The following is a 57,671-nucleotide window of genomic DNA, read 5'->3' on the forward strand; positions in this document are numbered from 1 at the left end:
GCCATTATTTATATTCTTTTTTGCTATATAAATCTAACTATTTAAAATTAAATCATCTTAAAAGTGTGGTCACTTATTTGTTACCTTAAAAAAACACAAACAACAGGATCTAACAATGCCACACACTAAACAAACAATTTGCGACTTTGGTTTACACAAAGGTGAACCATACACAAAACTACCGGCGAGCTTTTTAACGTGGATGGTAGGTATAAACCATACTAAGCGGGAATATGCGGATGCAGAGTTAAAGCGTCGCGAAAGTGCCGCCACAAATCGATTAACTGTACCTTCTAAATAAAATGTCAATAAGTACGTTTTTTTAGCATAAAACTAGTTTAAACTACCCGCTTGATAAATTAAGTAGACCTTAATCCATAGGTATTTTATGCGTATAATTATTTTATTTTCGATTATTTTTAGTGTACTTGGATGTACATCTCCTGCTCCTGAATCAACCTCTAACAGTACTCCTACTGAATATTTAACTGTTCTTCATACTAATGATAATCACGGCCGTTTTTGGCAAAACGAAAAAGGCGAATACGGTATGGCCGCTCGCAAAACGTTAATTGACTCTTTACGTAATGACGCCCAAAAGCAAGGTCATGCCGTTTTACTTCTCTCTGGTGGTGACATTAATACCGGTATTCCTGAGTCAGATTTACAAAAAGCAGAACCTGACTTTAAAGGTATGTCGCTGATTGGTTATGATGCAATGGCATTAGGTAATCACGAATTCGATAACCCTATTGATGTTTTGAAACAACAGCAAAAATGGGTGAACTTTCCTTTTCTATCAGCCAATATATTTGAAAAAGAATCAGGCGAACATGCGTTTGATAGCTATAAAATATTCAAAAAAAATGGCTTAACTATTGCTGTTATTGGATTAACAACAACAGACACAGCTAAAATTGGTAATCCTCAGTATATTGGCCACTTAGAGTTTAAAGACCCTGTTGACGTTACTGCAGAACTAGCTAAAGAAATAAAAGCTAAGTACAACCCTGACATTACCATTGCGCTGACTCATATGGGTCATTATGTTGATGCTAGCTTTGGCATTAATGCACCAGGTGACGTAACACTTGCTCGCTCACTTCCTGCAAACACACTTGATATGATCATTGGCGGTCACTCACAAGAACCTGTGTGTATGAGTGATACAAATGTAAATGACGATAACTTTAAACCTGGCCTTGCCTGTAAGCCAGACCAGCAAAACGGTACTTACATTATGCAAGCCCATGAATGGGGTAAGTATGTTGGTAAAGCTGAGTTTAAGCTTGAAAACGGAAAATTAACGTTACTAGACTACAAACTCATGCCTGTTAATTTGTATGTAGATAAAGTTCAAGCTGATGGCTCTACTAAAGCAGTATTAGCAAACGAGTACATTAAACCAGACCCTAAACTTGAATCTTATTTAGCGGTATACCAAGCTAAAGGCGCTAAACAAATTGAAGGTACCATTGGTGAAGTAGATGCTCGCTTAGAAGGTGACAGAAACAAAGTTCGTTACCAACAAACAAACCTTGCACGTGTAATTATTCAAGCTCAAATGGATGTAGTAAATGCAGACTTTGGATTAATAAGTGGCGGTGGTATTCGCAGCTCAATAGAGGCTGGTAAAGTAAGCTATAAAGATATTTTAAAAGTACATCCTTTTAAAAACCGCATTACTTATATGGATTGGCAAGGCATTGATTTATGGGATTACTTAAATACAGTAACGAGCTTCCCACCGGATGCTGGTGCTTATTTGCAATACCATAAAATATCGTTTGAGCGTAAAAATAATCAGTTGGTTAATGTTTTGATCAATGGCGAACCGCTTAATAAAAATAAAACATACAGAATGAGTCTAAATAGCTATAACGCATCAGGCGGTGATGGTTATCCTGCACTTACAAATAAAAAAGGCTTTGTAAGTACAGACGAAACAGATGCTAAAGCACTTCAAGACTTTATTTCAAAAAATAGCCCTCTCAAAGCGGCTGAGTTTACCCCTAAATAACCTCTAAGAATAAGAGGAAAGTAATCTAGTTACTTTCCTCTTATTTCAATATTACCTTTTTTAATATTTGCCAGCCCATAACTATGCAAACGAGAACGAGAGCCTTCTCCATAGGCTTTAGGTGGGTAATATAACTCTTTTTCTTCAGGACACTCGCTAAGTACTTCATCTAATGCCGCACGTATCTCACTCAAGGTTTTTTCTAGGCTATTATTAAAATTAGGCCTTTTTCTAACCGTATGACCAAGCTCTACCAACCTATAAAAATACTTGTTAGCGAGCTCTAGAAGCTCCTCTGGTACATCTTTATTATGACTAAGCGCTACATCATCGTTATTTGTACAATACTCTACAAGTGCTAAATAAAAGCATAATGGCTTATTGGCTAAACCCACTTTTTGCTCTGCACTACAACTACTTGATAGTGTTTTATCGTTAAGGTCAACTATAAGCATCAGCGGCGTAGGCTCTGTAATTGACTGATGCTGCGCATTATTAAACTGCTTATTACTTTGTTTAATAAACGCAAATTTTACCCAAAAACTAATCAACACACTTAATACTAAAAATATAAAATAGTAAATAAAATGGCTTAATGTAAAGTGGGTTTGCTGAACGTTAAATACAACTAATACAGGTCCGTTATTAGTGCTCAAACTACGTGTTATTTGGTGTAAGTTTACAGGTACTAGCATTTCGCCTTTTGGTGCAATAGCAACAACTTTAAGATCGTTCGAATTAATGTAGCTATTTAAGGTTTTAATGTAGCTATTAACCGCATCTTTATTCCCCGAATGCTTTAGCAGCTCATTTGATAAATCAAGTAATGGTAAGTCGAGTGCTATTTGCCTTTCTATCTGCGTTATTTTTTGTTTAGTTACTTGCTGGCTTTTTTGAATTACAGAAATATAAAACACAGAAGATAAAGTTAAAAATAAGCATAGTAAAACAAGTAGTTGTTTATATTTACTCATCACTAACTTCCTCTTTTAAGTTTACTGAGCTAGTACCGCAACTCCAAAACGATTGTGCATTTTGATAATAATGCAAACTTTGATCTTTAGACATATCAAGCAAATTTGCCTGTACTGCACATAATAAATCAGTATTATTTTGCTGCATTTTTAAATACCATCTTGTTCCAGTAATATTATTACTTAAAGGCGTAATATAGTTTTTTGAAAAACGTTTTTCGTCACTCTCTTTCCAAAACGAAGCAATAATATCTACTTTTCCGTCGGCGAGTAAATCGCGTAATTCGTTATGAGAACTAGCATAAGTGATTTTCAAATTAGCTAAATTTATATCCAGTTCTTTAAACATTTGCTTTGGTAAAATATGCCCTGATCGGCTGGTAGGATAATCAAGCAAACCTATGCGTTTATCTAAAAAATATTGTTTAGTAATTCGAGGTTTTTCTTTAGAAGATATAAAAAAAGCCGTGTAGTCAGAAAAACCAACTACGGGTTGGTAGTTATAGGTCGACTCCGCTTTAAATGCAGCCATAATATTACTTTTAGCCAAAATTAGGTCAGCAATTCCTTTACCAACAAACTCAAAGCTATCTGCCGTTCTATATCCCCAATACCCTTTTACCGAGCCATATTGCTTAGCTACTACGTTATCAGAGCATAACTTTTGTGTTAATAACTTGGCTATTTTTTTTGATTGTGTAAAAACAATTAATTGGTCTTTATTACTTGTAGCAGTTGTTTGACACTCTGTTGAGGTTTCGATCATAACCGGAAAATGTAAATCATCATTGTATACACTAACTTGACCGCAAACCCACGTAACGACCAACAATAGAAACAAAAATGTAACAATTAACATTTTGTGCAACACAATATTTTTATAATTCAAAGCAATGCCACCCAAAAATAGACGATATAGTGTATTTGAACAATTTCGCTTACCTATTACAACAAGTAATTTTACCTATTAAATATAAGAGACTGATTTTAAAGGTAATTGAATAAGAAATTATGAATTTTAATAAGTCCTTCCTATCAACATTAAAAATGAGGACAATTGACCGCATTAGCTTATAGCAACCCCATGAAATATTCATTTAGGAAGTTTTAATGCATAACAATATAAAGTACTCGATATCTTCTGCGCTTTTGATTAGTGCGATATTCACAAGCACTAACTCACACGCTTGGGGTCAAAATGGCCACCGTATTGTAGGGCAGATTGCACAATCTCATATAAGCGAAACTACTAAAGCAGCAATTAAACCTTATTTAGATGGTGAGTCACTTGCGCAAATATCAACCTGGCCTGATGAAATGCGCTCTGCTCCTGGCGACTTTTGGCAAAAGAAATCATCTCGTTGGCATTACATTAACGCAGCCCCAGGAAAATCTTTCAGCTTCAATCACGATCATACTAAAAACAAAGAATCTGTAAGTAATATCCTCGAGGGCATTCACTATTCAATGCAAACACTCACTGATAAAAATAGCACCTTAGATGCTAAGCAGTTCAGTTTGCGTTTTTTAGTGCATTTAGTAGGCGACAGTCATCAACCCTTTCATGCCGGTCGAGGTGAAGACAGAGGTGGTAACCGTATTAAGGTTTCATTTTTTAACGAAGAAACAAATCTTCACAGCCTTTGGGATACAAAGTTAGTTGAGAACGAGAACTTGTCGTTTACTGAATACGCTCAATTTATTGATACAAATAACAGCGAATTAATTGCTGAGTATTTACAAAGCTCACCTAAAACTTGGGTTGAAGAATCACACAATTTAGCAACAAAAATTTATAAGTACACCAACGACGAAGTTGGGTACAGCTACATTTATAACAACACTCCAATTGTAAAAACACGCCTACAACAAGCGGGTATTCGACTAGCTGGACTATTAAACGCCTTATTTGACCCTTCTGCAAAAGAGTTAGAAACAGCTTTAGCTTTTGAAAAGAAGCAAACTAACTAGATGTATTTCATATTAATGTAATACTAGAAAAGTAAAATCAAAGAAATATGCTTAAAAAGCAATACATAATTTAAATACTGCAAAACTTAATAAGGCCCATTAGCTTGGTTCTTATAAGTATTTTTAAAACTATAAATTTGACATTAATAACACGGGAAATCAACATTATGACTAAGCTTCGCCTTTCGAAATTAACTGGAGCGGTAATTTTAGCTCTAGGTATTTCTACAAGCGCAATGGCTGCTGATACTTCATCTGCAATGCGTGGTAAGATTACGACGCCTTCAGGTGGCAGTGCTGCAAACGTTAAAATTAAAGTAGTTCACCAACCAACGGGAACTATTAGCGAGCTAACTACAAACGAAAGTGGTACGTTTATCGCTAATGGCTTACGTGTAGGTGGTCCTTACATGGTTATCATCGATTCTGATAAATTTAACGATACAACTGTTGAAAATATCTATCTAAATCTGGGTGAAACTTACCGTTTAAGCTCGCAGCTTGCTCCGCTAAATATCGAAAAGATTGAAGTGTCTGGTTATAAAATTGTTCAACAATCAGGTGGCTCTAGCAGTACATTTGGCTCTGACACTATTGAAAATATGCCAAGCTTTAACCGCGACATTAAAGATATTGCGCGTTTAAATCCACTCGCCAGCATTAATGGTAGTGGTGAGCTAACGTTTGCAGGTAGTAACCCGCGTACCAACGGCTTAACTGTTGACGGTATTGGCCAAAATGATGACTTTGGTTTAAGTTACGGTGGCTACCCTACTTCGCAACCACCTGTAGCACTTGATGCAATTGAGCAAATTTCTGTTGATGTATCTCCGTTCTCAGCCTCTAAAGGTAACTTTGGTGGCGGTACCATTAATGCAGTAACAAAATCAGGTACTAATGAGTTTAAATTTTCTGGCTTTTATGAAATATCTACGCCAGATATTGCAGGTGATGTAGATAGTATTTCTCAAGTATATGCTGATGGTAGCCCGGTTTTAGATGAAGATGGACACCGTACATACGTTATTGATCAGGTAGAACCAATTCAAACTGAGAAACGTTATGGCTTTAATGTTGGCGGCCCGTTAATCGACGATACTTTGTTTTACTTTGTTAACTACAACAAATGGACAAGTGAACTTGATTTAGATTACGGTTTTGAAGGCTCTGGTGCAACGAATGAATATGATGTAACAGAAGAAAGCTACAACCAATTTATTAATATTTTAAATAATGAATACGGCTTAACCGATTCTCTCGGTGGTGACCCTAAAGATACAAACGAATCATTGCTTGTTAAATTAAGTTGGAATATTAATGATGATCATCGTTTAGATTTCACTTACCAATGGCAAGACGATAAAGACGAAACAAATGTCGGCACAGGCGGTAGTACAGTAAGCTTAGCGTCAAGCCGTTATACTTACGCTACTAAATTCAATAATTTTGCGACAAAATTATATTCAGACTGGAATGAAAACTTCTCAACTGAAATTGGTATCGCTTACAAAGATGTATCATCAAGAAGCTTGACTAACTCTGATATTGGCTTTGTGAAAGTTGAAGAATACTTCCGTGGTCCAGCTTATGAGTTTGGTACAGATGAATTCCGCCATGCAAATAGCTCATCGACTGAAAACTTAACGCTTACTTTCGATGCCACTTACTTAATGGATGAGCACGAAATTAACTTTGGTATGCAGTATGAATCGCTAAATTTATATAACTTATTTGCATCTAACTCATTAGGTTCTTGGGAGTTTGATGACTTCGAAGGTTTTGCAAACCGTGAAGTGGGTAACTTTAGAGGTACATACGACTTTTCTTACAGTAACGCGTACACAAATAACCCAAATGACACTGCATACGATGCGACACGTAACCAGTTAGCACTTTATATCGAAGATACTTTTTATGTTGGTGATGATTTAGAAGTAACAGCAGGCGTTCGTTATGAGCGTTTATCATCAGACGATAAACCAACTTTAAACGAAAAATTTTTAAATACTTACGGCTTTAGCAATCAAGAGAATCTTGATGGTTTAGATATAATTTTACCGCGTATTGGCTTTAAATATTATGCAACTGAAGCATTAACCATTAATGGTGGTATAGGTCGATTCCAAGGTGGTATTCCAAACGTTTGGTACAATAACTCTTTCCAAAATGACGGTATTACATTTGTTGAAGCACCTCAAAGCGCTATTAATGATTATTACGCCAATAACCAAGCCGATATTACGCAAGTACCTGACGCTATTAAAAACACGTTAGTCCAAGGTGCCGGTAGCACAAACTATGTTGACCCTGATTTTGAGCTTCCATCGAGCATAAGAGCTCAAGTTGGTTTTGAATACGAGTTTGACTCAGAACTACTTGGCGAAGGCTTCAAATGGCAAGCAGAAATTGCTTACCATAAAAAAGAAAACGAAGCTGTATGGCATAACACTGCTTTAAACCCAATTGGTGTTGCTGCTGATGGTGAGCGTGTAATTAACGAAAGTATTTATACTGGCGACCTTGCTGATAACTTTGATATTGCAATGACTAATTCATCTGACGATGGACGTTCAATCATTATCTCTACCGGCATTGCAAAAGAATTTGAAAATGGCCTGTATGTTTCTGCAAGTTATGCACACCAAGACGTAACTGAGGCCTCATCGGGTTCATCTTCTCGTGCTCAAAGTAACTACCAATACAACATTACACGTAACCGCAATGAAGACTTTGCAGATCGTGGTTCATACGAAGTAGAGCACAGCTTTAAAATAAACCTAGCGTATAACACTGAATTTTTCAGTGGCTATGCAACTAAGTTTAACGTGTATTTTGAGCGCCGCTCTGGCCGTCCATTTAGCTACACTATGGGCATGTATCAAGATAGTGACTTAGGTGACACACGCGACTTTTACTCAAGCTCAGCTTACCTAGCTTACATTCCAACTGGCGCTGATGATCCAAATGTAAATTGGGATGAGTCTGGCTTATCTTGGAATGAATTAGAAACGCTTCTAAATCGTGCTGGTATCTCAGAACGTGGTGAAATTTTAGGCCGTAACTCAGGTACTCAACCTTGGGTTACTACGATGGATGTAAGTATCAAACAAGAAATCCCAGGTTTTGCTGAAGGTCACAGCGGTGAGGTTTACTTCATGGTTGATAACTTCGCAAACTTACTAAACAGTGATTGGGGTGTTGAAAAACGCTTAGGTTTCTCTGACCAAGCTGTTTATGATTTTGGTGGGTTAGATGATGAAGGTCGTTATATAATTGATGGCAAATTTAATGGTGCTGACGTTCGTAACTACAGTCAATACCAAACTAGCTCATCAGCTTGGCAGGCTAAAGTTGGTATTAGCTACAAGTTTTAAGTCTTAATAGGTAAGTAATAACACATTAAGTTATTTGTTAACAAAACCCATTGCAAAATTGTAATGGGTTTTTTTTTCACACCCCAATTTCACATGTTTGTCATAAAGCCCACGTAATATATACCCCGATATAGAGTTATTGCTCAAAAAAAACACTCAAATAGACAAAAATAGTACTATTCATTAAAAATATATTGCAGTTGTATTTTATTTGTAACGAATAAATAAGGTACACTAGTAACGGATTTTGAATAAATGAACTTCAACTGTTTATTTTGAAAAATTTTAAAATAAAAATATAAAAATTTAATTAATAACTACACGGGAAAATTAAATGAAAACTCAATTACGCAAAACAGCTCTTTCACTTGCTATTGCAGCATGTGTTGGTGTAAGTGGCGCTGCAGTGGCTAACGAAACGTCATCATCTGTAAAAGGTCAAATTACAGGGCCAAATGGTAGTCCTGCGGCCGGCACTAAAATTACAGTTATACACGTCCCATCAGGTTCAACAAAAACGACAACAGTGAATGAAGCAGGTAGCTTTTCAACTAAAGGGTTACGTGTTGGTGGTCCATACAAAATAATTGTAGACTCAGATAAATTTCAAGATACTGAGCTTGAAAATATTTATTTAACACTAGGTCAAACCTATCCAGTTACTGTTGCTTTGAGTTCAGAACAAATGGAGCAAATTGTTGTAACAGGTGCACCTATTAGTTCTCAATCTGGTGGTACAGGCCCTGCGTCAACATTTTCATTAAGTGATTTAGAAAACAAACCAGCCATCAATCGCGATTTAAAAGATATAATCCGAGCAGACCCTCGTATTTACATTGACGAAACAAATGCTGGCGCGATTAATTGTGGTGGTGGTAACCCTCGATTTAACAGCCTAACCCTTGATGGCGTTCGCATGAACGATAACTTTGGTTTAAATTCAAGTGGTTACCCTACAGAAAGAATCCCTTTTTCTTTTGATTCTATCGCTCAAGTTGCAGTAGAGCTTGCTCCATTTGATGTTCAGTACGGTGGCTTTACATCATGTAACATCAATGCAGTAACTAAATCTGGTACAAATGAACTTACTGGTGGTTTCTTCTATGATTACACTAATGACTCTATGTCTGGAGATTCAATTAAAGGTAATAAGCAGGATCTAGGCGATTACTCAGAAAAACGTTATGGCTTTAATGTAGGTCTTCCTCTTATAGAAGATAAGTTATTCCTATTTACATCATACGAAAAATTAGAAGGCGCAGAGATTTTTGAGTACTCACCTTTTGTAAATGGTCGTATAGATCAAGCGACTATTGATCGAGTAACACAAATAGCGATTGATAACTATGCATACGATCCAGGTTCTTTAATCCCAAGTATGCCTGTTGAAGATGAAAAAATCTTAGTGAAGTTAGATTGGAATATTAATGATTCCCATCGAGCAAGCTTTATATACAATTACAATGATGGCTTTGCAATTTCACAATCAGACACTGGTTCAGAGAGTTTAGCTCTGTCTAACCATTTCTATGAACGTGGTGCAAAGTTAGAGTCTTATGTAACTTCATTCTACTCTGATTGGACTGATAATTTTTCTACTGAAATCCGTGTAGGATACTCAAAGCTTGATAATCGTCAAAACTCTATTGATGCAGCATCAGGCTTTGGTGAATTTCAAATCAACACTGGTGATGTAACTGTTTACCTTGGCCCGGATGATTCACGTCAATCAAACAAACTTAATTACGATAACTTATCGCTTAAACTTGCCGGTACTTATTACCTAGAAGAACATGAACTTTCGTTTGGTTACGAACGTGAAGAATTAGATGTTTTCAACTTATTTGTTCAGCATAGCCAAGGTGAATACCGTTTCAGTTCGATCGATGATTTTGAAAATGGTGTCGCACGCGTTTACTATGGTAATGCTGCAAGCCAAAATCCAGATGATGCTGCTGGTGAGTTTAAATACGCTTTAAATACATTATATGCTCAAGATAAGTTTGATTTAGTTGACTACGATGTAACATTTACTGTTGGTCTTCGTTATGACTGGTATACAAGTGATGATACTCCAACATTCAACCAAAATTTTGAAGACCGCTATGGTTATTCAAATAGTCAAAATCTCGATGGAGTTGATTTATTGCAACCTCGTTTAGGCGTTAACTGGATTTACAATGACCAGTTAGAGCTGCGTGGTGGTATTGGCCTGTACTCAGGTGGAAATCCAAATGTATGGATTTCTAACAGCTATTCTAATGATGGCGTGCGCAACGTACAAGTAAATCAAAGAAACATGCAAATTCTTGGAGCTGATGCTGTACCATTCAATGGTAGTGGTTTACCTGGTTATGATATTCCTCAAAGTTTATATGACACAGTTGGACTAGGTGGTGCAGATGCTGATGTAAATGTTACTGACCCTGATTTTGAAATTCCATCAGAGTGGAAGTTTTCATTAGGTGGTACCTATATCACTGAAGATAACTATGTATTTAACGTAGATTATTTATACACTGATAAGAGAAACTCAGCGATTGTTCAAAATTTAGCATATGAACAAACTGGAACGGCACCTGATGGACGCCCTATTTATAATGGTGGTTCAGACTTCCTGTTAACAAACGTTGATGGTGACGATGCATACTCTCATATATTATCATTTGGTATGAGTAAATCGTTTGATAATGGAATTGATCTATCTCTTTCATATGCTTATACAGAGTCTAAAGACGTACATCCAATGACTAGCTCTGTGGCATTCTCTAATTACCATGGGATTGCTGTTTCTGACTCAGAAAACCCAGGTGTTGCTACATCAAATTATGAGATTCCACATCGCTTCACGATGTCATTAGCTTATAGCTATGAGCTATTTGACGGTTATGACACTAAATTTAACTTATTTGGCCAAGCATCGAAAACATCGCCGTATTCTTACTCATTCGAAAATGAAAATAATTTCACTTTTGGATATAATGATAATGCTCGTCAGTTACTGTACATTCCAAACGTTGATGATAGCCTAGTAACTTACGGACCAGATTTTGACCTAGATGGATTTAATGAATGGATCGGTAATGAAGGCCTTAGCCGTGGTGAGATACTTGACCGAAATAGCATTGATGGCGCATGGTGGGTTACTTTTGACTTAAAAGTAGAACAAGAGTTTGCTGGTTTTAAAGATGGCCACAAGGGCGCAGCTTACTTCACTATTGCTAACATTGGAAACATGCTCAATGATGATTGGGGCGTTCTTGAAAGTGGTTCTTCACTTCAAAGTGCTGTGACAGCAGATATTGTTGATGGGAAATATGTCTACAATAACTTTAATAAACCTGCTGGAGATAGCATAGAAGTTAATCCTTCACTTTGGGAACTTCGTGTAGGTATTAAATACGATTTCTAATTTAGAACTGTAACCTAAAACATCTTTTAAAAGCCCACTTTGGTGGGCTTTTTTATGCCTTTAATTTGTTATTTAACTTTTCAAAAATACCCACTAACACTTCGTATTCTTCGTTGGTTAAAGTATTCAGTAATTGTTTTTCCCAATTCAGTGCATCGGGTGCTATTTGCTCATATAAGTTTTGCCCTGCTTTGCTCAGTACAAGTAAGGCCGCGCGTTTATCTTGTGCATTTAACTCACTTTTCACTAAACCTTTATCTATTAAAACTTTTACCGCACGCGACACTGTCGACTTGTCCATATTTGCTTGCGTGCATAAATCCTTTGCGTTGCTCTGACCATACTGCGCTAAATTAGCAAGTATTCGCCACTGCGGAATATTTAAACCGTATTTAGTTTGATAAACCTCGGCAAAGTCATTACTTACACGTGTTGCTACATTCGTTAATTGATAAGGTAAAAACGTTGCTAAATCAATTTTCATTTTTAGTTATCCCAGCTTTATAAGGCTTACTTTAGTGTTCATTAATATTTACACGGATGCGTAGTTGCACATTTGATATTAGTCTCACTTGAGAGTATCTTAACTGAAATAAAAATAATATTAAACCAACCCCCTCTCACAGGAGTCAGTAATGGCGACACAATTAAGTTATATGACCGGTTTTGGTAATGAATTTGAAACACAAGCGCTACCCGGTGCACTGCCAATAGGACAATTTAGCCCACAAAAAGTTAAATACGATTTATACACAGAGCAATTTAGTTCGACTGCATTTACGGCTCCTCGCGCTTCAAATCGTCGCACTTGGTTTTACCGCCTTCGTCCGTCTGTAGTGCAAGGTGATTACCAAGCAATTGATAATGGCCTAATAAGAACAGCCCCAATCACTGAAGCCGTAACACCACCAACAATGCTACGTTGGAATCCTATTGATATGCCTTCACAGCCTACTGATTTTATTGATGGGTTAGTAACGATGGCTGCTAATGGCAGTGCTAATGGGCAATCTGGTATTGGCATTCATGTATATGTCGCTAATCAGTCAATGCAAGGGCGTTACTTTTGTAATGCTGATGGCGAAATGTTGTTTGTCCCTCAGCATGGTGAATTATTAATTCACACCGAGTGCGGTAAGTTAAGCATTAAACCAGGTGAAATTGCTGTAATTCCCAGAGGAATTAAGTTCTCAGTTGACTTAATTGATAATACAGCCCGTGGTTATATTTGTGAAAATTATGGCCATGCGTTAGAGCTTGCAGAGCGAGGACCTGTTGGTGCAAACGGTTATGCCAACGACAGAGACTTTCAATACCCTTTAGCGGCCTTTGAAGATAAAGAGGGTGACTTTGAGCTTGTTTCTAAATTTAACGGTAATTTATTTAGCTGTGAAATTAAGCACTCTCCTTTTGATGTGGTTGCATGGACGGGTAATAGTGCGCCCTATAAATACGACTTATCGCGTTTCAATGTAATGAATACAGTGAGCTTTGATCACCCCGATCCTTCTATATTCACTGTACTAACCTCTCCTTCTGCTACTGAGGGTATGGCAAATGTCGATTTTGTGATATTTCCACCGCGTTGGATGGTAGCCGAAAATACATTTCGCCCACCGTATTATCACCGCAATATTATGAGTGAATTTATGGGCTTAATTGAAGGTGTGTATGATGCAAAAGAGCATGGTTTTGTACCTGGTGGCGCAAGTTTACACAATTGTATGTCGCCACATGGACCTGAAGCCGACGTATTTGAAAAAGCCTCAAACGCTGAGCTTACACCACAAAAATATGAAAACACATTGGCCTTTATGTTTGAGTCGCGCTATATAATTTCACCGACAAAATATGCATTAGAAGGTAAAGAGCGCCAACCAAATTACACCGATTGCTGGCGTACTATTAAAAAACAATTTACAGGTTCACAGGATTAATTATGAAATTATACAGCTACTTTCGCTCATCAGCGGCTTATAGAGTGCGTATAGCGCTTAACTTAAAAGCAATCGATCATGAACTTGCTATTGTTAACCTTTTAAAATCGGAGCAGCTTGGGAAGGAATACTTAGCGACTAATCCGCAAGGCTTACTACCTGCACTTGAAACCGATGATGGTGTTTTAGCACAATCACTTGCAATACTTGAGTGGCTTGATGAAACTTATCCACAATCGCCATTAATTACAGGGACTGCGTGGCAAAAGTCGCAAATAAGAAACTTAAGCTTTGCCATTGCTTGCGATATTCATCCTGTTAATAATTTACGCGTGCTGAAGTATTTATCAAACGAATTAGGTGTTGATAACGAGGCTAAAAATAAATGGTATCGACATTGGATAGAAGTGGGTTTTGAAAAAATAGAACTGATGCTAAACGAAAATAATGACTACTGCTTTGGTAACCAACCAACACTTGCTGACATTTGTTTAGTGCCGCAAGTATTTAATGCAATTCGTTTTAACGTAGATATGAGCGCTTATCCAAAAATTGCAGCCATTTACGAACATTGTAATAAATTAGCTGCATTTAATGACGCTGCACCGCAAAATCAACCCGATGCAAATTAAGCTAATTTAGATTAACTTTGTAGCGCGCTATGAATAACCGTAACGTGCTCAATTAAATCTAAGCCCAGATCAGTTAAATATCCGCCATCTGGGCTATCTATAATCCCTTTTTCAAATAAACGTTGCGCTGCGCTAAGTAAGCTTGGCTCTGCGTCTGAATGTAATTTAATACCCTGCATTTTACTGTCGCGAGGAAACTTTGCTAATAGTGTGAATTCTTCGATCATTGTTTGATTAAATTGCATTGTGTGCACCTTTTTATTTGAATCTGAGTTGTTCTGTGTGTAACTAAGTTTATAATTAAAATCACTTTGTGTACTTTACACTAGCACGTTCTTTAGCTTAATGTATTATTTTTAACCCTCCCTATTTAAAGGCCTCTAATGCGTAACTTTTTAATTCTATGCTTTTGTTTTAGCAGCTTATCGTATTCAATACTTAGTGAAGCAACAACGCTAAAAACCCATTCAATTATTGATGCAAACCAGTTTGTAAATGAAGAAGCTAACTGTTGGTACGACAACAAACGCTATAGCGAAGGGGCATTAATACAAGTTCACTCTTTTACACTTTTGTGTGGTGCTAAAACACCCCAACACAGTAACAGCCAACTCATTTGGCTTAAAATAGATAAGCAAGGTAATGCTATTTACCCAACAGCTCCTAAAACAATCACTGTGAATTAGCGCTAAAAGCTGATTTAAGCTACAATGCATGCAGTTTAAATAAGTAGTATGGCTATGAATAATCAACCTAAAAACCCTTTACATGGGGTAACATTAGAACAAATACTTGTTGAGTTAGAACAACGACTTGGCTGGAGAACACTTGGCGAGCAAGTAAAAATTAAATGTTTTACTGATCAACCCAGCATTAAATCGAGTTTAAAGTTTTTGCGTAAAACGCCTTGGGCTCGCGATAAAGTGGAAGCACTTTATATCCACACTATAAATAATAAGCCTATTCGTAGACCAAAAAGTGCACCAAGAGAAACATCTTCTCAAGCGCCTGATACAACAGGGTTTGTTTGGCCATCAATTAAAAAGTGATGTAAAAAAAGGAGCTAATTTAGCTCCTTTTTTGATTATAACTAACGTGATTTATTGCTCTTTGCAAATCACATTTAATGAAGCCGGCTCAATAGTAATAACTAGTTTTTGAGCGGTTTTAACTTCACCATCTAGTACGTACTTAAGCTCTCCTTCGCCTGTAACCTCTACTCTTTTGGCATTTGTATGATGAGAGTTTATAGCTAAATGTGTTTGCGTTAAGCTACTGAACATCAGCTCTGCAATACTTAGTACTGTGGTTGAATCTTCGTTATTTGGTGTTAACCAATTTATATCGAGTAGCCCGTCACTATGATCAGGTTGCCCGCCACCTTGAGCCAATAACGTTGTAAAAGGCGCAGCATTGGCCACAATAAAACTATTAGTACATATTTCTTTTGGCTCATTATCATCGAGTTTTACTTTAAGTAACTGCGATTTTTGCTCGCCAAACGCTTCAAAAAAACCATTTAAATAGGCAAGTTGCCCCGACTTATTTTTCGACTCTCTATCTGCTTTTTCTATCATTGATTGCTCAAAACCAATACCCGCGAGCAGTAGTACTAATTCATTATTACAATAAGCAGTATCTATTATGCTTGTTTGACCATCTATAATTAAGTCACAAGCCTGTTCAACAGGAATAAATTTAGAAGTAATACCCATCAATACATGCGCAAGGGCGTTTGCAGTCCCCATAGGGATGATGCCTAGTTTACATTGTGTATTTACAAGTACGCTTGCAACTTCGGCCACCGTACCATCTCCCCCGCATGCGATAATAATATCCGGATTTTGCGCAATTTCCTGTTTAGCCAGCTCAATACCGTTAACTTCTTTTGTAGTAGTGAGTACTTTCAGATCGTAATAATCCGATAGCCGCGCAACAATTAAGTGCTCTTTTTCTTCCCATAATCGTGTACCAGATACAGGGTTTGCAATTAAAACGGCTTTGTTTTTAATCAGTAATTCGCCTTTTTTATGTCGCTTAGCTAAATGGCGAAGTTGATGCTTATTTAAATTTGCGGTTTCGCGGGTTTCTTTTATTTGTGCAAGTACTTCATGCACATCTGCATTTTTGTTTTGGCTCAGTAAATAAGCCGCCATGACAAAAACAGAGCGCCCACGCCCTAAAGCACAATGAACGACTACGCGATGGTCTTCTTTAATATGGTGATGAATCCAATTAATAGCCTGATTTAACTGAGAATGGGTAGGAATACTATGATCGAGCACCGGAATGTTTAAATAATTAATATTCTCTTGTGTTGAACTCCACTCGAGTCCGTCGAATTCACACGTAACATCTAAAATCGCCGTAATCCCGTTATCTTTTAATGTGTCTATATCTGAGGGAAATAATCGGCAAGCTAAAAATAGGTTTTCGTTTATTTGTTGAATGGGCGGCACTTTATCGCGCTTACGTGACCAGGCATTATAAATTTGCACACCGAATAAAAATGGCACAAACGCCCACCGTATATAAAATGGGATCACCCCATTTTCACGCTTTCTAAATATTTTTGCTGTATTAAAAATATACGCGGTACTCACTAATAAAAGTGACAGCGCAGTCCAATAAAAAACAATAGCAAAATAGACAGAGTTCACTTCCCAACCAATAAAAATAAGCAGTAGTGCTAATAGTAAATAACTAATTGCAGCCCACATAGTCTCTCCTTTGTGAAAATAATGCCGATTTATAATCTTAATTTAAACGGCTTTAAGTAGTCTTTTGCAAATATCACGCCATATAAATGCCATTTAAAATTCAAACGCGAACAATAGGCCATTGATATATATAGTAATTAATAAACTAAAATCTACTACAGACCGCTCTTTGTGCATTTTTTACAAACATGTGAATAAATTATACTTACACGTCTAAATTTCAAACACTGACCGATTATTGCTTGTACTTACGTATAAAGCAGCTAATCTAAAAGGCAATTAAATTTTTTTGCATCCAAATCACACCCTCAACCGTTTACTCAATGATAATAAGAAAAACAGGACCCCTATGGATAACGATGATTTACTCCCTCTTTTGTGCGCAACAGCACAAGGAGACAAAAATGCTTTCTCAAGTTTATATCAACAAACTAGCGGCAAACTTTTTGCTATTAGCTTAAATATGCTCACTAACAGGGCTTATGCAGAAGAGGCACTACAAGACGCTTTTATAAAAATTTGGCATAACGCATCTGAATATAACGCCTCTAAAGGCACTGTTATAAGCTGGATGATAAGTATAGTAAGGTATAGAAGCCTCGACTCGCTGCGCTATCACAAAGTACGAAAAGAGCAGTCGTTAGGCGATGACGAATATGAGAATGAAAGCATCGACGTTACTTACGATGAAGAAACGAAACTGGTCAATTGTATCGAACAGCTTGAGCCGCAACAAAAACAAGCTATTCACTTAGCTTATTATAAGGGGCTGAGTCATAGCGAGTTAGTGGATCATATAGAAACGCCTTTAGGTACAGTTAAAAGCTGGATCAGGCGTGGGCTTATGCAGCTACAAAGGTGTTTAACATTATGAATTATAATAAACCCGAACTATTAGACGCGCTTGCTGGGCAGTACGTGCTTGGCACACTTAGAGGGCTTGCCCGTAAGCGTTTTCAGCGTCTGTTACTTAGCTCAAATCAAGCACGTGAAGCAACAATTATGTGGGAGCAAAACCTAAATAACTTGGCCAGTGCTATTACACCACAAACGCCACGTGACGATGTATGGATAAATATACTACAGCGTATTGAAAACCAAAAACAACCCACCAAAACGGTGATACATACTAAGCCTTCTATTTGGCGTACATGGTCTTTTGTTGCAACAGCTGCATGTATTGTTTTAGCCTTTTTGATTATTCAACCTTCTACTAATGTTGTTCAAACACAACAAATTGCCTTGGTTCAAAATCAAGACAAGCAATCATTGTGGTTTATTGATGTAAGCGAGCAAGGGCTTTCAATTAAAGCCAGTAGCCAATTGGTTGCCCAAACCAATAAAGATTACGAGCTGTGGATGATTTTAAAAGGGCAAGATGCACCTATTTCATTGGGTTTACTGCCCAAGCAAGGTAGCAAGATATTATTAAAAGATAACCGTTTTAACGCAAGTGATATTGCATTACTAGCAGTGAGTTTAGAACCTATTGGTGGTTCACCAAATGGATCACCAACCGAGGTGTTATACACTACAGAACTTATACTCCTGTAGCTCTACTTTTATAGCCTTTTATTAGCTGCTTACATTAAGCAGCTAACCTTTCCTTAAAGTTTTTAACAAAAAATAAAAACATTTTAACTTTTTTGCATCCATACTGAACTCTCACCCGTTATTAACTACGACTTCAATCAAAACTAAAGGACAAAGTCATGAAAGCTTTAACTCCATCAATACTCGCAGTAGTAGTATGCAGTACGTTTATAAGTGCACCAAGTGAAGCGTCTAGCCACAGAGAAGCGCCAAATATAAGCCGTTTCCCGACTTTAGATTCTACCGATTTTTATGTATTTAATAGTTACGAGCAAGGTCGTGATGATTACGTCACATTAATTGCTAATTACATCCCGCTGCAAGATGCATACGGCGGTCCTAATTACTTTGCAATGGACCCAGATGCTACTTACAGCATTCATATAGATAACGACGGCGATGCTGTTGAAGATATTACATTTGCGTTTAACTTTAAAAGCATGCTTCCTAATGATAACCAAGGTGTGCAATTAACTGTTGGACCTGAAGGTAATCAACGCACCGTGTCTGTACCGCTTAAAAATGTAGGCGGTGTATCTGCCGGAGATAACAGCGCTGCAAATTTTAGCGAATCATACACAGTAAGCATGATAAGCGGCGCGCAGCGTACTGGCGAAACAACGCTATTAAATAACACTGCATCAAACTCCAGCACATTTTCTAAACCGCTTGATTATGTGGGTAATAAAACATTTGGTTCAATGAGCGATTATCAAACTTATGCTGACCAATTTGTGTATCAGGTTTCAATTCCTAACTGTGAGAGCATGGCACAAGTTTTTGTAGGACAGCGTAAAGACCCGTTTGTAGTTAACCTAGGTAAAACATTTGATTTAGTAAACTATGTACCTGTAGAAGGTGATAGCGCCCCTGGTGCTGGTGACGGCGGTGGTTTTCCAGGTGGTATAACGCAATCAGCTGATAATGACGACCTTGCAGATAAAAACGTAACATCAATCGCTATCGAAATACCTAAAAGCTGTATTGTCGGTGAAGGTAACGGCGTAATAGGTTCGTGGACAACAGCAAGCTTACCTCAAGCACGTGTATTAAACCCCAATGCTAAATTTGCTAATAATGCGGTAAACGGTGGTGCATTAACTCAGGTTTCACGCCTAGGTAGCCCGCTTGTAAATGAGCTTGTAATTGGCATTAAAGACAAAGACACATTTTCTACTGCGCACCCTAAAGACGATGCACAATTTTTAGATTATGTATCTCACCCAGCACTACCTGAGTTATTAAACATTTTGTTTAAAGATGCTGTTAATACGACCCTTGGCGCAAACTTAGAAACACTGGCACCCACTAACTTCCCGCGTACTGATTTAATCACTGCATTTTTAACGGGTTTTGCAGGCGTTAATCAGCAAGCAACTGTAACACCTTCAGAAATGCTGCGTTTAAATACAGGCATTGCAGCAACAGCGCAAGCTGATCAATCTGCATTTGGTGTAGCGGGTAATGATTTAGCCGGCTTCCCAAATGGTCGTCGCCCGGGTGATGATGTGGTTGATATTGCACTTCGTGTTGTGATGGGTCGTTTATGTCATCCGATTCCTGTAAATGGTGAAGACACTGATTTAGGACTTTGTGCACCAGAGGATGCTAATACAGGCACAGTGCCATTTACAGACGGCGCACCTATTGATGCAACAATGATGGACTCAACATTCCCATACCTTGCAACACCACTTGCTGGCTCTAAATAAGGAGTAAAATAATGCGTAATTTAAAAACTACCCATATTTGTGTTCTCCTCAGTGCATTAACATTGGGAGCATGTAGTAGCGATGATGATAAAAAACAACCTACACCGGTTGTAAACACCGCACCTACAGCAAGCGATGCAATGCTAACAACACAAACTGAAGTAAGCATTACCGATATGCTTAACGCAAGCGATAATGATGGCGACTCACTTACTTACTCGTTAACAAGCGAGCCAATGCTCGGTACTGTTAATGTTGACAGTGATGGTAACTTTACTTATACACCTAATAAAGAAGCAACAGGTTCAGATAGCTTTATGTTTGGTGTAAGTGATGGCGTTAATTCGCAAGTTACTGCAACAGTAAGTATTACGATTGAGGCGCTGCAAGTTGACTTTGCTCAATTTGCAACCGATGCATTTAACCAAGCGCCAAATGCAGAGCCGTTAACTGTTAATGGTCGGGTGTTTACAAACACTGATACCGATGTTGATGGATTAATTTCTACAAGCGGTAACTAACCAAGTCATTAAGCTGACAGGCCATGGATGGCTTTTTTCAAAGGATATTTATAATGCATTTATCAGTACTTAAACCCCTCACTATTATTGCTATTTGCTTAACCTCTTTCGCGGTGAGTGCGGCTCCTTATACTCCAAAAGATGACGCAGTTATTGCTAACAGTAATTCAACGCTTAGTGCTTCTCTGTCTGTTGAGGAAATAAATACATTAGTCACTAACAGCCAATATGTAGGCCAAACAGAGCGTTTACAGGGGCTACTTAAGACCCGTTTAGCCCAGCTATATAAACAAACACCCTCATCTCAAATTGGTTACTTATATGCTCGTGTTTTACAAAAAGAGCACCTTTTTGACGAAGCAATTAACGTTGCCAACAACGTTTTGATTACCGAGCCAAAGCACAGTAATAGCCATTTGTTACTGGCCAATATATTGATGACCCAAGGTGAATTTACAAAGGCAAAACAACACTGTGTTGCCTTGATTGGTCAAGTAAGTACCATTACTGCTAGCACTTGTGTACTAGACGTACAAAGCCAGCATGAAAGCGTTTTAGACAGCTACCAAACATTAGTTAAAATTATAAACAATAATCAAACTAGTTTAGCTACAAACCATGTTTTAAGTGAAATGAGCTACCGTCTAAGTAACTACAAGCAAGCTTTGTCTCACTTACAAAGCGTAGATTTAGTTCAAGCTCCTGTGAGCCTCATTGTGTTATGGGCCGATATTCAAATTGCGCTAAATCAACCTCAACAAGTATTAAATACATTAAGCGTACTGCTTCCAGATAAAAGTAATTTAGAAGATGCTATTTTACTAAGGCTTTCAATCGCAGAAAAAAAACTAAATAAACGCGATAAAAAATGGCAAAATACAATGGCGCAAAGAGTTACGCTACGAGAGCTTCGTAAAGATTCTTTTCATGCAAGTGACTTAGCTAAATATTACCTTGATGTACAACTAAATCGCGAAAAAGCACTTTACTGGGCTCATATTAATTGGCAGCAGGCTAAAATGAGCACCGATGAGCAATTACTTATTCAAGCAAAAGCGATGCAACGAGATACACTATGAAAACGCCTTATCTATTTATACTCACTTTAATGCTGTGCATTTTTTCAACTTACAGCTTTTCCCATCAACTAAGTACAAGTTATATAACCTTAAATAGCGAAAACAATAACGACACCAGCAAAAATCTATACACGGGTACTTGGCAAATAAATATTGCCGACTTAGAGCACGCAGTGCCTCTGGATTTAGATAAAAACGGCCAAATTTCGTGGACAGAAATAAAAGCAAAACGCAGCTCAATTAATAACTTCATTAAAGAAAATTTAAATATCACGCAAAGCGCGCAAATATGCCCTTTAAAAAGTGAAGGTATCTATCAGCTAGATAACCATTTTAACCAACCTTATTTAGTGATTCCGCTGCAGTTTAGCTGCAATGATAGTGAAACAATCTCTCTTTCGTATTCTGCTTTTTTTAAAACCGATGCTAATCATAAATCTATCGTAAATATAAACGGTGTATCTCGTGTATTTAATATCAACGAGGCTCAGCAAACATTTAGCTTTGAAAAATCCAGTTATTTAAGCACGTTCAATCAATACGTTTATCAAGGTGTTTTACATATTTGGATAGGTATTGATCATATTTTATTTTTAATCGCCCTATTACTTACCTGTGTTTTAAAACGCAGCAATAAAGCATGGCAAGGTATTAGCTCTAAAAAACACATTATTAAACACACAGCATGGATAGTAACCGCGTTTACGCTTGCGCACTCTATTACGCTTACCGCCACCGCTATGAACCTTGTATCACCAAATAGTCGCTGGGTAGAGCTTGGAATTGCTATATCGGTTTTATTTGCAGCATTAAATAATGTGTGGCCGTTGGTACTTCGTTTAGGTTGGCTTACTTTTGCTTTTGGTTTACTACATGGGATGGGATTTGCGAGCGTACTTGGTGAGCTTGGCTTGTCGAGTGACTATCAGTTATTGAGCATTTTAGCATTTAATTTAGGCGTCGAAATCGGTCAACTTAGTATATTACTGATAGCCTTACCAATACTCATTTATGTACGACACTACACTTGGTATAAAATATGGTTAATGCCAATGGGCTCCGTTGCTATCGCAATTGTTGCACTTCAGTGGTCAATCGAGCGTTTTTAAATAGTATAAATAAAAAAGCTAGCCAAAATATTGGCTAGCTTACTTTTTAGTTATTTACTTTGAGCGTTACTGCGCTTTATCAAATGGCATCAGTAATGTTTTCATCGCAGGGCGAAGCGCTATGAGTACCGTTTCTTCGGTTAGCTCAGGGTAAAGTAACTTTCTAAGTAATAACCCTGCCATCATCGAAAAAATAACATTAATTCGGCTTTCAAGTTCACGCTCATCAATGTCTTTGAGCGCACTTCGCTCGCTTGTTAAAAGCTGCCTCATGCGCCCTCTTGCTTGAATATCGGTTTCACGCAAAAGAGTAGCAACTTTAATATTACGACCCGCTTCTGCCATCATATCTAAATCAATAACACACGAGCCTGTATCCATGTGTCTTTGCACGCCAATATTTAAGCCATCTAAAAGAGCCGCCAAAACATCACCAGGGTGATCTTCAAACTTTTGAAAGATAGAGAACATTTCTTCCATGTCTTTTTCAATAATGCTTTCTATAATAGCTTCTTTGCTTTCAAAGTAATTATAAATATGCCCTGCACTCATCCCTGCCGTTTTAGATATTTCTGCCATACCTGCACCGTGGTAACCTTTACGGCGAAAACACTCTGCAGCAGCTGTTAAAATTTGCTCACGCCTAGCAAGTGCTATCGCGGGATCTGTTTGCCTTTTTGCTTTAGGCTTCATGTTCAACTCCACTACCAAGTCATAAACTCAGTAAAGCAAGAGCTATAAATAGTCTCGCAATATAAATATGTAATGCGGCTTTAAAAGCCGCAAATATTATTTCTCTTCCTGAGTTGTTTCACTGGCTACATTCCATCCGCCACCAAGCGCTTTGTACAAGTTAATTTGACTCGCAAGATACGCTTGCTGACCCGCAATTAACTGCTGCTGCGCGCCGTACCACGTACGCTGAGCATCAAGTACTTGCAAGTAGCTATCTGCGCCTTTTTCGTAACGCATTTTTGATAAATCAAACGTGATTTGTCGACTACTTATAAGCATATCAAGGGCACTTAATTGCTCTTGGTAACCTTCTCTATCAGCAAGTGCATCGGCAACTTCGCGAAACGCATTTTGAATTTTTTGCTGATACGTTGCCACTGCAATTTCTTGATCTGCTTTTGCTACATCAAGATTTGCTTGGTTACGTCCCATATTAAAAATAGGTAAGCTAATTGTCGGCACAAAACTCCATGTCCCAGAGCCTGAATCAAACAAGCCACTTAAGTCACTTGAAGCAGACCCCGCGTTGGCTGTTAAGCTTATGCTTGGATAAAACGCCGCTCGAGCAATACCAATATTGGCATTTGCAGCAAGCATTAAATGCTCAGCGGCTTTAATATCAGGGCGTTGCGATAGCAAATCAGACGGTAAACCAACTGGCACTTCTGGCATGCTGATCAAATTAGTTAGGTCTTTGTTAGGCAGCAAATCGGCTGAAACAGATTTCCCTACTAATAAATCTAGGGCACTTTTATCACGCTTTAACAAACGCTTATATGTTGCTATATCTACTTTTGCTGTAGCTACTGTGCTTTTAAGCTGCTCAAGGGTAATTGAAGACGTAGCCCCCAAATCAAAGCTTTTTTGCGTAAGCGATAATGACTCTTGCTGAGAGGTGAGCGTTTCTTTTGCCAGCTCTAGCAGTTGTAAGTCCGTCGCGTAACTAAGCCACGCATTTGCAAGCTCAGAAATTAAAGACACCTGCGTGCTGTATTGGCTAAGCTCTGTAGAGTATAAGTTTTGCAGTGCTTGCGCTGATTGATTGCGTACTTTGCCCCAAATATCTAACTCGTAAGAGGTAATACCCACTGTTGCACTGTATTGCGAGCTAATAGCTGCATCGCCAGTACCTGATAAGTCAGCCGGTAAACGCTGGCGCGTACCAGATGCATTTAAATCAAGGGATGGATACAAAGCAGAGTCTTCAATTTGATATAAACCACGCACACGCTGCACATTAAGCACTGCAATTTGCATGTCTTTGTTATGCTCAAGGCTTTGACTAATTAACGTTTGTAGTTTTTCGTCATTAAAAAACTGCTGCCAATTTAATTGCTGCGCAGCGGTTTTCCCAGTATCTGATGCATAAGCATCAGATACTGGTAGAGCAAGGTCTTTTTGCTCAGGCGCTAATTGGCAACCACTTAGCACCAATAAAGCAATTGCACTTAGGCTGAATGTTTTAATGCTCATTCTGCGCTCTCCTTCGTTGTCTCGTTAGCTTTGCCAGGAAATACACGGCGCACTAACACAAAGAATAACGGTACAAAAACAACAACTAATATTGATGATGCAAGTGTGCCGCCAATAATCGAAATACCTAACGCATTTTGCGCACCAGAACCCGCGCTTGAGGCAATAGCAAGCGGTATAACACCACAAATAAAGGCCATCGAAGTCATAAGTATTGGACGCAAACGTAGGCGAACAGCTGCAATAGCCGCATCAACTAAGCCAAGCCCTTCTTCCATTTTATGAATCGCAAACTCTACAATCAGTATCGCATTTTTAGATGCCAAACCAATGGTTGTCAACAAGCCTACCTGCAAGTAAATATCGTTAGATAAGCCACCGCCAAGCGCTGCCATAATCGCACCAAATATACCCAGTGGCACAATCATCATTACCGCAAACGGTACCGACCAACTTTCATAAAGCGCGGCTAAACATAAAAATACAAACAACAGCGATAAGCCATATAGTAGAGGTGCTTGACCGCTACTAGAGCGCTCTTGGAATGAAATACCGGTCCACTCAGACGAAATACCATTTGGTAATTGTTTAACTAAGCGCTCCATTTCATCCATTGCTTGGCCTGTACTGTAACCTGGCGCTGCACTACCTTGAATTTCCATTGCTGAAAAACCATTGTAACGCTCTAAACGTGGCGAACCATACGTCCAGTAGGCACTAGCAAACGCTGAAAACGGCACCATATCGCCATTATCATTGCGCACATACCACTTATTTAGATCCTCAGGCACCATGCGAGATTGTGCATCACCTTGCATATACACTTTTTTCACTCGACCACGGTCAATAAAGTCATTCACATAACTACTACCCCATGCTGTCGAAAGTGTACTGTTAATATCATTTTGCGACACGCCAAGCGCTTCGGCTTTTGCCAAATCTGTATCAAGTTGTAGCTCTGGCATATCTTCTTGTCCATTTGGACGCACGCCCGCTAAAATTGGACTTTGGCTTGCTAAACCTAATAACTGATTTCGTGCAGCTAAAAGTGCCTCATGGCCAAGGCCTACACGGTCTTGTAAGAAAATATTAAAGCCATTAGCAGTTCCCAGCTCAACAATTGCAGGTGGCGGAAAGGCAAAAACAAATGCTTCTTTTATCGTTGAAAAGTAGCCCATCGCTTTACCTGCAACACCTTGAACAGATAACTCGTCACGCTGACGCTCATCCCAATGTTTAAGATTTACAAAGGCAATTGCTGAGTTTTGGCCAGAACCTGCAAAACTAAAACCAGTCACGGTAAAGATACCGTTTACTGCTTCAGATTGATCGTTTAAAAAGTGGTTTTCTACCTTTTTAACAACCTCAAGCGTTTGTTGTGTTGTAGAACCCGCTGGTAATGACACTTGGTTAAACAAAATACCTTGGTCTTCGTCAGGCAAAAATGCCGTTGGCAAGCTTGAGAATACATAAACCATACCGCCCACAATCACGCCATAAATAAGTAAGTAGCGTTTAGAGTGAGTAAGCATGCGCCCTACAAAGCTTTGTGCACCTGAATTTGTTTTATCAAAACCACGGTTAAAGCCTGTAAAAAATCGACCAAATAACGTGTCATTGTTATGTACATGGCTTGGTTTTAAAAGCGTTGCACACAATGCTGGCGTTAAAATAAGAGCCACTAAAACAGATAACCCCATCGCCGATACGAGTGTTATAGAAAACTGACGATAAATTATACCGGTAGAGCCACTAAAGAATGCCATTGGAATAAATACCGCAGAAAGCACCATGGCAATACCTACCAGCGCGCCTTTAATTTCATCCATAGATTTACGTGTAGCTTCTAGTGCCGAGAGTTTTTCCTCGGTCATTAAACGCTCAACATTTTCTACAACAACGATTGCATCATCTACCAATAAGCCTATGGCAAGTACCATCGCAAACATCGTTAGCGTATTTATTGAATAACCAAAGGTGTATAAAATACCAAATGTACCTAGTAAAACTACAGGTACGGCAATAGTTGGAATAAGCGTTGCCCTAAAGTTTTGTAGGAACAAATACATCACTACAAAAACAAGTACAACAGCTTCAATTAATGTATGAATAACTTTTTCGATAGATAACGATACGAACGGCGTTGTATCGTAAGGTATTACCGCATCTAACCCTTCAGGGAAAAACGGTTTTAGCTCTTCAATTGCTTTTTTAACGCCCTCTGCGGTATCAAGTGCGTTAGCACCACTGGCTAATTTAATACCTAAACCTGATGCAGGTTGCCCATCGTAACGAGCTACAACGCGGTAGCTTTCACCGCCAAGCTCTACTTTAGCAACGTCCTCTAGGCGTACAAAAGAGCCATCTGGATTGGTTTTAACTAATATTTGTTTAAATTGCTCTGGCGTTTGTAATCGGCTTTGCGCCGTTACTGTTGCATTAAGTTGCTGACCATCAACGGCAGGCATACCGCCAAGTTGACCGGCAGATACTTGTGCATTTTGCGCACTAATTGATGCACTAATATCAGCAGGTGTAAGCTTATAATTTTGTAACTTTGCAGGGTCTAACCAAATACGCATCGCGTACTGAGAACCAAACAGCTGTACTTCACCTACGCCTTCAACACGCGAGACAATGTCTTGCACGTTTGATGAAACATAATCGCCAATATCAATATTAGTCATGCTGCCATCTTTAGACACAAAAGCATAAACCATTAAAAAGTTACGCGCTGATTTTGCAACTACCACACCTTGCCTTTGTACGGCTTCTGGTAATAGTGGAGTTGCTGTAGCTAGTTTATTTTGCACTTGAACTTGTGCAATATCAGGGTCAGTTTCAGCGCTAAACGAAAGTGTAAGCGTAGCAGAACCACTCGACTCAGACGTAGATGACATATAAAGCAAGCCATCAAGCCCTTTCATTTTTTGCTCAATAACTTGCGTTACCGTATCTTCAAGTGTTCGTGCAGATGCACCAGGGTACGTTGCAGTAATACTCACTGCAGGTGGTGCAATTGAAGGATACTGCGAAATAGGTAAACTCCTAATCGCCAAAATACCTGCAAGCATCACTACAATAGCGAGTACCCAAGCAAATATCGGTCTATCGATAAAAAATCGTGACATTAAAACTCTCCGTTATTGAGCTTGATCGGCTTTAGCAGACGATTGAATTTCAGATGGGTTCACAGGTGCACCAGGGCGGATTTTTTGTAAACCTTCAACTATTAACTTATCGCCATCACTTAGGCCATCAGTAACAAGCCAATCAGAACCAATAGTTCTATCTACTTTTAATACGCGGTTTTCTACTGTGTTGTCTTTACTGACAACCATTGCTGTTGGTTCGCCTTTTGAATTACGGCTAACGCCACGTTGCGGAGCTAAAATAGCACCCGCCTTAACACCTTCCACAATAGAAGCTCGGGCATACATGCCAGGCAGTAATAATTTTTCTGGGTTTGAAAATTTAGCACGCAGTGTTACTGAGCCAGTACTTGGATCAACGGTCACTTCAGAAAACTGTAATGTGCCTTTATGAGGATAAATAGAGCCATCTTCCATAATAAGTTCAACGTCAGTTTGACTAGCCGAATCGACAGTTAGAGCACCTGATGATAATGCTCTTTTAAGCTGGGTAAGCTCATTACTTGATTGTGTTAAATCGATATAAATTGGATCTAACTGAGTTACTGTAGCAAGTGCTGTACTTTGATTGGCACTTACAAGTGCACCCACTGTTACGCTTGATTTACTAATTTGACCACTAATAGGAGAAGAGACGTGGCTGTAATCGAGATTAATTTGCGCTGATTTTAACTGCGCTTTAGCTGTTAATAATTCAGCATTAGCTTGCTTATATGCGGCATCTGCTTCATCAAAATCTTGTTGGCTCACGGCTTTAATTTTTAAAAGTTCTTTATAACGCGATGCTTTTGATTTAGAGCTGGCAATGCTTGCCTCTGCGCGCGCTACGCTTGCTTCACTTGCTGCTAAGTCTGCTTCAAATGTAGCAGGGTCTATTTGATACAGTGCTTGGCCTTGTTTAACCTCATTACCTTCAACAAATAAACGAGATTGTACAATACCACTTACTTGTGGACGAATTTCAGCAATTTGAAATGCACTAATGCGACCAGGAAGTTCTTTTTTTAGAGTAAGCGGTTGGCTTTTTACTGTAATTACACCCACTGGGACAGCTTTAGGAGCTGAAGCTTGTGACTGCTCAGCAGCCTGATCACAACCAGTTAAAGCAACAGAACCGACGAGGGCTGATAATACAAATAAAGCGATGCGGGAACGCTGCATGTTAAATACCTTTTAGTTTAGAGTGAACGATCATTCTAAATTAAAATGCGCTGATAATGAATCTTAATAAGGAGAAATTTACACAAACTTACACTATTGAATACAATATACGCCTTAGGTAGCATTTAATGTTAATTTGATGAAAATAGAATCAAAGCTGTTTGAAAATAAAGCAATTAAACAGATTGAAATAACCACTCATTTTAAACACAGAACTTTTAAATAGGCACAAAAAAGCCAAGCAAAAACAGCTTGGCTATTTATATAAACGACTATCTTACTTTTTTAAAGGGGGTTGTCGTTCTGTGGATTAATAACTCTTGAAACTAACAACTGCTCTACCCTAATTCCCTCTACATCAACAACTTCAAACTTAAAGCCTGAAAAAGTTAAATGCTCTGCACGTTTAGGGATTCGCTTCATACTGTAAATTAAAAATCCAGCGACAGTTTCATAGTGCATCTGATCTGGAAATTCTTCTATATCAAGTACCTTTGCTAAATCGGTAATTGGAGTTAACCCATCTACAAGCCATGAATTTTTATCGCGCTCTATAATTAATTCATCACCTTGATGAGTAATTAAATCCCCCATAAACCCTTTCATTAAGTCTTTTACCGTTACAATACCTACCGAAAGCGCGTATTCGTTTACGACAACAGCAAATGGCTTTGCTGCGCTTTTAAACGCATTTAAGGCTTCTGATAGGCTTAATGTTTCCGGTAAGTAAAAAACATCTTTATCAATCAGCTCATCGTTTATATTGGCGGCTTCGCCTTTTAGTACTTGTCGTAAAATGTCTTTAGATTCAACAGAGCCATGCAATTTATCTAAATTTCCTGACACTACTAAAAAGTGATTATGAGGGTGGTCAATAATTTTGGTCGCAATATCATGGCTAGATTCGTTTAAATCAAAATAGACAATTTGGTCGCGTGGCGTCATTACGCTTGATAAAAACCGTGCTTCTAGGTCAAACACATTACCAATGAGTTCATACTCTTGCTTTTGCAAACTACCATATGCAGCACCCGCTTCCATCATGGCAACAATGTCCTCAGTTGTAACGTTGTCTTCTCGCTCAGCGGGCACTTTAAATAAGCGCAGCACAAAGTTAGTTACCCCATTAAAAAACATCACTAGCGGAGTTAAGGCAAAGGTTACCCAGCGCATTATTGTAACGACTCTAACAGCGACAGCTTCTGGCATGATCATCGCTAAACGTTTTGGCATTAAATCGGCGAACAAGATAAACAGAGATGTAATAGTAAAAAATGAGAATAAAAAGCTAATTTTTTCTAAGTGTGCACCTTGATAAAAAAGCACTAAAACACTTTCAACATAAGGCGATAAAGCCTGCTCGCCCACAATACCACCCAAAATCGCAATCGCGTTGAGTGCAATTTGGATCATGGCAAAAAAAGCCCCTGGATTTTCTTGTAGCTTTAATACCGCTGCTGCTTTTATATTTCCTTCATCTGCCATTACCCGCAGTTTTATTTTACGCGACGCTGCAATTGCTATTTCTGACATAGCAAACAACGCACTGATCAAGATCAATAAGCTAATCCCGATTAAATCACCCATTTAACGCTCCAATAAGTTAGCGCTTTTTTAAACAAAAAGCAGCTGGATTATAATCGGTTTTTTAAACGCAGCAATTTATATTTACGAAATATATTTAAGCTATTAATTTTCAATTATTTAAGAGGTAAAACAGTGAGTTTAAAGTGCTTAAATTTTATTAAAGGCAACTTTTAATTGAGAAACTAAAGCCGGATCCATATTTATATTACAGGCAAAAAATAACGGAGACTGAGTTGTGTTTAAATCAAGTAATGGTTCTAGTAACTCAAGCTTAGGCTCTGTTTTAACTCGATAGTTAAATTGCTTTTTGTTGAGGATAACAAAATCAAGTATATGGTGACGAGTGCTTATGAGTTTATCTATTTTATCTAGGCTATCGATGAGTAATAAATGCTTGCTTTCACTAAAGCCCCTTTCAAGCAAATAATGATGACTAAAGTTATCACGCAGTACTGCTATTTTGTATTTTTTAGCATCATTGAGAGTGTTTAACTTTATACCTCTGGATTTTAGACCATAAATGGCAGAGTCAAAGCTTTCCAGTTCGCCTACCCAGTTAAACTTACTTTCTCTATTAGGTAATCTAACAATCGAAAATATACAGGTGTTTTTATCGCGTAGCGCTGCATTGTAGGATATGGCCCAACTATGCGCCAACATAGTGTAGTTTATACCTGTACCTTCTAGCGCTTTATGAACTTTATCGACAGAGCGGCCAACGAGTTTGTTATCTTCATTAATATACTGAAAGTCCGGAAATACTTCCGTTACTATTGTAATTTCAGCTGCATCAACTTTAATACAGCTAATGAACAATAAAAAGATCAACAATTTCATCTAGCGAGGCCTCAACTAACTCATTATATGTATTTAATAAATATAGCTGAGGCTTTATGAACTGCTAGTTTTTAGTCAGTGATGCACACTTATACGCTGATAGTGCTAGTATTTATAGCTTCTACAGCTTACTTGTTCATTGCACTAATTAAAAAGGCTGAAATTTTAGCGCCTTCTCTAAGTGTCGTTTCTGAGCTTGATTGGCCAACTAAAGAACTGTCGGTAAATGGCGCTATCTCCATCATATCTGCACCCGTAATAGGAAACTCATCCGCAATGGCTGATAAAATATCAAGCGCATGCTGAGGCGTTAAACCGTGATGCTCTGGCGTACCTGTGGCAGATGCAAACTCTGCATCAAGTGCATCAATATCAAAGCTTACGTATATTTCATCAACGTTATCGGCTTTTAACTGTGCAATAGCGTCGGCAGCAACCGCTGCTGCGCCGCGTTCAATGATTTCATGTGCCCAGTGCTGTTTAACACCAAAAGTATTTTCCCAATGCGCTTTAGGCTTGCCACTTGAGCGTATACCAAATTGTATTAAATGATGCGGCGCCGGTAAAAACTCTAATATATGTGTACACCACGAGCCAAAACATAAATCAATACCTAAGCGCTCCACGAGTAAATCGGTATGCGCGTCAAAGTGAATAATAGCCGTGCGCTTACCTTGCTCACGTTTTGCTTTTAAGTACGCTTTAGTAAGTGGGTAACTGATTGAGTGATCGCCACCAATACCAAATAATCCTTTATCTTTAAACGTTGCGTAAAAACTGTCGCACACATCTTCAGTGATTGATAACGGGCTTACGTAATAGTCGTTATCTTCATCACCATATAAGGCTTTTTGGCAATTAGAAATGGTTGCATCATTTAGGTATTTGTCATGAAGTAAATGTGGGATCACACGTACATCACCCAAATCAAAAGAATGACACTGCGGTTGCTGATCAATTAAAGCTGAGCGCACAAACAGTGGCCCCCAGTTTGCTCCGCGTAATATCCCACCGCCACAGTCTGAACTAATACCTAACATAACGGCTTTATGTGGTGAGTTTGGTAATTCGTTTAAAGACTCGCGCCACAAGTTATCAACGTTTTCAGTTTGTCCGTAAAGTTTATTACGCAGTGCGGCTTTGCGCTCTTTTGCAGTATTTACTGTGTATACGCCATCACCCGGTGCGCACAAACAGTGCTCAACTTTGTTTTTAAATGCTTCAAATTGTGTGCTCATAATAAACTCCTTCGGTTTTTATTCTGTACGTAGCTAATTAGTTTTGATTACTTTTGATTAGTTATGCAAAATCACTAAAAATGCCTAAACTTCAAATAAATGCCACTTTGCTAAATAAGTCAGTGCTTAATATAAGTAAACACGTTAGTTTTTACGTGTTCACTACAAGGTTAAGCCATTGAATTTATTTGATATTAATGAAAATATGTTATCATTCATTTAATCGTAGTTACGCGCTTGAGTGATACTTATTATGTCTGCTTGAACATGTCAACAGCGCAACAAGGCTACGTATATAAGTACTTGAGTGAATATTCATAGTTGGTGAATAAATCAAATTAGCCATTAAAATTATTAAGGCTTTATTGGAAGAGTTAAGATAAAACGGACAATCGTCCTGTACTTGATAAACGTTTCTAGCAATCATGCTAGATTGACAACAAATTATTATAAAAGGCTTAGCTATGGAAAAGGTATTTCACTTAGGACTATGTATTGACGATCTTAAAGGTGCAAAACTTGCGATTGTACCAGGCGATCCAGATCGTGCAGCACGTATTTCACAATTCCTAGACAACCCAACCTGCCTTGCTCAAACTCGCGAGTTTCATGTTTATTTAGGTCAATTAAACGGCCACTCTGTGGTTATATGTTCTACAGGTATTGGTGGTCCATCTACGTCGATTGCAGTAGAAGAATTAGCACAACTTGGCGTGCGTAAATTTTTACGTATTGGTACAACCGGTGCAATTCAGCCACACATTAACGAAGGCGAAATTTTAATTAGCCAAGCGTCTGTACGTTTAGACGGTGCAAGCCAACATTTTGCACCACTTAGCTACCCTGCTGTATCTGACTTTTATGCAACACAAGCTATGGTACAAGCATGTAAAAACCTAAATATCGATTTTCATATTGGTATTACTGCATCAAGCGATACATTCTACCCAGGGCAAGAGCGTTACGATACGCACTCTGGTTACGTTCCTAAATCACTACAAGGTAGCTGCGAAGAGTGGCAAAAATTGGGCGTGATGAACTACGAAATGGAATCGGCAACATTATTTACTATGTGTGCAGCCCTTGGATTACAAGCAGCATGTGTAGCAGGCGTACTTGTTAACCGTACTCGCCAAGAAATACCAAATGTAGACCACGGTGAAATTGAGCGTAAATCTGTAGCAGTCGTATTAGAAGCAGCTAAAGTATTACTTGATTAATACAGGTTATAGCAGTCAGTCAGTGAGTGAGTTAATTCGATAGAATGGCTCGCTTTAATAAAGCACAGCTCCGGCTGTGCTTTATTGTATGCAAGCCACTATTTAAGTGGTGCGCTAATTACTTTAAGTGCTGGTAAATGCGTAAAACTGGCAAGTACAGCTTTTGCCACTTGCGACTGGTTTTCACGACCCGCTGTTTCGAGCAATGTTATTCCCTTCACCGTACTTTCGTTAAAGCTAAGCCCAGCTAAAAAGAACTGACTTAGTGCACTTTGTAGTGGCGATAAACTTGGACTGTAAGCTGCATTTTCGGCGTAACTTCCGTAAAAATCACCATCACTAAATGTACTTATTTTTACGGCGCTAAAGTTTTGGCTGTAAGGCACGTACGCATTAAGTGCAAAACGCGCAAGGGTTTCATCAAGGCCATCAAAGCTAAAATTACCTTGCTGTGGTTTTGGGTTAAACAAGCTAAATTCGTTACCTAAATCGGTAGGTCCAAATGAATGCGGCAGTAATTCAGCAAGTTTAAATTGCTGATCAGGAAGTAAAATATCAAACTCTTTCGCATCAGCTAGTTCGTTCATAAACTGGCGACAATACCCACAAGGCGCATCGCTAATCGCAATTTTAACTATTTTTTTAGCGCCGTTTAACCATGCGTTATTTATAGCCGATTGCTCTGCATGAACCACTAAACTCAATGCTTGATGATCAAACTCTACATTCGCACCAAAGTAAAAGTTTACCTCACCCTTTTTATCAAGTGCTTTAACAATTGCGCCTACATGAAAATCTGACACTGGCGCAACGGCATACTCAGAAGCTAAAGGCACTAAACCTTGTAGTAATACATCATCAGACACATTGAGTTGCGCGCATAACGCTTTAATATTATTAGAATTTAATATGCCACGTTGTGATTCTAATTGACTACGTAATGACGCTGTTTGCGCTACGCTTAATGTGAAGTGCGAATTTGTAAGTGCTGTATCTTGCTGTACAGTAAAAGTTGCTGAAGCCATAATATTTTTTAATTATTCAATGGCTAAGTAGTTTAAAAGGTTAGGGTGTTAAATACCAGCCTATTTAACGCAAAAAAAGGGAGCACATCGCGTGCTCCCTTTTAATACCAATAGGTATACCTAACAAAATAAAGTGTTAGCCGGTATTACGCATACCTGCAGCTATACCTGTCATCGTGATCATTAACGCATTATCAATGTCACCTTCGTTTCGTTTTTCCTCTGAGCGAGCACGGCGTAAAAGCTCAACCTGTAATAGGTTAAGTGGATCGGTGTACGGATTACGTAAACTAATCGACTCCTTAATCCAAGGTTGTTCGGCGAGTAGGCTTTTTTGTGGGCTAAGTGATTGCACCAAGCTAATCGCTTCTTGAAGCTCTTTACGAAGTGTTACACCCAATGGTTTGTACATATCTTCCACCAGCGCATTATCGTAATGCTCACTCAACCAGCAATCGGCTTTACTAAATACCATTTCTAGCATTTCTAGGCGCGATCTAAAGAATGGCCACTGTAGGCTCATTTCGTTGAGTGTTTCTGCGCCGTACTTATTAAGCGCAGCTTTTAAGCCAGTTAACGCACCTAACCATGCAGGAAGCATTAAACGGTTTTGGCTCCACGCAAAAATCCATGGAATAGCACGCAGGCTTTCAACGCCACCATTAGGATTACGTTTTGCAGGACGCGAGCCAAGCGGCAACTTAGACAGTTCAAGCTCAGGCGTTGCCATTCTGAAGTAAGGTACAAAGTTTTCATCGTGGCGAACTACATTACGGTAGTGTTCACACGACTCCTCACTTATTAGCTTCATTACTTCGCGCCACTGCGGTTTTGGTTCCGGCGGCGGTAATAAGTTACTTTGTAGTACTGCACCTGCGTAAATATTTAAGCTTTGCAGTGCTACATCGGGTAAACCAAATTTAAAGCGGATCATCTCGCCTTGCTCGGTTACACGCAAACCACCTTTTAACGAACCTGGCGGTTGTGAATGCAGAGCTTGTGCAGCAGGTGCCCCACCACGCCCTACTGTGCCACCACGTCCATGGAATAAAATAAGTTCAATACCACGCTCATCAGCAAGTTGTACTAGTTTATCCATAGCTTCGTACTGCGCCCAACCTGCTGCCATCATGCCGGCATCTTTAGCAGAATCAGAGTAACCAATCATTACATTTTGGGTGTTTTTAATGTGCCCGCGATACCAAACATTATCAAGTAATGTAGTAATTACATCACTGCCTGCGTTTAAATCGTCGAGTGTTTCAAACAAGGGTGCTACTGGTAAATCAAAGCTACAGCCGCTTTCTTTTAGCAATAATTGTACTGCTAAAATGTCTGATGCTGTTCGCGCCATCGAAATAATATACAAGCCAAATGTTTGTTCGTCTTGCTTAGCAATAACGTCAAAGGTGTCTAGCACTTCTTGAACATCAGGGCTTGGTTGCCAATGTTTTGGAATAAGCGGTCTGCGAGAGTTAAGTTCAGTAAGTAAAAAAGCTTGTTTATCTTGCTCTTGCCATTGGTTGTAGTCGCCTAAACCTAAATAACGAGTCAGCTCAGAAAAAACATCGCTGTGGCGAGACGAGTCTTGGCGCACATCGAGTTTAGCTAAACGCAAGCCAAAGCTATTAATACGGTACAGTAAATCAAGCAATAATCCATCAGCAACTACTTTCATATTACACTTTAATAACGAGCGGTAGCAGACCTCTACAGGGTGCTTAAGCTGATTAATATCGGTAATTAAATCTTGTGAATCGCTACGCTTATTTTTAATTTTAGCGCCCAGGTGAGCCACGGTCTCTGCAACTTGGTTTTTAAGCTTTTTGATCACCGCTCTGTATGGTTCAAAGTCTTGACCTGCCAACTCAATAAGCTCATCACTGGCATCTGACATAGAGAGTTCAGCGCATAACGTTTTTAAATCTTGAATATATAAGTTAAGCGCCATCCAACGACCGTGGTCAAGCACCTCTGCTGTAACCTGCGATGTTACAAATGGATTTCCATCACGGTCTCCACCCATCCAAGATGTGAACTCAATCGGGCTGTAATCTTTTGGTAGCTCTAAACTTAATTGCTCTTTAACATTGGCTGAAAATTCACGTAAAAAGCGCGGAACAGCGTGCCAAAGACTGTTTTCGATTACCGCATAACCCCATTTAGCTTCATCAACTGGCGTTGGGCGAGAGCGACGAATGTCGTCGGTATGCCAAGCCTGGCTAATAAGCTGTTCAATACGATTTAAAATAGCGTCTCGTTCTAGCGGTAAGTTATCTTTTCGCTCTAATGACGCTAAACAATCACTTAGTTCAACATGTTTGTTAATAATAGTACGGCGCGTCACCTCGGTTGGGTGGGCGGTTAATACTAAGTTTATGTGGAGTTTTGAGAGTGTTTCGGCCAAATGATTACTATCTAGCTGGCCTTGTTCTGCTTTTGTAACTAACGTTTTTAATGTTTGAGTGAGAGGGTTTTGTTGACCAAGGCCAACGTCATTAAAACGCGAAACGGTATGAAATTGTTCTGCTACATTAGCAAGGTTTAAAAAATGATTAAATGAACGGGCAACCGGCAAAAGCTCTTCATCACTAAGCGCATGTAAAACGTCTATTAGCGCTTGTCTGTCGTCTTCATTACCACTGCGAGATGATTTAGATAAAGCCCGAATTTCTTCTACTTTATCTAAAATAGCTTGGCCTTGAGCATCCTTAATAGTTTGTCCTAGTAATTGCCCAAGTAAATTTACATTACCTCGCAAGGCGGCATATTGTTCACTCATTTCTCATTCTCCTTTGTTTCGTAGGACACTATTAATATCATCATGAAGAGATATTTAATAGATCCATTTGCAATGTCTTGTCGTAAAAAAGTATATATAAAATAATCACAAAGCAATTACATGATCATTTTTTACGATGGAAACTGCCCTCTTTGCAGCACCGAAATGCAGCAACTAAAACACGCAGACTCTAAAAATCTAATTACGCTTGAAGATCTTAACGCGAGCGACTTTAGTGAACGCTACTCGTATATTGATAAAGACAAAGCAATGAACTACCTGCAAGCCCAAAAGCAATCAGGTGAAATGATTTACGGGCTTGATGTAACGTACGAAGCATGGGAAATAGGTGGTAAACACAGCTGGTTGAAAATTTTTCGCTTGCCAATAATTCGCTTTTTCGCTGACTGCGGATACCTGTTATTTGCTAAATATAGGCACCCCATCAGTCGCTTTTTAATGCCAAATACTCAGTGCAGTAACGGCCAATGTGGACTAAAAGCAAAAGGTGATAAATGAAAACCATTGTTTTATTCGGCGCAAGCAGTGCCATAGCAAATGCATATATAGAACATTTACAAATAAACACGCCTACTCATCAGATAGTTTGTATTAGTTCAAAAAGTATTGAATCTGACTCTAGTGTTGTCCACCTGCATACTGACTACACAAAACAAAGTTTAGTGCGCGTCACTAATTACCTAAAAGAGCAAAATGCCGATATACAACAAGTTATTATATTCAATGGTACACTGCACAACGAAACCCATATGCCCGAAAAAAAGCTGGAGGATTTAGACGCTGAGTATTTTAGCCAACTTCTCAATTCAAACACCCTAACTCCCCTACTTTGCTTGCAGAGTATTTTGCCGCTCTTAACACATAAAACGCACTGTACTATTACAGCACTCAGTGCGCGTGTGGGCAGCATTAACGACAATAAATTAGGCGGTTGGTATACGTATCGCGCCTCTAAGGCAGCTCTTAATATGCTATTTAAAACCGCAGCGATTGAGCTTTCACGCCGAGCTAAAAATACAAAGCTCGTTTTATTTCACCCAGGGACTACTGATACTGCGCTTTCAAAGCCATTTCAAAAAAACGTACCCGCTGGAAAACTCTTTACAGCTGAATTTGTAGCTAAGCAGCTTTTTACACTTACTTTTAGTAACCCTCATTTAGAACTCAATGGTGAGCCTGCCTACTTAGATTGGCAAGGCGAAACCATACCGTGGTAAGGACCTTTAATGCATTTTACTAAAGAGCGCATAAACGCACTGGAAAAACACACTCGTACTCATTTAATTAATTCGCTTTCGGGTTTTAAAAGCGCCAACTTAATTGGCACGCAAGACAAACAAGGCAATACTAATCTCGCCATTGTTAGCTCTGTTATTCATTTAGGTGCTCACCCGCCGCTAGTTGGCATGATAATGCGCCCAAATAGCGTGCCTCGCCATACGTTCGAAAACATAATCGAAACCGGTAGTTACACCATTAACCAGGTTAATAAAGCTATTTATAAGCAAGCTCATCAAACATCAGCCCGCTACGACAAAGGCGAGTCAGAATTTGCAGCGACAGGTTTAACGCCCGAATACTTAAACGACTTTGCAGCGCCTTTTGTTAAAGAAAGCCGCTTAAAGTACTCGGTTAAATTTGTAGAAAACCAACATTTAGCCATCAATGGCACAGAGCTTGTAATAGGTGAAATCACTGATGTGTATTTAGATGAAGTAGCACTTCAAAGTGATGGCTTTTTAGATTTACAGGCTATTGAAACGGTGGCAGTAACCGGGCTTGATAGCTACCACACAAGTAATAAACTAACTCGTTTACCTTACGCTAAAAAATAATATGCCATTTTAAGAGGCTATAAACTAATAGCCTCTTATCGCATAACATTGAATTTTACCTTGGTATTAATCACACTAGCTAAAAATCCAAGGAGAAAAATATGACCACCATCGGTATTGGTACACAATCAAGCGAGCAAGCGCTGGCAAGCCTAAGTAACATGACGCAAACGCTGACCCCTATCGCAGCTGACGAACATTTAGAGCGCATAGCCAAGGCTCAAGCGTATATGCTAGCAAACAACATAGATGCAATTTATTTAAACGCTGGCACCAACCTTACCTACTTTACAGGCATGAAATGGTACGCGAGCGAACGTATGGTTGGCGCGATATTACCCGCCCTTGGTGAGGTACAATACATTGCGCCTTATTTCGAAATTGGTTCACTAAACGGGTTTAAAGTAATAGATGGGCCTATTCATGGGTGGCAAGAGCACGAAAATCCTTATGCACTTTTTGTCGAAGTATTAAAAAAGTTAAACATTAATGAAAACGCAACCATTGGCATTGATGAAAGCGCACAATTTTTTATATTCGACGGCATTAATAAAGCACAAACGGGTTTAACCCTCATAAATGCACAACCTGTAACGGCGCATTGCCGTATGCATAAATCAGTTCATGAACTTAGCTTAATGCAACGCGCGATGGACATGACCTTAGCCGTACATCAAGCCACAGCAAGTATGCTTTATGAGGGAATAACCACCACCGAAGTAGAAGCCTTTATTAAGAAAGCACACCAAAAAGTAGGCGCGCCAGGTAACTATTTTTGTATTGTTTTATTTGGTATTGCAACGTCTTTTCCGCACGGTGTTAAAAACGCCCAAGTACTTAAAAAAGGCGATATGGTATTAATTGATACCGGCTGTAAAGTACACGATTACCTATCTGATATTACCCGTACCTATGTATTTGGCGAACCAACAATGCGCCAACGTATGTTTTGGGATCATGAAAAAGCAGCGCAAATGGCGGCATTTAATGCAGCTAAAATTGGTGCTACGTGCGAAGACGTAGACGCGGGCGCCCGTAACTATTTAGCGGCGCAAGGGCTAGGCCCGCAATACCAAACACCGGGTTGCCCACACCGAACTGGCCACGGCATTGGGCTAGACATTCATGAATGGCCATACTTAGTTGGCGGTGATAAAACCCCACTTGCCCCAGGCATGTGCTTTAGTAACGAACCAATGTTAGTTATACCCGATGAATTTGGCGTACGCTTAGAAGATCATTTTTACATGACCGACAACGGCCCTCATTGGTTTACACAACCAAGTTATAGTATTGACGACCCATTCGGGCTTAACGCTTAAAACTGAATACCTTCAAGAGCAGCTGCTTAGCTGCTCTTTTTAGTTTGGTATTGATAAAGTGCAGTTCATCCCAATATCCCCTGTTATACCAAAGCAATCCTCAAAAGGATAAATATGAAAAACTTTAAAATTGATATCGTTTCAGACGTAATGTGCCCTTGGTGTGTAGTGGGTTATAAAAACCTAGAAACTGCACTAGAGCAACTCAAAGACGAAATGAGCGCAGATATTACGTGGCATCCTTTTGAACTAAATCCAGATATGCCAATTGAAGGTCAAGACTTAAACGAACACTTAATGCAAAAGTACAACCTAACTGAAGAGCAAGGCGACGAAAATCGTAAAAACATGTTCGAAGCCGGTCAGCGTGCTGGGTTTACCTTTAATTTTGATGGCAAACGCATCATGATCAACAGCTTTGATTTGCATCGTTTATTAATGTGGGCACGTGAAGAAGGTAAGCAAACGAAGCTAAAACTCGCCTTTTTTGAAGCGCACTTCACTGATTTAAAATACTTAAATCAAGAAGAAGCACTGCTCGACGTTGTTGAAAAAGTAGGTCTTGATAAAGAAACTGCGCGCGGTATCCTACATTCAAACAAATACGTACAAGACGTACGTCAAGAGCAAGACAACTTTAAACAGATGGGTATTACGTCAGTACCTACGTTTATCATAAACGATAAGTATGCACTTACTGGCGGACAACCAAGCGACTCATTCATTCAGGCACTAAAACAAATTAGTGAAGAAGAGGCTAAGCAAGACACTTAGTTAGCTAGCAAAATTAAAGGCTGCAATATGCAGCCTCGTAGCCAAACAATGCTAATTTAAGCATTTTCAAACTCTTTATAAATTAGCCACTTTGGCAGGTAAGGGGTGTCGGGCACTTGCCAACCATGTTTATCATAGGCAAGGCTAGCCACTGCGCTTATTAGCAGAGCTACATCGCCTGTCCACGTAACTGCGCCCTCAGGTGGGTCATTGTAGAATGTATAATGTAATTCAATAGCCTTGTAGATTGCCCGTTTATAATGAGCTTCATCGTTTGATAAAAGCGCTACCCACACATCCAAATAAGGCAAGAAAAGCATGTTCACATAAGGCGCTCTAAATTCATCAACATGCTCAGGGCCTGATTTTTCCATTACCTCGCGTAATAACACTGTTTGGTCTGCGTCTTGTACAAATATATTTCGCACAAAATTTAGGAGTGCGAAGTCAAGGGCGTCAGAGTACTCAAGCCAACTTTCTTCGCATCGACAGATTAGCTCAGTCGCATCAGCATCTCTTAAACACAGGGCTAAACTTAATTGCAGTAACCAATCATCAACCATGATTAAGCGATGTTCAGCACGACCTTCTAAGCGAAATACGTGATCTTTTAAAGTAAAAATATGGCGCTGCCCGGGGTTTGACACTAAATTATAATGCGCATGCAATAAATCTAGGCCAAAGCGCATAATAGGCACGCCCTCAAGCCCTTTTTCTGCTTTTTGTGCAGTAAAGCTAACACGTATACAACTCATTGCATCTGAACTTAACCGTGCTTGAGGTGCCTTGTAAAATGATGGTTCCTTCTCCAAGTAACGAAACCATTTGTCCTCATAGCGTTCTAAATGAATTTGAAAAGCATTTTGCAAATTCACTAATTTATAATGGTCATTGTGGTACTTTAAATGGCTCATAACTTGATACTTCCAATGGTGTAATTTGTCACGTCAAACGTTGGTTTTAAACTACTGCCAGTTTGAAACTTCTGTTGCACTTTACGAAATTCAATGTTACCAGAATAACTATCAAATGCTTGCAAAGTGTTGCCCAAGGCTTGTGTAAATAGGGTGGTCAGGTCTTTCTTTTTGACACTATTTTACTTACACGAGAATAGTGCAATTGAAAATAGTCACCAATCTCTTTCAAAGTGTCTTGTCCTGAAATCTGTTTACACATTTCAGGACAAGACAAGTTTAAAACTAAATAAGACTGCACATTTTAGCCCTATTGGTTCTCAACTGTAATATGCACATATTCGCCGCTGTAGTTGATTAAGCAATCCTTACTAGCGCAGTAATAGAGCGCCCCTGACTTGAGTATTTCCTCCTCAGTATTTTTAATTATTAACGCGCAGCGATGCGTATTTTCGAAAGTCTTAATCGATATTTCTAAAAAGCCTATGAGGGATTTATTATTTATTGTTACCTGCTCTGTTATTAAGTTTATTTTAATAACCCTAGCCAATCGAAAATATTTATAAACTATATACAAACTGGCTAAGCAGCTAATTGGCAGTATTATCTCCCCTAACGCTAAAACGAGCCCTGCTAATATAGCGATAGCTCCTATCCCTACACCTTTAGATTTTATTAACGTGACTGTATTTTTCATAATAATAGGTAGTTGATATTGCTTATGGTTAATTTCTAATATAGGAACATATCTACTATTTGTTCCTTTGCCACAATTAACATTACACGAATAGATTTTTACACTGGCATTATAAGTGCATTATTAGCAAAGAAAATTATTACATGCTCTGTGAGATAATTTTGTGCGAATGATAGGTAAAAATTACATTTATTTAGACCCTTTTTTCAAAGCGACCAACAATGTTGAAACCTACATTTGTACTGTCTGCACAAATAAATTAACTATTTAAAGTAAGGAGTACACATGGCTAAGTCAGCAACATTATATAGAATGGCAACCGATGAACATATATGTCCGTTTGGACTCAAATCAAAAGGTTTACTTAAGCGAAAGGGCTATAAGGTAGATGATAAGCCGCTGACTTCGCGCGAAGAAACCGATGCATTTCAACAAAAGCACAATGTTGATACCACACCACAAACATTTATCGATAACGAACGCATTGGCGGGTATGACGACCTGCGCGCTTACTTTAATAAATCGGAGCCTGGTCAACAAGGTACTACTTACACTCCCGTAACGGCTATTTTTGCTGTTACCTTATTGCTTGCCTTTGCATTTAGCTACTCAACTGGCTTTGCACTTTTTTCTATGCATACAATTATGCTGTTTATCGCGTTAACAATGGGCGTACTGGCTATTCAAAAATTACGCGACTTATACAGCTTTAGTAATTCTTTTATAACCTATGATTTATTTGCGATGAAAGTAGTGAGATATGCTTATGTGTATCCATTTTTAGAAGCATTTGTAAGTATTGGCATGATTGCAGGGCTTTCAGCTTATATTGTTGCACCAATTTCTTTATTTATTGGGGGTGTTGGCGCCGTGTCGGTGATTAAGGCTGTTTACATAGAAAAACGAGAGCTTAAATGTGCCTGTGTTGGCGGAGATAGTAATGTACCGCTGGGGTTTGTCTCTCTAACCGAAAACCTGTTTATGATTGCTGCGGGTATCTGGATGTTTATTAAATAACCTTAACTCAGGTTAAACAATGAGCTTGATAACTAACCAGGTTATTTTACATGACTGGTCATTTAGTGTAAAAAAAGGCTACTAACTGAATAATAAAAGGAATTAAAATGAAATACTTACTGTCTATCATTGCCGCTCTAATCATTACTGGCTGTACTACAACTCCACTTCAAGACAGTCCTACCGCAACAGTAAAATCAACAGTTCCCCCTAAATACCCTGTTGCAGAGGTGCGTAACAAAACAGAAGGTTTTGTTACCATGTCTTTTGATGTAGATAGTTATGGGCGCCCAAATAATATTAAAGTTATTAACGCTAAACCTGATCAAGTGTTTAATAGCGAAGCCAAACGTGCCCTATCTAAATGGCAATACTCACCTAAAGTTGTTAATGGTGTTGCTGTACCTGATAAAAACTTAGAAATGACAATTGAGTTTAATTTGGATAATTAATAATCGGATAAGATTATATCTTAAAGGCTGCAGTGTGCAGCCTTTTTAGTATTTGTCAGCGAGCTTATTAAGTACGATAAAGCACTTTAATTACATGCCAGCCAAATTTGGTTTTAACTAAATGTGGCTCTAAAATTGCGCCATTAAAGGCTATTTTGTCAAACTGTGGAACCATTTGCCCGCGTCTAAACTCACCTAAGTCACCGCCTTTTTTACCTGATGGGCACGACGAGTATTTTTTAGCTAAGGTTTGAAACTTGGCACCTTTACCTAATTGCTTAATAATGTCTTCTGCTATTTCTTTGTGTTTAACCAATATGTGGAGTGCGTGCGCTGTACTTGCCATTTCAAAGCCCTGATAATTTAAAACGCGGCGATTTTAGCACAGCCTCCTAAACCTAGCATCTACTTATAGCTAAGTTAACTTAGCCAATTATAAATAATGTTTTGCGTCCTCTGGGTTGGGTATTCTGCAATACTGATATTTGCCAAATAACGAATACCTATTTAAAGCAACCCTATCGTATAACCAATTATTAAACCTATTTGGCAAAATACTAAATACGTTTGCTAGTTTGTATGGGTAACCTAGCTGCTTAACAACATTAAAAAAAGCATGGCTTTGTGTAAATGCTTTACCATTTTCAACAAGCACCATTGAGGCATATTCAGTTGTTGAAAAACCAAAATGCGTTAACAGCAATTCCCCTTTTAGAGATTGCACGCTGCATAATTTAAAAATAGTATTTTTATCGTGAGCAATAATAAAATTACACCACGCGCTGCACAGCTTACATTGCGCATCAAATAAAATAACTTTTTGATTTTGCATTAATATAGCTGCATCATCGCTCATAACACCTCCCTTAAATTAAGTACTAAATTACTGCTGCACCGGTTTTTTTTGTAACTTGCGCTGCAAAGTACGCCTATGCATATTAAGTTGCCGCGCGGTAACCGACACATTGCCATTATTGCTGTGCAGTACTTGTTGAATATGCTCCCACTCTAAGCGCTCCGGCGACATAACCGCATCATCAATAACATTCGATGCCAATGCCACAGGCTCGGTGTTAAGCGCTTTTAATAATGTTGCCATATCAACCGGCTTAGTAAGGTAATCGTTTGCACCTAACCGCATTGCCTCTACTGCGGTTGCTATACTTGCAAACCCAGTTAGTAAAACAATATGAGTTTGGGGGAGCAAACTACGCAGCGGTTTTATGAGTGCAAGTCCGTTGTCGTCACCTAGTTTCATGTCTAATAAAACAAAGTCGGGCAATAGTTTACGCGCGGTAAGTAACGCATCACTTTGATTATGCGCCACCTCACAGGTAAAGCCCTGTTTAGTTAAACGCCTTGCCAGTGTGCTGGCTAAATTAATGTCGTCTTCAATTATAAGTAACTTCATGAGGCGTTATTCTCAGTGTTTACAATTGCGAGTTTAACTTTGGCGACAGCGCCGCCATCTGCATGGTTAAACAAGGTAAGTGAGCCATTTAAACGCTCAAAAGTAACATTTGATAAAAGCACAGCAAGCCCCATTCCTTGATCGCTTGGCATAAGTTGCCCGCCAAGCTCTGCTAATTGCGATGATGAAAAGCCAGGGCCAAAATCGCGAATTAACAAGTAAACGCACTCACTATGTAAGTTATCTTGCTGCCAACTCAGCTCTAATTGAGTTTGGCCTTGTTTTTGATTAGCGAGTGCGGCGTTTTGCAATAAATTTAAAATAGCAGGCAATAACATCGCATCACTCAATAGCGTTGCCGCAATAGGTGGCGTAATCCATTTAATGTGCTGATCAGGGTATTGCAGTAAAAGCGTATCTGTAATTTGCGTTTGCAGTTGCTTTACGGTGGTATGCTCTTGTGAATTTTTAAGGCGTAATTGCTCTGAGAGTTTTCTAAAGTCGTTAAGTTGCGTACTACACTGAGTAAGCGGCGCTTGCATGTGCTTAACAATTGGGTTGTTTGGTTGCTCTTCTAATAACTCTTCAAACAATAGCTGTAAATTTGCAATTGGGGTCGCTAGTTGATGGGTGATTTGTGCAGCAGCCCCATCAAGGGTAACAAGCTGTTCATTACGCAATTGTTTTTCACGCACGTTTGCAATAATTCGCTCTCGCTCTTTAAGTGCCCTGCTCATTGCGCCAATAACAAGTGCAATTACGCTGGCACTTAAAACAAAATTAACCCACATGCCAATAAAATGACCACTCATATTCATTTGATGCATACTGTGATCGGGCATCTTTATAAGTAGCAAACTGTATGCGGCAATGGCTAATACCGCAATATAAGCTAATCCTTTTTCTCGCAGCGTAACAGCAGCTATCATTATCGGGAGCAATAACAGCGAAACAAATGCATTAGTTGCACCGCCGCTTAGCGATAGTAAAACCGTTAAAAATAATACGTCTGCAGTTAACTGCATCAACATACCCAAAGGTTTAGCGCGACTCACATTACGATAAGCAAATAGGCTAATAAGCTGAAACACAGCCTCAACGGCAATAACAATAAGTAAAGGCAGTAATGCAATTTGATGTTCTAATAAAAAATAAACGCTAAGTACCGCAATTAATTGCACGGCAATAGCGCCGCTTCGCAGCATTAATAATCGACTAATGGTGGGGTCGGTACGCATTAACAACAGGTTATTGCCCAATCAAATGTTTAATAAGGTTATTTTAACGGTTATATGATTTTTAATCATCATCCATCGAAATTGAAAACGGCGCACAAGGCGTTCCTTGGTGAAACACCATTTTCCATTGTTCATTACTTTTACGCCAAAGCGACATACGCAATGAATAATTAAACTCAGCGCGAGCAGAGCGCCTAAAAGCAGCTTGGTAACTAAGTTGCACTACATCATCGCTCAGCATTCGGCCCTTAAAATGCTGATTATAAAACTGTGGCACAACCTCGGTAGGTAAACGAGTTAGTACTTGGTATTTATTAAATGTAGTGCCATTGGCAGCAATTTCGATAAATTCATCATCGAGTAAAGCATCTAATGCGCGCTCAGATTGGCGAACTTCTGGGTCTAGTAACTGGCGCTCAGCGTCAATCAAATGATTAAACAACGACACTTTTATTTTGCTGCTCATAACCTTCCCTATTGTTTATAAACTTGCCCAGCTTTCATAACAAATTGCACGTTTTTAAGTACGTCAATATTTTTAAGCGGTGAGCCATTCACACTGATAATATCTGCTTGTTTACCAACACTCAAGTCGCCAATGAGTGCGCTTTGCCCCAGCAGTTTAGCTGCATGTATGGTTGCTGATTTAATCGCTTGGGCTTCGCTCATTCCATTGTTTACCATTAAACTAAATTCGTTAGCATTAAGCCCATGACGCGATACCCCAGAGTCTGTTCCAAAAGCTATATTAACCTTGTTTTTCAGTGCAAGTTTAAACGAAGCCTGCATTTTTGGAGTTACTTCACGCACTTTGTCGGCTATTGCCGGTGGCATATTTGGGTTTGTAAGCACCTCTTCACTTACCGTTGCCCCCGCTAAAAGCGTCGGTACTAAATAAGCCCCCGTTTTTTTAAATAACTTTATTGCCTCTTTATCTAAATAAGAGCCATGCTCAATAGAATCCACACCGGCTTTTAAGGCCGCTTTTATACCTTGTGTACCGTGTGCATGGGCTGTAACTTTACGTCCTAAGTGGTGAGCCGTATCAACAATTGCAATCAGCTCTGCATCTGTAAGTTGTTGGTTAACCCCAGCAGCGGTATTACTTAGTACTCCACCCGTGGCAGTAATTTTAATTACATCAGCACCACTTTTAATTACCTCGCGTACTGCACGGCTACAATCATCCGCGCCATTACAAATACCAATCCCGCCTGTAACCGCATCTGTAATATCTTTTCGATAACCATGCATATCTGCGTGCCCACCAGTAGGCGATATTGTATCACCCGCTGCAAAAATGCGAGGGCCGTTAATATCATTTCGCTCAATAGCGCGTTTTAGCGGAAATATAACTTTGTGATCGCTACCTAAATCACGCACTGATGTAAAACCCGCATCGAGCGTACGTTGTAAATATTTAATTGAACGCAAAGCATAATCGGCATCATATTCTGTAGCCCAGCGATGAGGGTTTGCTTTAGCATCTCGTTCAAACGTAACGTGAACATGCATATCGATAAGACCAGGCATTACAAATTGATTTTTAAGATTGATAATATCGGCATCAGGTAGGTCGAGTTCTGCTTTTGTGAGGTAGCCGTTTTTAATGGCTGTTATTGTATTATCTGTGATGACTAACGTTTGCTCTGTTTTTACTTTTTGATCTTCGGATGCAAGTAAACTGCCCGCATAAATAATTTTATGCTGTTGAGCAAAAGCCCCATTTGTTATTAATGCCAGCGTTATTGAAGTGAATGTTGTTATTAGTGTTGTTTTCATACTTGCTCCTTTTTTATACTAGCATTACCTTAAATAATCTGTAATTGCGAATATTTACGATACAAAGCATGCTATAAACTAGTCTTGAAAGCCGTTTTTTGGTATAACTCCCCCATTAGTAACACATGTCAGACCACCTTAAGAGAACATACTATGCCTTACGCACATATCACTGGTTGGGGTAAATGCATTCCACCAGCAAGCATTAGCAACGATGAAATTAGTGAAATAGTTGATACCACCGACGAGTGGATAACCACGCGTACTGGCATTAAATCTCGCCGAGTGAGTCATGTAAGTACCGCTGAGCTGGCAACCGTTGCTGCTAAGCATGCTATTGCGTGCGCAGGCATTGATCCTAAAGATATTGATTTAGTGATATTAGCAACCTGTACACCTTCTACTGTTGTGGCAAATACCGCCTCACAAGTACAAAAAAATATTGGTGCAACAGGCGCTGCCGCAATGGATACAAACGCGGCATGTTCGGGCTTTTTATATGCGTTGCAAACTGCTACAGCACAAATTCAAGCGGGTATGATTAAAAAAGCAGTCGTCATTGCCGCTGAGCGTATGACCTGGTACGTAAACTGGGCACGTCGCGACAGCGCTGTTTTATTTGGCGATGGCGCAGGTGCAGTAATACTGGAAGCTGCCGACATCCCAGCGGGTTTACTTGGTACCAAAACCGGTTGTGACAGCGAAGACCGCGATATTTTACACATCACCAACTTTGGTAGCGATTTAAATAAGTATGAGCCAATTGGTCCTTCTGATTTATTATTTGAAGGTCGTGAAATTTTTAAACGTGCTGTTAAAGGCATGAGTGAAGCGTGCGACGACGTACTACAACAGGCCAACTTAAGCCTTGATGACATTAATGTACTCGTTCCACACCAAGCTAACTTACGTATTATTCAGGCTATTCAGCATCGCTTAAAAGTACCTGACGAAAAAGTAATGGTTAACATTGGTGAGTATGGTAATACCTCTGCTGCGACTATTGCTATTGCGTTATGTGAAGCGGTTGAGCAAGGGTTAATTAAACCGCATTCAAACATTATGTCTGCAGCATTTGGTGCAGGCCTTACGTGGGCTGCAAGTTACATAAAATGGGGCGAACGTGTAACGCCTATTAGTGTAAGCGATGCTGCTTTACCACCGTGTGATAAAACTGGTTTAGAGCTTGTAGCACCGGCCGTTAAAGCATGTAAAGAAGCCGAGCAAAGCTAGCACAACATGTAATAAGCCACATTTAAAACGCACTTATTTAAGTGCGTTTTTGCTTTTTAAGGAATTAAATTTGAAACTTTTAGGTATTCATCACGCTGCGATTATTTGTAGTGACTATGCACGTTCTCAACACTTTTATAGCAATGTACTTAAACTTAACGTTATTAATGAGCACTTTAGAGCTGATCGTAATTCATATAAATTAGATTTAGCCATGCCCGATGGTAGCCAAATAGAGCTATTTTCGTTTGATGGTTCGCCCGAAAGACCCAGCTATCCAGAAGCACAAGGCTTAAGACATTTAGCTTTTAAGGTAGCGGATGTACAGATTGCAAAAACGTATTTAGAGTCGTGCGATGTAAACGTTGAGGATATTAGAGTGGATGAAATAACCGGCAAAAAGTTTACCTTTTTTGCCGATCCAGATAACTTGCCACTTGAGCTTTATGAGGTTTAAAGCTCATAAAGCTCAAGTTCTTACTATTGAATCAAAAACTTACTTATTAAAACGATTTTGTAAGTAGTTAAATACAGCACGAATACCTAACGCTTCACCACCCGTTGGACGACCTGGTAATGCACGTAAGTTCCATGCCATTACATCAAAGTGTACCCACGGTGTTGTTGGTTCAACAAATTCTTTTAAGTAAAGCGCTGCGGTAATAGCACCACCAAACGGTGTGCTTGCGCAATTTGCCATATCGGCTACATCACTTTTTAGTAAGCTTTTGTATTGCTCAAACAACGGAAGTTGCCAAACAGGGTCATGTACACTTAAACCGGCGTCAATAATGCCATTTGCTACATCGCGCTCTGTTGAGAAAAAGCCCGGAAGCTCCGTGCCCAGTGCAACACGGCATGCACCCGTGAGAGTAGCAAAATCAATAATTAGCTCAGGATTATCGTTTTGCGCTTCGCTTAATGCATCACATAATACTAAGCGACCTTCAGCGTCGGTATTATCAATTTCGACCATAATACCTTTGCGCGTTTTAATAACATCACCTGGGCGAAATGCATTGCGCGATACTGCATTTTCAACCGCTGGTACAAGTACACGTAATCTAATTGGTAAGTTAGCTGCCATAATAAGCTGCGCTAGTGCAATTACGTGCGCTGCGCCGCCCATGTCTTTTTTCATGTTACGCATGCCAGAGCTTGGTTTTAAATCAAGTCCGCCTGAGTCAAAACATACGCCCTTACCGACTAGCGTAATTAATGGAGCATCTGTCGCGCCCCATTTTAAATCAAGTAAACGCGGTTTATTTTCGCTTGCACGACCCACCATATGAATAGTCGGGTAGTTTTGCTCTAGTAACTCATCGCCAACCCACTGTGAAAATTCGCCATTGTAAGTTGCAGCTAAATCTTCCATAACTTGCGATAAATGTTGCGGCATCATATCTACCGCTGGAGTATTAACTAAATCACGTGCAAGTGTAATGGCATCAGCTTGTTGGCTAATGCGTTCATATAACGCTTTATCGCTAATGGCTAATTGCGCCTTTGCTGTTGGTTTTTCTTTGTATTCACTAAATTCGTAACCACCAAGTACAAACCCTAAAGCAACCTGCTCTACAAAAGCGCTGTCGCCTTGAATTTGATAAGTACCTGTAGGAAGTGTATTTGCTAAATTACCCGCAGCCCAAAAATCATCGCGGCTTTGCATTAAACAAAATACCTGGCTTAACTCGCCCGTTTTAGCATCAGGAATTAAAGCAACACCTTGCTTTTCAAAACCTGTATTAGTTAACCAATTTTGTATAAATGCAGGCTGCTGTGCTTGCCAGTCAGATAATTCGTTTTTAAGAATAAAAGATAAAGGAATACCAGAAGATGTATGACGTAGTAATGCACTCATTAAAAAGCTCATATAATATAAAAATGGTACTTAAGAGCATATCAATAAGCGCACCTAAAAGGTATCGCTAATTTGAAGGGATTTTAGCTACTTTTTTAAGCTATTTTTAGATTCTTGCTTTTGATTTTCTTGATCTATTTTAGCATCTAGTTCTTTAATAGATTTGTTCATATTAAACGAACTTGGCAGTACATCAACTCCTACCAAACTCCCTAATTTAACAACTAAAGGAATTGTAAGCGGAGCAAAAGGTAATACAGCAAATACACCGAGCCCTAACCCTTTTAAAATATCAACAAATTGCTCATTTGCGCGTTTTAACTCTTCTTTACTTGTGTGGCCTTGAGTGTAACGCCTATAAATAGAGAGCATTTCTTTAGTTTCTTGTTTTTCTTGGGCGAGTGCGATTTTAAGCGCCACCATAGCACGGCGAAAACGCAGCTGTTGGCGTTTTTTACTAATTTTAACTACCCGCCAAGGTGCACGGTGAATAACTTTATATAATCGCATAACTTTTATTTTCACACAGCAGCACAGGTTCACAAAGAATAATTTACTTTCAACACCCTTTAACTTACCCTTTGCACCAAATTAGTATTAAATACATACAACAATGCAGAATATAACAAATCAATTACCGCAAAAACCTGAAAAACCAAAATCGGATGAATGTTGCGGTGGTGGCAGTTGCTGTCCCTGCGTATGGGATGAATACAAAGAAAAATTAGCAGCTTGGCGGTACGCACAAAACATTGAAAACCCCACAAAAAAAGATACAAATAAATAACATTTAAATGCAGTTAGCGCATTAATATTCCCCTCAACAGCCTTATTTGCACTTATTTAGTTCATTTTAGTTTTACTTTGCACCACTGTTGCATTTTTTCTTAAATTGAATCTTTTTGTTATCAAACGGTTAATTAGTAATTGCCCTTCCTGTTTTTTATCTATAGTCTGTAGATAGGACTTCACAAAAAGTAAGCTTAATTGATTAGGCTTTTGAGCTAAAACCTCAAACTTATGTGAAACAAAAAATTAAGTTAAAAACAAATGATGTGAAATTCACATCAAAAATAAGAATTATTCTAACTGGGGAAAATTAGAATGAAATTAAAAAGTAATGCGCTAAACCAAGCAATCAAATTTGCTTTAGCTACAACCACTGCAGGGTTATTTATTTCTGGATCTGCTATTGCGGCAGACGAGCAGGAACAAACTAAAGTAAATAAAAACGTTGAGAAAATTGCCGTAGTAGGTACGCGTTCAGCTCCTCGTTCAATAGGTGACTCACCGGTTCCAATCGACATTATTGGCGGCGAAGAGCTTGAAAAGTCAGGTAACACTGACATGCTTGAACTTTTAAAAGGTGCAGTACCATCTTTTAACGTACACCAAAACCCTATCAGTGATGCGGCTTCTCTTGTTCGTCCAGCTAACTTACGTGGTTTACCGTCAGACAGCACATTGGTTCTTTTAAACGGCAAACGTCGTCACCGTGCTTCTGTAATCGCATTTTTAGGCGGTGGTATTAACGATGGCGCGCAAGGTGCAGATATTTCAGTTATTCCAAGCATTGCGATTAAACAAGTAGAAGTACTTCGCGATGGCGCGGCTGCGCAGTATGGTTCTGATGCAATCGCCGGTGTAATGAATTTCCAACTAAAAGACGCTTCAGAAGGTGGTAAATTAGAAATCCGCCATGGTCAATTTTATGAAGGTGATGGCGATACAACACAAGTGTCGGGTAACGTAGGTTTACCGTTTACCGACAATGGTTTTGCTAATTTAAGCTTTCAATATAAAACAGCTGATGCAACAAGCCGTTCAGTTCAACGTGCCGATGCTGCAGCACTTTCAGCTGCCGGTGTGCCTGATGTATCTTCTCTTGCACAAGTATGGGGTGCACCAGAAGTAGATGACGATATTACTATTTTTGGTAATGTGGGTTTAGAGCTAACAAACGACTCTGAATTTTACATGTTTGGTAACTACTCTGAACGTGATGTACGTGGCGGTTTTTATTACCGTAATCCGCAAACTCGTTCTGGTGTTTACTCAAATGATGGTGGCGAAACATTACTTGTTGCCGACACAACACCTGATATGAGTGCTAACTGTCCAACTATCACAATAACAGACGGCAATGTACTAGATGATCCTGCTTACATAAATGGTGTAGCAAACAACCCAGATTGTTTTGCCTTTAATGAGATGCTTCCAGGTGGCTTTACACCTAACTTTGGCGGCAACATTACTGATACTTCTTTAACTATTGGTACTAAAGGTCGATTCACTGGTGGCTTCTTAAAAGATACTTACTATGACTTAAGCGGTACTGTTGGCTTAAATGAATCACGTTACTTTATTTACGACACGGTTAATGCCTCTTTAGGTGCAGATACACCACGAGACTTCAGCCCGGGTAAATACGAACAGCTAGAGAAGAACTTTAACTTTGATTTATCAAAAGGTATCGACTTTGGTTTAGCTTATGATGTAAACATTGCCGGTGGTTTTGAGTGGCATGAAGAAACATTTACTATCGTCTCTGGTGATGAAGCATCTTACACAGCAGGCCCTTTAACAGAACAAGGCTTTGGTATTGGCTCTAATGGTTTCCCTGGTTTTAAACCATCACAAGCAGGTGAATTTTCTCGCCGTAACTATGCAGCATATGTTGATGTTGAAGCACCGTTTACTGAAGACTTCTTAATGGGCGTAGCACTTCGATTTGAAGACTACGACAGCTTTGGCACTACCACTAACTACAAAGTAATGGCTCAATACCATTTAACTGAAGATTTAAATATTCGTGGTTCTGTAAGCAGTGGTTTCCGTGCACCAACGGTTGGTCAAGCTAACGTAAGTAATGTACAAACAAGTTTAGATGGCGGTGTATTACAAGATTCAGCGCTTCTTCCACCAACAAACCCAATTGCAGTGCAATTAGGTGGTACAGAGCTTGAGCCGGAAGAATCGCAAAGTTATACGCTTGGTGCTGTATACACAATTGGCGAATTATTTTTAACGCTTGATTACTACAACATCCAAGTAGATGACCGTATTAGCCAATCAGATAAAATTAACTTAAGCCAAGCAGACAAAGATACCCTTGCAGCAGCAGGAGTACCTAATGTACAAGGTCTTGCTCAAGTAAGCTTTTTTACAAACGACTTTGACACAACAACACAAGGTATCGATTTAGTTGCAAACTACACTGCTGAACTAATGGGCGGTAGCTCTACATTTAGCCTTGCATATAACTGGAATGATACTGAAGTAACTAAATTTAGTGAAATTACAGGTGCGTTTAAAGTTAAGCGTTTAGAAGAAGATTTACCTAATCATCGTGCAACGTTCACATTGTCTCAACAATGGGAATCAGTTTCTGCATTTGCTCGTGCAAACTACTACGGCGAATACCAAGGTGTTCACGTTGATTATGATGCAACAGCTAAAACAGCAGATGCTGCAGTCACTATTGATGCTGAAGTAACTTACTTCTTAAATGAATCAGTTAGCTTCTCTGTAGGCGCTCAAAACTTATTCGACCAAGATGCTGAAAAACTTGATTTTGCAGATGCAACGGGCATCCCTAATAACAACTGGGGTGGTCAGTTCTACGAAACATCTCCGTTTGGTATTAACGGTGGCTTTTACTACGCTAAAGCAACATATACTTTTTAAACTATTTTCATGAAGAACCAAAGGCGAAATGTTAAAGACATTTCGCCTTTTTAATTTTATAGTTAATAAAAATAATAATGAACAATACCAATTGCATTGAATAAGTGTTCTATTATAGCGCTCAGAAAATAGCGTAATAACAAGGCGAAAACTATGATATATAGTTGCTCTATATGAATAATTTTTAACGCAGTGAGTACGCTATTTAATGCGATAGAATGATTATTTTTTAATAAAATTGGTATAACTATGCTACTTGAAAAAGCCAACCAACTACTCCAACAAAATAAACTCAAAGAAGCCGAGTTCCATTTTAAAGCAATTTTAAATAGTAACCCTGAAAATGGTGAGGCTTTATTTGGCTTAGGCAGAATTGCCTTACGACTAGAACGTTACGACGCTGCTGTATACCTACTCCAAAAAGCCTGTGAGCGCTTGCCTCATATGCTTGAACCATTACATGCCCTTGCTGATGCTTTTAACGGTGTTCATTCGCCAAACGATGCGCTAACGGTGCTTGAATACGCAAAAAAATTAGCAAGTCATAATCCAGAACCTCATTATTACTTAGCACAGCACTATTTAACACATGGCGAGTTAGATAAAGCTCATACAACTTTTGCTCATGCACTCAGCATTGGTCTATACCCTGTAACAGCCTATATTTTATTTGAACTTGTACAATTAGGTCGCTTTGATAAAGAACATAATTATGTAAGTAATTTGCACCACTTATTAACTCAAACTAGTAATTTACGTTTAAAAATGGTGTGTTACTACGCATTAGCAAACAGTTACGATGCACTTGAGGATACCGGGCAAGCATTTAATTATTTTATATTGGCGAATAAATTACAAAAAAAATTAAGTGAATTTAACACTAGAGATTTAATCCCTTTTTACGATGAAATAATAAAATACAACACCGAGGAGTTTATAGCCTCTGCCGATAAAAAATTTACGGGTAATATCACGCCTGTATTTATTATTGGCATGCCTCGTAGTGGCTCTACCCTTGTGGAGCAAATGTTGGCAAGCCATAGTCAGTTTTCGAGCCTAGGAGAGAGCACGAGTATTAGTAATAACGCAGTTGCTTTTATCGAACAAAAAACGGGAGTGACTTACCCGCAATGTTTAGCACATTTAACGCCGGATTTAATCAA

52 protein-coding genes (1 of these 52 only partly in view) are annotated in these 57,671 nt (G+C 39.0%); 29 read left to right on the plus strand and 23 right to left on the minus strand.

The window, feature by feature from the left end:
- Positions 1–115: 115 nt before the first annotated feature.
- Complete coding sequence (locus H5118_RS00240; protein ID WP_024594581.1) at positions 116–301, plus strand: hypothetical protein; 186 nt, start codon at positions 116–118, stop codon at positions 299–301.
- 87 nt (positions 302–388) lie between these two features.
- Positions 389–2,020 carry a bifunctional UDP-sugar hydrolase/5'-nucleotidase UshA gene (gene ushA / locus H5118_RS00245; RefSeq protein WP_182747297.1) on the plus strand — a complete coding sequence of 544 codons (1,632 nt, stop codon included), beginning with the start codon at positions 389–391 and terminating at the stop codon, positions 2,018–2,020.
- Between the two features lie 29 nt (positions 2,021–2,049).
- On the opposite strand, the gene H5118_RS00250 is transcribed toward ushA, so the two are convergent.
- Complete coding sequence (locus H5118_RS00250; RefSeq protein WP_182693133.1) at positions 2,050–2,994, minus strand: hypothetical protein; 945 nt, start codon at positions 2,992–2,994, stop codon at positions 2,050–2,052.
- On the minus strand, positions 2,987–3,853 hold the full coding sequence (locus tag H5118_RS00255; RefSeq protein ID WP_084324632.1) for a hypothetical protein: 867 nt from the start codon (positions 3,851–3,853) through the stop codon (positions 2,987–2,989). The genes H5118_RS00250 and H5118_RS00255 overlap by 8 nt, the downstream gene beginning before the upstream one ends.
- 251 nt (positions 3,854–4,104) lie before the next feature.
- Here H5118_RS00255 and H5118_RS00260 point away from each other — a divergent pair, with 251 nt between their 5' ends.
- The 3 genes from H5118_RS00260 (at position 4,105) to H5118_RS00270 (ending at position 11,751) form a co-directional block, all read left to right on the plus strand.
- Complete coding sequence (locus H5118_RS00260; protein ID WP_138490386.1) at positions 4,105–4,965, plus strand: S1/P1 nuclease; 861 nt, start codon at positions 4,105–4,107, stop codon at positions 4,963–4,965.
- 167 nt (positions 4,966–5,132) lie between these two features.
- The gene (locus H5118_RS00265; RefSeq protein ID WP_182747298.1) at positions 5,133–8,339 is read left to right on the plus strand and encodes a TonB-dependent receptor; all 3,207 of its coding nucleotides are present in this window, start codon (positions 5,133–5,135) and stop codon (positions 8,337–8,339) included.
- A 334-nt stretch (positions 8,340–8,673) separates the two neighbouring features.
- Positions 8,674–11,751, plus strand: a complete 3,078-nt coding sequence (locus H5118_RS00270) for a TonB-dependent receptor (RefSeq protein WP_182692414.1) — start codon at positions 8,674–8,676, stop codon at positions 11,749–11,751.
- A 52-nt stretch (positions 11,752–11,803) separates the two neighbouring features.
- Here the strand turns inward: H5118_RS00270 and H5118_RS00275 are convergent, their stop codons facing one another.
- Positions 11,804–12,235 (minus strand): MarR family winged helix-turn-helix transcriptional regulator, encoded by a 432-nt coding sequence (locus H5118_RS00275; protein WP_024591817.1) that lies wholly within the window; start codon positions 12,233–12,235, stop codon positions 11,804–11,806.
- 151 nt (positions 12,236–12,386) lie between these two features.
- Between H5118_RS00275 and hmgA the strand changes: the two genes are divergently transcribed.
- Both hmgA and maiA read left to right on the plus strand, forming a co-directional pair.
- Complete coding sequence (hmgA, locus tag H5118_RS00280) at positions 12,387–13,688, plus strand: homogentisate 1,2-dioxygenase (protein WP_182747299.1); 1,302 nt, start codon at positions 12,387–12,389, stop codon at positions 13,686–13,688.
- Between the two features lie 2 nt (positions 13,689–13,690).
- Entirely contained in the window at positions 13,691–14,320 is a 630-nt protein-coding gene (gene maiA / locus H5118_RS00285; RefSeq protein ID WP_182724024.1) for a maleylacetoacetate isomerase, read from the plus strand.
- Positions 14,321–14,331: 11 nt separating this feature from the next.
- Here the strand turns inward: maiA and H5118_RS00290 are convergent, their stop codons facing one another.
- Positions 14,332–14,565, minus strand: coding sequence for a TIGR02647 family protein (locus tag H5118_RS00290; RefSeq protein ID WP_007375551.1), 234 nt, complete (start codon positions 14,563–14,565; stop codon positions 14,332–14,334).
- Positions 14,566–14,703: 138 nt separating this feature from the next.
- Between H5118_RS00290 and H5118_RS00295 the strand changes: the two genes are divergently transcribed.
- Both H5118_RS00295 and H5118_RS00300 read left to right on the plus strand, forming a co-directional pair.
- Positions 14,704–15,006, plus strand: coding sequence for a DUF1496 domain-containing protein (locus H5118_RS00295; protein ID WP_002959040.1), 303 nt, complete (start codon positions 14,704–14,706; stop codon positions 15,004–15,006).
- Between the two features lie 54 nt (positions 15,007–15,060).
- On the plus strand, positions 15,061–15,369 hold the full coding sequence (locus H5118_RS00300) for a VF530 family DNA-binding protein (RefSeq protein WP_024591820.1): 309 nt from the start codon (positions 15,061–15,063) through the stop codon (positions 15,367–15,369).
- Between the two features lie 51 nt (positions 15,370–15,420).
- Here H5118_RS00300 and H5118_RS00305 read toward each other — a convergent pair whose 3' ends face one another.
- Positions 15,421–17,040: a diacylglycerol kinase family protein gene (locus H5118_RS00305; RefSeq protein WP_024591821.1), complete on the minus strand. Its 1,620-nt coding sequence runs from the start codon at positions 17,038–17,040 to the stop codon at positions 15,421–15,423.
- A 349-nt stretch (positions 17,041–17,389) separates the two neighbouring features.
- On the opposite strand from H5118_RS00305, the gene H5118_RS00310 reads away from it, so the two are divergent.
- The 6 genes from H5118_RS00310 (at position 17,390) to H5118_RS00335 (ending at position 23,054) form a co-directional block, all read left to right on the plus strand.
- Positions 17,390–17,914: a sigma-70 family RNA polymerase sigma factor gene (locus H5118_RS00310; RefSeq protein WP_182720165.1), complete on the plus strand. Its 525-nt coding sequence runs from the start codon at positions 17,390–17,392 to the stop codon at positions 17,912–17,914.
- Complete coding sequence (locus H5118_RS00315) at positions 17,911–18,594, plus strand: anti-sigma factor domain-containing protein (protein ID WP_182747300.1); 684 nt, start codon at positions 17,911–17,913, stop codon at positions 18,592–18,594. Before H5118_RS00310 ends, H5118_RS00315 begins: the two co-directional genes overlap by 4 nt.
- 158 nt (positions 18,595–18,752) lie before the next feature.
- Positions 18,753–20,345 (plus strand): DUF4331 domain-containing protein, encoded by a 1,593-nt coding sequence (locus H5118_RS00320; protein WP_154902904.1) that lies wholly within the window; start codon positions 18,753–18,755, stop codon positions 20,343–20,345.
- 11 nt (positions 20,346–20,356) lie between these two features.
- Positions 20,357–20,866 (plus strand): Ig-like domain-containing protein, encoded by a 510-nt coding sequence (locus H5118_RS00325; RefSeq protein WP_024600513.1) that lies wholly within the window; start codon positions 20,357–20,359, stop codon positions 20,864–20,866.
- A 53-nt stretch (positions 20,867–20,919) separates the two neighbouring features.
- A complete protein-coding gene (locus H5118_RS00330) occupies positions 20,920–21,945 on the plus strand; it encodes a hypothetical protein (protein WP_182747302.1) in 1,026 nt (341 codons plus the stop codon).
- Positions 21,942–23,054: a HupE/UreJ family protein gene (locus H5118_RS00335; RefSeq protein ID WP_182747304.1), complete on the plus strand. Its 1,113-nt coding sequence runs from the start codon at positions 21,942–21,944 to the stop codon at positions 23,052–23,054. Before H5118_RS00330 ends, H5118_RS00335 begins: the two co-directional genes overlap by 4 nt.
- Positions 23,055–23,120: 66 nt before the next feature.
- Here the strand turns inward: H5118_RS00335 and H5118_RS00340 are convergent, their stop codons facing one another.
- The 7 genes from H5118_RS00340 to H5118_RS00370 form a co-directional block, all read right to left on the minus strand.
- Entirely contained in the window at positions 23,121–23,747 is a 627-nt protein-coding gene (locus tag H5118_RS00340; protein ID WP_002959031.1) for a TetR/AcrR family transcriptional regulator, read from the minus strand.
- Positions 23,748–23,843: 96 nt separating this feature from the next.
- On the minus strand, positions 23,844–25,262 hold the full coding sequence (locus H5118_RS00345; RefSeq protein WP_182695187.1) for an efflux transporter outer membrane subunit: 1,419 nt from the start codon (positions 25,260–25,262) through the stop codon (positions 23,844–23,846).
- The gene (locus tag H5118_RS00350) at positions 25,259–28,393 is read right to left on the minus strand and encodes an efflux RND transporter permease subunit (protein ID WP_182695188.1); all 3,135 of its coding nucleotides are present in this window, start codon (positions 28,391–28,393) and stop codon (positions 25,259–25,261) included. Before H5118_RS00350 ends, H5118_RS00345 begins: the two co-directional genes overlap by 4 nt.
- Before the next feature lie 12 nt (positions 28,394–28,405).
- Complete coding sequence (locus H5118_RS00355; protein ID WP_182747306.1) at positions 28,406–29,575, minus strand: efflux RND transporter periplasmic adaptor subunit; 1,170 nt, start codon at positions 29,573–29,575, stop codon at positions 28,406–28,408.
- A gap of 285 nt (positions 29,576–29,860) precedes the next feature.
- Positions 29,861–31,162, minus strand: coding sequence for a hemolysin family protein (locus H5118_RS00360; RefSeq protein WP_002959027.1), 1,302 nt, complete (start codon positions 31,160–31,162; stop codon positions 29,861–29,863).
- Positions 31,163–31,309: 147 nt separating this feature from the next.
- A complete protein-coding gene (locus tag H5118_RS00365) occupies positions 31,310–31,999 on the minus strand; it encodes a transporter substrate-binding domain-containing protein (RefSeq protein ID WP_039488472.1) in 690 nt (229 codons plus the stop codon).
- A 128-nt stretch (positions 32,000–32,127) separates the two neighbouring features.
- Positions 32,128–33,237, minus strand: coding sequence for an arginase family protein (locus H5118_RS00370; RefSeq protein ID WP_024605708.1), 1,110 nt, complete (start codon positions 33,235–33,237; stop codon positions 32,128–32,130).
- A gap of 464 nt (positions 33,238–33,701) precedes the next feature.
- On the opposite strand from H5118_RS00370, the gene udp reads away from it, so the two are divergent.
- Complete coding sequence (gene udp / locus H5118_RS00375) at positions 33,702–34,457, plus strand: uridine phosphorylase (protein WP_007375563.1); 756 nt, start codon at positions 33,702–33,704, stop codon at positions 34,455–34,457.
- Between the two features lie 98 nt (positions 34,458–34,555).
- Here udp and cdd read toward each other — a convergent pair whose 3' ends face one another.
- Positions 34,556–35,482: a cytidine deaminase gene (gene cdd / locus H5118_RS00380; protein ID WP_182747308.1), complete on the minus strand. Its 927-nt coding sequence runs from the start codon at positions 35,480–35,482 to the stop codon at positions 34,556–34,558.
- 136 nt (positions 35,483–35,618) lie between these two features.
- Positions 35,619–38,264 carry a phosphoenolpyruvate carboxylase gene (ppc, locus tag H5118_RS00385; RefSeq protein WP_002959021.1) on the minus strand — a complete coding sequence of 882 codons (2,646 nt, stop codon included), beginning with the start codon at positions 38,262–38,264 and terminating at the stop codon, positions 35,619–35,621.
- A 120-nt stretch (positions 38,265–38,384) separates the two neighbouring features.
- On the opposite strand from ppc, the gene H5118_RS00390 reads away from it, so the two are divergent.
- The 5 genes from H5118_RS00390 to H5118_RS00410 all read left to right on the plus strand — a co-directional run bounded on the left by H5118_RS00390 (position 38,385) and on the right by H5118_RS00410 (position 42,216).
- The gene (locus tag H5118_RS00390; protein WP_182747310.1) at positions 38,385–38,783 is read left to right on the plus strand and encodes a thiol-disulfide oxidoreductase DCC family protein; all 399 of its coding nucleotides are present in this window, start codon (positions 38,385–38,387) and stop codon (positions 38,781–38,783) included.
- On the plus strand, positions 38,780–39,502 hold the full coding sequence (locus H5118_RS00395; protein ID WP_182747312.1) for an SDR family NAD(P)-dependent oxidoreductase: 723 nt from the start codon (positions 38,780–38,782) through the stop codon (positions 39,500–39,502). Before H5118_RS00390 ends, H5118_RS00395 begins: the two co-directional genes overlap by 4 nt.
- A 9-nt stretch (positions 39,503–39,511) precedes the next feature.
- Complete coding sequence (locus tag H5118_RS00400; RefSeq protein ID WP_007375568.1) at positions 39,512–40,120, plus strand: flavin reductase family protein; 609 nt, start codon at positions 39,512–39,514, stop codon at positions 40,118–40,120.
- A 101-nt stretch (positions 40,121–40,221) separates the two neighbouring features.
- The gene (locus H5118_RS00405; protein ID WP_182747314.1) at positions 40,222–41,442 is read left to right on the plus strand and encodes a Xaa-Pro peptidase family protein; all 1,221 of its coding nucleotides are present in this window, start codon (positions 40,222–40,224) and stop codon (positions 41,440–41,442) included.
- Between the two features lie 114 nt (positions 41,443–41,556).
- Positions 41,557–42,216, plus strand: a complete 660-nt coding sequence (locus tag H5118_RS00410) for a DsbA family oxidoreductase (RefSeq protein WP_182747316.1) — start codon at positions 41,557–41,559, stop codon at positions 42,214–42,216.
- Positions 42,217–42,272: 56 nt separating this feature from the next.
- On the opposite strand, the gene H5118_RS00415 is transcribed toward H5118_RS00410, so the two are convergent.
- The gene (locus H5118_RS00415) at positions 42,273–42,971 is read right to left on the minus strand and encodes an immunity 49 family protein (protein ID WP_182747318.1); all 699 of its coding nucleotides are present in this window, start codon (positions 42,969–42,971) and stop codon (positions 42,273–42,275) included.
- A 38-nt stretch (positions 42,972–43,009) separates the two neighbouring features.
- Here H5118_RS00415 and H5118_RS20505 point away from each other — a divergent pair, with 38 nt between their 5' ends.
- The 3 genes from H5118_RS20505 (at position 43,010) to H5118_RS00425 (ending at position 45,296) form a co-directional block, all read left to right on the plus strand.
- Positions 43,010–43,132 (plus strand): hypothetical protein, encoded by a 123-nt coding sequence (locus H5118_RS20505; RefSeq protein WP_259397865.1) that lies wholly within the window; start codon positions 43,010–43,012, stop codon positions 43,130–43,132.
- A 980-nt stretch (positions 43,133–44,112) separates the two neighbouring features.
- Positions 44,113–44,844, plus strand: a complete 732-nt coding sequence (locus H5118_RS00420; RefSeq protein ID WP_182747320.1) for a MauE/DoxX family redox-associated membrane protein — start codon at positions 44,113–44,115, stop codon at positions 44,842–44,844.
- Between the two features lie 107 nt (positions 44,845–44,951).
- Positions 44,952–45,296, plus strand: a complete 345-nt coding sequence (locus H5118_RS00425) for a TonB family protein (protein WP_165742555.1) — start codon at positions 44,952–44,954, stop codon at positions 45,294–45,296.
- A gap of 67 nt (positions 45,297–45,363) precedes the next feature.
- On the opposite strand, the gene H5118_RS00430 is transcribed toward H5118_RS00425, so the two are convergent.
- From H5118_RS00430 to H5118_RS00455, 6 genes are all read right to left on the minus strand, one after another.
- Positions 45,364–45,642 carry a peptidylprolyl isomerase gene (locus tag H5118_RS00430; RefSeq protein WP_004588770.1) on the minus strand — a complete coding sequence of 93 codons (279 nt, stop codon included), beginning with the start codon at positions 45,640–45,642 and terminating at the stop codon, positions 45,364–45,366.
- An 87-nt stretch (positions 45,643–45,729) separates the two neighbouring features.
- Complete coding sequence (locus H5118_RS00435; protein ID WP_165742556.1) at positions 45,730–46,152, minus strand: thiol-disulfide oxidoreductase DCC family protein; 423 nt, start codon at positions 46,150–46,152, stop codon at positions 45,730–45,732.
- Between the two features lie 27 nt (positions 46,153–46,179).
- Positions 46,180–46,707 carry a response regulator transcription factor gene (locus tag H5118_RS00440; protein WP_165742557.1) on the minus strand — a complete coding sequence of 176 codons (528 nt, stop codon included), beginning with the start codon at positions 46,705–46,707 and terminating at the stop codon, positions 46,180–46,182.
- Positions 46,704–47,945 carry a HAMP domain-containing sensor histidine kinase gene (locus H5118_RS00445; RefSeq protein WP_182747322.1) on the minus strand — a complete coding sequence of 414 codons (1,242 nt, stop codon included), beginning with the start codon at positions 47,943–47,945 and terminating at the stop codon, positions 46,704–46,706. The genes H5118_RS00440 and H5118_RS00445 overlap by 4 nt, the downstream gene beginning before the upstream one ends.
- A 61-nt stretch (positions 47,946–48,006) precedes the next feature.
- Positions 48,007–48,411, minus strand: coding sequence for a DUF4440 domain-containing protein (locus tag H5118_RS00450; protein ID WP_024595765.1), 405 nt, complete (start codon positions 48,409–48,411; stop codon positions 48,007–48,009).
- Positions 48,412–48,419: 8 nt separating this feature from the next.
- The gene (locus H5118_RS00455; RefSeq protein ID WP_182747324.1) at positions 48,420–49,727 is read right to left on the minus strand and encodes an amidohydrolase family protein; all 1,308 of its coding nucleotides are present in this window, start codon (positions 49,725–49,727) and stop codon (positions 48,420–48,422) included.
- 153 nt (positions 49,728–49,880) lie between these two features.
- Between H5118_RS00455 and H5118_RS00460 the strand changes: the two genes are divergently transcribed.
- Together H5118_RS00460 and H5118_RS00465 are read left to right on the plus strand one after the other, a co-directional pair.
- A complete protein-coding gene (locus tag H5118_RS00460) occupies positions 49,881–50,960 on the plus strand; it encodes a ketoacyl-ACP synthase III (protein ID WP_182747326.1) in 1,080 nt (359 codons plus the stop codon).
- 70 nt (positions 50,961–51,030) lie between these two features.
- Positions 51,031–51,417, plus strand: a complete 387-nt coding sequence (locus H5118_RS00465; protein ID WP_182747328.1) for a VOC family protein — start codon at positions 51,031–51,033, stop codon at positions 51,415–51,417.
- Between the two features lie 39 nt (positions 51,418–51,456).
- Here H5118_RS00465 and H5118_RS00470 read toward each other — a convergent pair whose 3' ends face one another.
- Both H5118_RS00470 and H5118_RS00475 read right to left on the minus strand, forming a co-directional pair.
- Positions 51,457–52,821: a M17 family metallopeptidase gene (locus H5118_RS00470; protein WP_182747330.1), complete on the minus strand. Its 1,365-nt coding sequence runs from the start codon at positions 52,819–52,821 to the stop codon at positions 51,457–51,459.
- Positions 52,822–52,908: 87 nt separating this feature from the next.
- Positions 52,909–53,331, minus strand: a complete 423-nt coding sequence (locus H5118_RS00475; RefSeq protein WP_002959004.1) for a hypothetical protein — start codon at positions 53,329–53,331, stop codon at positions 52,909–52,911.
- 103 nt (positions 53,332–53,434) lie between these two features.
- On the opposite strand from H5118_RS00475, the gene H5118_RS00480 reads away from it, so the two are divergent.
- The 3 genes from H5118_RS00480 to H5118_RS00490 all read left to right on the plus strand — a co-directional run.
- Positions 53,435–53,608 (plus strand): oxidoreductase-like domain-containing protein, encoded by a 174-nt coding sequence (locus H5118_RS00480; RefSeq protein WP_154902924.1) that lies wholly within the window; start codon positions 53,435–53,437, stop codon positions 53,606–53,608.
- A 317-nt stretch (positions 53,609–53,925) separates the two neighbouring features.
- A complete protein-coding gene (locus H5118_RS00485) occupies positions 53,926–56,508 on the plus strand; it encodes a TonB-dependent siderophore receptor (protein ID WP_024595720.1) in 2,583 nt (860 codons plus the stop codon).
- Positions 56,509–56,757: 249 nt separating this feature from the next.
- Positions 56,758–57,671, plus strand: partial view of a sulfotransferase gene (locus H5118_RS00490; RefSeq protein WP_182747332.1) — the 5' portion only. Its footprint extends 520 nt past the window's final position; only the first 914 of its 1,434 coding nucleotides appear in the window; the start codon lies at positions 56,758–56,760; its stop codon lies off the right edge, out of view.

It is taken from the genome of Pseudoalteromonas sp. SR41-1 (assembly GCF_014164015.1).
Taxonomy (GTDB): domain Bacteria; phylum Pseudomonadota; class Gammaproteobacteria; order Enterobacterales; family Alteromonadaceae; genus Pseudoalteromonas; species Pseudoalteromonas distincta.

What these genes read in the sequence shown, in the direction of transcription:
- H5118_RS00240 (WP_024594581.1), top strand. Translation starts at nt 116, where the DNA reads ATGCCACACACTAAACAAACAATTTGCGACTTTGGTTTACACAAAGGT.
- ushA (WP_182747297.1), top strand. Translation starts at nt 389, where the DNA reads ATGCGTATAATTATTTTATTTTCGATTATTTTTAGTGTACTTGGATGT.
- H5118_RS00250 (WP_182693133.1), bottom strand. Translation starts at nt 2,994, where the DNA reads ATGAGTAAATATAAACAACTACTTGTTTTACTATGCTTATTTTTAACT.
- H5118_RS00255 (WP_084324632.1), bottom strand. Translation starts at nt 3,853, where the DNA reads ATGTTAATTGTTACATTTTTGTTTCTATTGTTGGTCGTTACGTGGGTT.
- H5118_RS00260 (WP_138490386.1), top strand. Translation starts at nt 4,105, where the DNA reads ATGCATAACAATATAAAGTACTCGATATCTTCTGCGCTTTTGATTAGT.
- H5118_RS00265 (WP_182747298.1), top strand. Translation starts at nt 5,133, where the DNA reads ATGACTAAGCTTCGCCTTTCGAAATTAACTGGAGCGGTAATTTTAGCT.
- H5118_RS00270 (WP_182692414.1), top strand. Translation starts at nt 8,674, where the DNA reads ATGAAAACTCAATTACGCAAAACAGCTCTTTCACTTGCTATTGCAGCA.
- H5118_RS00275 (WP_024591817.1), bottom strand. Translation starts at nt 12,235, where the DNA reads ATGAAAATTGATTTAGCAACGTTTTTACCTTATCAATTAACGAATGTA.
- hmgA (WP_182747299.1), top strand. Translation starts at nt 12,387, where the DNA reads ATGGCGACACAATTAAGTTATATGACCGGTTTTGGTAATGAATTTGAA.
- maiA (WP_182724024.1), top strand. Translation starts at nt 13,691, where the DNA reads ATGAAATTATACAGCTACTTTCGCTCATCAGCGGCTTATAGAGTGCGT.
- H5118_RS00290 (WP_007375551.1), bottom strand. Translation starts at nt 14,565, where the DNA reads ATGCAATTTAATCAAACAATGATCGAAGAATTCACACTATTAGCAAAG.
- H5118_RS00295 (WP_002959040.1), top strand. Translation starts at nt 14,704, where the DNA reads ATGCGTAACTTTTTAATTCTATGCTTTTGTTTTAGCAGCTTATCGTAT.
- H5118_RS00300 (WP_024591820.1), top strand. Translation starts at nt 15,061, where the DNA reads ATGAATAATCAACCTAAAAACCCTTTACATGGGGTAACATTAGAACAA.
- H5118_RS00305 (WP_024591821.1), bottom strand. Translation starts at nt 17,040, where the DNA reads ATGTGGGCTGCAATTAGTTATTTACTATTAGCACTACTGCTTATTTTT.
- H5118_RS00310 (WP_182720165.1), top strand. Translation starts at nt 17,390, where the DNA reads ATGGATAACGATGATTTACTCCCTCTTTTGTGCGCAACAGCACAAGGA.
- H5118_RS00315 (WP_182747300.1), top strand. Translation starts at nt 17,911, where the DNA reads ATGAATTATAATAAACCCGAACTATTAGACGCGCTTGCTGGGCAGTAC.
- H5118_RS00320 (WP_154902904.1), top strand. Translation starts at nt 18,753, where the DNA reads ATGAAAGCTTTAACTCCATCAATACTCGCAGTAGTAGTATGCAGTACG.
- H5118_RS00325 (WP_024600513.1), top strand. Translation starts at nt 20,357, where the DNA reads ATGCGTAATTTAAAAACTACCCATATTTGTGTTCTCCTCAGTGCATTA.
- H5118_RS00330 (WP_182747302.1), top strand. Translation starts at nt 20,920, where the DNA reads ATGCATTTATCAGTACTTAAACCCCTCACTATTATTGCTATTTGCTTA.
- H5118_RS00335 (WP_182747304.1), top strand. Translation starts at nt 21,942, where the DNA reads ATGAAAACGCCTTATCTATTTATACTCACTTTAATGCTGTGCATTTTT.
- H5118_RS00340 (WP_002959031.1), bottom strand. Translation starts at nt 23,747, where the DNA reads ATGAAGCCTAAAGCAAAAAGGCAAACAGATCCCGCGATAGCACTTGCT.
- H5118_RS00345 (WP_182695187.1), bottom strand. Translation starts at nt 25,262, where the DNA reads ATGAGCATTAAAACATTCAGCCTAAGTGCAATTGCTTTATTGGTGCTA.
- H5118_RS00350 (WP_182695188.1), bottom strand. Translation starts at nt 28,393, where the DNA reads ATGTCACGATTTTTTATCGATAGACCGATATTTGCTTGGGTACTCGCT.
- H5118_RS00355 (WP_182747306.1), bottom strand. Translation starts at nt 29,575, where the DNA reads ATGCAGCGTTCCCGCATCGCTTTATTTGTATTATCAGCCCTCGTCGGT.
- H5118_RS00360 (WP_002959027.1), bottom strand. Translation starts at nt 31,162, where the DNA reads ATGGGTGATTTAATCGGGATTAGCTTATTGATCTTGATCAGTGCGTTG.
- H5118_RS00365 (WP_039488472.1), bottom strand. Translation starts at nt 31,999, where the DNA reads ATGAAATTGTTGATCTTTTTATTGTTCATTAGCTGTATTAAAGTTGAT.
- H5118_RS00370 (WP_024605708.1), bottom strand. Translation starts at nt 33,237, where the DNA reads ATGAGCACACAATTTGAAGCATTTAAAAACAAAGTTGAGCACTGTTTG.
- udp (WP_007375563.1), top strand. Translation starts at nt 33,702, where the DNA reads ATGGAAAAGGTATTTCACTTAGGACTATGTATTGACGATCTTAAAGGT.
- cdd (WP_182747308.1), bottom strand. Translation starts at nt 35,482, where the DNA reads ATGGCTTCAGCAACTTTTACTGTACAGCAAGATACAGCACTTACAAAT.
- ppc (WP_002959021.1), bottom strand. Translation starts at nt 38,264, where the DNA reads ATGAGTGAACAATATGCCGCCTTGCGAGGTAATGTAAATTTACTTGGG.
- H5118_RS00390 (WP_182747310.1), top strand. Translation starts at nt 38,385, where the DNA reads ATGATCATTTTTTACGATGGAAACTGCCCTCTTTGCAGCACCGAAATG.
- H5118_RS00395 (WP_182747312.1), top strand. Translation starts at nt 38,780, where the DNA reads ATGAAAACCATTGTTTTATTCGGCGCAAGCAGTGCCATAGCAAATGCA.
- H5118_RS00400 (WP_007375568.1), top strand. Translation starts at nt 39,512, where the DNA reads ATGCATTTTACTAAAGAGCGCATAAACGCACTGGAAAAACACACTCGT.
- H5118_RS00405 (WP_182747314.1), top strand. Translation starts at nt 40,222, where the DNA reads ATGACCACCATCGGTATTGGTACACAATCAAGCGAGCAAGCGCTGGCA.
- H5118_RS00410 (WP_182747316.1), top strand. Translation starts at nt 41,557, where the DNA reads ATGAAAAACTTTAAAATTGATATCGTTTCAGACGTAATGTGCCCTTGG.
- H5118_RS00415 (WP_182747318.1), bottom strand. Translation starts at nt 42,971, where the DNA reads ATGAGTTGTATACGTGTTAGCTTTACTGCACAAAAAGCAGAAAAAGGG.
- H5118_RS20505 (WP_259397865.1), top strand. Translation starts at nt 43,010, where the DNA reads ATGATGGTTCCTTCTCCAAGTAACGAAACCATTTGTCCTCATAGCGTT.
- H5118_RS00420 (WP_182747320.1), top strand. Translation starts at nt 44,113, where the DNA reads ATGGCTAAGTCAGCAACATTATATAGAATGGCAACCGATGAACATATA.
- H5118_RS00425 (WP_165742555.1), top strand. Translation starts at nt 44,952, where the DNA reads ATGAAATACTTACTGTCTATCATTGCCGCTCTAATCATTACTGGCTGT.
- H5118_RS00430 (WP_004588770.1), bottom strand. Translation starts at nt 45,642, where the DNA reads ATGGCAAGTACAGCGCACGCACTCCACATATTGGTTAAACACAAAGAA.
- H5118_RS00435 (WP_165742556.1), bottom strand. Translation starts at nt 46,152, where the DNA reads ATGAGCGATGATGCAGCTATATTAATGCAAAATCAAAAAGTTATTTTA.
- H5118_RS00440 (WP_165742557.1), bottom strand. Translation starts at nt 46,707, where the DNA reads ATGAAGTTACTTATAATTGAAGACGACATTAATTTAGCCAGCACACTG.
- H5118_RS00445 (WP_182747322.1), bottom strand. Translation starts at nt 47,945, where the DNA reads ATGCGTACCGACCCCACCATTAGTCGATTATTAATGCTGCGAAGCGGC.
- H5118_RS00450 (WP_024595765.1), bottom strand. Translation starts at nt 48,411, where the DNA reads ATGAGCAGCAAAATAAAAGTGTCGTTGTTTAATCATTTGATTGACGCT.
- H5118_RS00455 (WP_182747324.1), bottom strand. Translation starts at nt 49,727, where the DNA reads ATGAAAACAACACTAATAACAACATTCACTTCAATAACGCTGGCATTA.
- H5118_RS00460 (WP_182747326.1), top strand. Translation starts at nt 49,881, where the DNA reads ATGCCTTACGCACATATCACTGGTTGGGGTAAATGCATTCCACCAGCA.
- H5118_RS00470 (WP_182747330.1), bottom strand. Translation starts at nt 52,821, where the DNA reads ATGAGTGCATTACTACGTCATACATCTTCTGGTATTCCTTTATCTTTT.
- H5118_RS00475 (WP_002959004.1), bottom strand. Translation starts at nt 53,331, where the DNA reads ATGCGATTATATAAAGTTATTCACCGTGCACCTTGGCGGGTAGTTAAA.
- H5118_RS00480 (WP_154902924.1), top strand. Translation starts at nt 53,435, where the DNA reads ATGCAGAATATAACAAATCAATTACCGCAAAAACCTGAAAAACCAAAA.
- H5118_RS00485 (WP_024595720.1), top strand. Translation starts at nt 53,926, where the DNA reads ATGAAATTAAAAAGTAATGCGCTAAACCAAGCAATCAAATTTGCTTTA.